The organism is Neobacillus mesonae, assembly GCF_001636315.1.
GTDB classification, from domain to species: Bacteria; Bacillota; Bacilli; order Bacillales; family Cytobacillaceae; genus Neobacillus; species Neobacillus mesonae.
Genome location: NZ_KV440949.1, coordinates 1,721,203 through 1,778,873 on the forward strand (window position 1 = coordinate 1,721,203; position 57,671 = coordinate 1,778,873).

Here is a 57,671-nt window from a genome sequence, read left to right on the forward strand (position 1 = left end):
CTTTTATTGTCTGGCTCATATGTCCAGCTTATATCCTTAGAAAGGAGGTGATCCAGCCGCACCTTCCGATACGGCTACCTTGTTACGACTTCACCCCAATCATCTGTCCCACCTTAGGCGGCTGGCTCCTTACGGTTACCCCACCGACTTCGGGTGTTACAAACTCTCGTGGTGTGACGGGCGGTGTGTACAAGGCCCGGGAACGTATTCACCGCGGCATGCTGATCCGCGATTACTAGCGATTCCGGCTTCATGCAGGCGAGTTGCAGCCTGCAATCCGAACTGAGAATGGTTTTATGGGATTGGCGAGACCTTGCGGTTTTGCAGCCCTTTGTACCATCCATTGTAGCACGTGTGTAGCCCAGGTCATAAGGGGCATGATGATTTGACGTCATCCCCACCTTCCTCCGGTTTGTCACCGGCAGTCACCTTAGAGTGCCCAACTGAATGCTGGCAACTAAGATCAAGGGTTGCGCTCGTTGCGGGACTTAACCCAACATCTCACGACACGAGCTGACGACAACCATGCACCACCTGTCACTCTGTCCCCCGAAGGGGAAAGTCCTATCTCTAGGAGTGTCAGAGGATGTCAAGACCTGGTAAGGTTCTTCGCGTTGCTTCGAATTAAACCACATGCTCCACCGCTTGTGCGGGCCCCCGTCAATTCCTTTGAGTTTCAGCCTTGCGGCCGTACTCCCCAGGCGGAGTGCTTAATGCGTTAGCTGCAGCACTAAAGGGCGGAAACCCTCTAACACTTAGCACTCATCGTTTACGGCGTGGACTACCAGGGTATCTAATCCTGTTTGCTCCCCACGCTTTCGCGCCTCAGCGTCAGTTACAGACCAGAAAGCCGCCTTCGCCACTGGTGTTCCTCCACATCTCTACGCATTTCACCGCTACACGTGGAATTCCGCTTTCCTCTTCTGCACTCAAGTCCCCCAGTTTCCAATGACCCTCCACGGTTGAGCCGTGGGCTTTCACATCAGACTTAAAGGACCGCCTGCGCGCGCTTTACGCCCAATAATTCCGGACAACGCTTGCCACCTACGTATTACCGCGGCTGCTGGCACGTAGTTAGCCGTGGCTTTCTGGTTAGGTACCGTCAAGGTACCGGCAGTTACTCCGATACTTATTCTTCCCTAACAACAGAGCTTTACGACCCGAAGGCCTTCATCGCTCACGCGGCGTTGCTCCATCAGACTTTCGTCCATTGTGGAAGATTCCCTACTGCTGCCTCCCGTAGGAGTCTGGGCCGTGTCTCAGTCCCAGTGTGGCCGATCACCCTCTCAGGTCGGCTACGCATCGTTGCCTTGGTGAGCCGTTACCTCACCAACTAGCTAATGCGCCGCGGGCCCATCTGTAAGTGCCAGCCGAAACCGACTTTCAGCTTACCAACATGTGTTGATAAGAATTATCCGGTATTAGCTCCGGTTTCCCGAAGTTATCCCAGTCTTACAGGCAGGTTGCCCACGTGTTACTCACCCGTCCGCCGCTAACTTTTGGGAGCAAGCTCCCGCAAGTTCGCTCGACTTGCATGTATTAGGCACGCCGCCAGCGTTCGTCCTGAGCCAGGATCAAACTCTCCAAGAAAGTTGATTAGCTCATAAATTTACGTTGGCTCGAATTCTTCTATGAAGATAGAAGAAACTCGATTATTATTGTTTGTTGACGTTTTTGTTTGTTTAGTTTTCAAAGAACAATTCTTCTCTTTTTTCAAGAGACGTTTTCTATCTTACCACGCTTCTTAAATCAAGTCAACCATTTTTTTAATAAGTTCAATCCTTTAAAACAGCTGATATGTTTCGAAGCGAACTTTTATATCATACCACCATAAAAACTATTTATCAATAGTAAATTTTATTAAATGGGGATGAAATAAAAATCATATTTGCCGTTTGTGATCTGCTCTTTTTCAAAGCATTTTGTTCAGCGACAGTTATAAATATTACTCTCTTATTCACTGTAAGTCAACACTTTTTCTAAAAAAATTCCTAACCTTATATGACTCCCGTCAAATTTCATCGTCCAATTCTAAACATTACTCACCATATAATAATATTAATGAGACACGAGAATCGCCCCCCGTGCCTCATTGGAATGGGTTGTAGAAGCGGTTGCCGTCGTGGAAGGTGGTGTATAGGGAGATGGTTAAGATTGTTATGAATAGGGCGATGGTGATGATATCATTTTTTTGGATTGGACGGGATCGGTACCAGGTGCGTTTTTTGTTTTTTCCGAAGCCGCGAAGTTCCATGGCGTTACTGATGGTTTCAATTTTGTCGAGACTTGATAGAATCAGCGGGATGATGATGGATGCCGCGTTTTTGATACGTTTTGGCAGTTTTTCTTTACGCGACATATCAATTCCGCGCGCCTGCTGGGCTAGTGAAATGTTGCGAAAATCTCGTTGAATGTCCGGAATATAGCGCAGCGCCAAGGCAACAGCATAGGAAATTCGGTAACTGACACCGATACGGTTCAGTGAGGCCGCAAATTCACTTGGATTCGTAGTTACGATAAACAGCAGGGCTGCCGGAATAACGGTAAAATATTTAAGCGTTACATTGAATTGATAAAACAATTGCTCAAGCGTAACTGAATATTTTCCTCCGATATCAACAAGCATATGGCTTGTCCCATAAATTTTCACCCCTTCCTGCGGTGAAAACAAATAGATTGCGAGATTATTAATCAATAGAAAAAACAAAATAAACAGAAGGACAAAGGCCACTTCTCTTATTTTTACCTTAGAAGCAATAAATATTAAAACACTAAATAGAAACAAAAAAAGTAAAACGCGGGTATCATAAGTCAACATCGCAATCGATGACCAGATGAGAAAGCAAATCAGCTTGGTGACACCTGTCAGCCGGTGCACCGGTGATTCCCGTTCTATATATGAAAGCATTTCTACTGCCATTTTTGCCGCACCTCACGATCATAGGCAATAAACCGTTCGACAAACTGTTTATGCTCGTCTATCCCCGCTCGATGAGCCAATTCAAAAAGGGATGTTTCCTTTAAATTCGCCTCAGTAATAATATGAGTATCCGCCAGCACATTTACAGCGGTATCATCAGCAATTTTTCGCCCGCCGGCAATTACAATCGCGCGCGGTGTATATTCAAGCATCAGATGCATATCATGAGTAATCATGATGATGGTCACTCCCTTTCGATTCAGCTCCATCAGGAACTCCATAATTTCCGTATAATGCCGAAGGTCCTGCCCGGCAGTCGGTTCATCGAGAATAATTACCTCCGGCTCTAATACTAGGATGGAAGCGATCGTTACCCGCTTCTTCTGGCCAAAACTCAGCGCGGAAATCGGCCAGTTGCGGTATGGATACAGCCCGCAGATTTTCAACGTCTTCAGCACCCGTTCCTTTATTTCCGCTTCCGGGACACCGCGGGATATGAGCCCCAGCGCGACTTCGTCAAAAATCATCGTTTTGGAAATCATGTGATTCGGATTTTGCATCACCATGCCAATCCTCTCAGCACGCTCTTTGATACTATCGCCGCTAATATCCCGCCCGCGGTAATAAATTTTTCCAGCATCCGGCTTTTCAAAACCACAAATAAGTTTAGACAGTGTCGACTTTCCAGCACCGTTTTTTCCAACAATACTGACCATCTCACCTTTTTCAATAGAAAAAGAAATACCGTCAATCGTTGGCTGATTCGGTTTATAGCCAAAACGGATATCCTTCAGCTCCAAAATCACTTCTGATTTCAGTTTAGTGTCTGGGTTTTCCACTTTTTCATACCATTTTAAGAGCTGATTTTTACAAGTATCCATCTGAAATGTATCGAGGCGGGCCGGCCGCATCTCAGCAGTCACGCGGCACCCGGCATATTTCGCCGCTTTCACATATAATGGCTCGCGGATGGAGCATTGCTCAAGAACTGGTGAAGCCAGCAGCTCGTCCGGGGTCATATCGCTAAAGATCCTGCCATCGTCAACAACAACAATTCGATCAACAGGACGATGCAATACATCCTCCAGCCGGTGCTCAATGATGATGATGGTTTTGTTTGTGTCCTGATGAATTTTATCTATCAGTTCAATTGCGTACTTTCCTGTGGCCGGGTCTAAGTTCGCCAACGGTTCGTCAAATAGGAGAATATCAACGTCGTCGACCATCACTCCTGCAAGTGAAACGCGCTGCTTTTGCCCGCCGGAAAGATGATGCGTGGCCGCGTCTAAGTGGTGTTCCATACCTACCAATTTTGAAACCTCTTCTACTTTTACAAACATCTGCCGCTGGGGTGTGCAATCATTCTCAAGTGCAAATGCGATGTCCTCGGCAACTGTAAGACCGATAAACTGCCCATCAGGGTCTTGAAGAACCGTACCGACTTTCTTGGATTGGGAAAAAATGTCCTTCGGTTGCTCACCGGCGATTTTCAGGCTTCCAGTTACGTTCCCTTTATAAGAAAATGGGACAAGGCCATTGAGACAATGGCCGAGAGTGCTTTTTCCCGACCCGGAAGGACCGACGATGAGCACCTTTTCCCCTTCATAGACCGTTAAATTAATATCCTGGAGAGTTGGCGCCGTCTGGCTGCGGTATTGAAAGCTGTAATTTTCGAATTGAACGAGTGGTTTTTTCATAAAAATTCTCCAATGCTGACCCTTTTTTTAAAAAAATTTATCTAAACATCCTTCGTCAGGCTGCCGCTCTGGCTGCGAGTTTTTGCATAGATGGAAAGCAGCAGCGATCCCAGAACGGCGACCGTTACCATGTTTAGTCCCCCGGCAACAGCACCTTGCAAATACACTTTATTCACCGGTTCTGCATAGATAAGAACGTCCAGTGTCGGTGCGATGGCAAACCAGCCGATTGCCTGGGCGATGATTTGGACGACGTTAAACAAAATGATTTTTTTCGTATTAAAAATTCCTGCCTCAATATTGATTTTCTTGGATGCCAGGCCGATGATGAAACCAACTAGGCCGGAGACCACCACCCAGCTCCACCACGGAGTGCCGTAAAAAATAAAATCCTTTAAAGTGTGGCCTATTAAGCCAATCAGCCCTCCGGCAACCGGTCCGAAGATGATTGCCATTAGCGCTAAGAATCCGTATGATGTGTCGAAGTTGGTATTTGGAACTCCTGTGGGGATCGAGGCAAATCGTCCTAAAATCACGAATACCGCAGCACCGATCCCTATCGCTACAATTGTTTTTATCGATAACGTTTTCCCACCCATGTTCTCAACCTCCTATAATTTTGGCTATTTTTCGAATTGAGATTTTCCATGATGCGCCGGTTTCGACATGATAGGCTTTGGCGAAGGAGCCTTGGTTGATGGCAACACCAATTTTATCTAGCGAATTTACATACAGCAGCGGCTCGCCTAAATGAATATCGGCAAATGTCCGGCCGTAGGTCATGATATTTTTATAAACCTGACGGGTGTCGTTTTCGATCGTTACCTCAAACGAGTCGCCATACTTAGCTCCTAAATCCTGAAAAAGGATACGGTCAATATTGGTCCACAAATTGCCGAAGCGGACATCGAGAATATCGATATTCCCGGTAAGAACCTGGTCCGTTATGCTCGCTTCCGGTTTAGGAAGTTCGATGACGGAATTGGACGGCAGCTCAGGACCGACCTCTTCGAATGTAATGACACCTGAAGCAAGCCTTGCACCTGTAAAGGCATAAACGTCGCGGCCATGGAACGTATAGGACTCACCCGAACGCGGCAGGCGGTTGACTGTTTCATCGATGATTCTCACTGCAGTGATCCCAATGCTGCTTTTAATATGGGTCAATGTGCCGTTATCCGGGGTTACAACATAATGATTCTGGGCCGTTTTTGCGACAATGCTGCGGCGCTCAGAACCCACGCCGGGGTCGACAACCGAAACAAACACCGTTCCCTCAGGCCAGTAAGCAACCGTTTGATATAAGCGGTAGGAGCCTTCCCAAATATTGTACTGCGGGATATCATGGGTTAAATCAAAAATCCTGATCGCCGGGTTTACTGAAATCGCCACACCGTACATTGCACTGACGGCACCGTCACTTAAACCAAAATCAGTCTGTAACACAAGATTATTACTCATTTTATTTTCCTCCTTGTTCTTATATGCTTTTTCGGTATCATACTTAGTCACTTGTTAGTACCGTTTGTAGAAAATAAAAAACCACGCCCCTATCTATTTTTATAAAAAATAAATAAGGACGTGGTTTGAATCTCCACGTGGTACCACCTTAATTCACTGTATGCTCGCGCAATACAGCCTCTGCTAGTACTAGAGCTCTTGCGTATCCCGGCTCTTTATACTGTGGTATGGATAACGAGTACCAAATCTCGTCGGAACCTACTCCGGTCTATTCGCTAATCGGCTTCCGCCTTTGGATAGATCGTTTCAGCACGCAGCTCTGAGGCCATTTTTCCGATTCGTATCTTTGCTTCTTCTCAGCACCCGAAGCTCTCTGTGAAAAATAACTAAACCGTACTTTCCCTCTTCAACGCTTTATAAACTAGTATTTATTTGAAAATTTACTCAATTATATTCCGTGAAATGGAAATAGTCAAGCAAAATTGGTGTACATTGTTTGGTGTCAGGCACCATGTGAAAAATTCACATGGCGCCTGACACCACCGTTTTATTTCGAGCCTAATGCTGCTTTTAATTCCTCATAAAGGTCTTGTGCTCCTTGTGGGCTTAGGATGATATCGCCGGAGTAGCGTTTGTTGTCGTTTGAGACTTCTCCAGTTAGCATGCAGACATTGGATGGCTGATATTTGTGTAAGATAATTCGCTCATCGTCTACAAAAATTTCCAAAGGGTCTTTAATTTGAATATCAAGGCTTGTTCTTAATTCCCTTGGAATTACGATTCTTCCTAATTCATCTACCTTGCGGACAATGCCAGTACTTTTCATATGGATTTTCCCCTACTTTTCTAGTATTTTTTTATATTATAGCACAAAAAATGTAATAGTTTGGGGATTTTGGTAAATAGGCAGTATAGGACTATTCCTACTTCTTATCTCATTAAACTAGTTTAGCCTTCAATGGGCAAAAGTATAAAAAAGCGCCATGCATCATCGACACCTTTAACCGTGCTGCGCTTTGTTTTGTATAGTTTTGTAAGATTCCGAATTTCAATCATATTGATTACCTCTTTTTTCTAAGGTAGTAGCAAGCGGTTCACTGCAGGTATTCCGCTTCGGCAACCGCTTTTCTTTAGCGACGCTTCGCCTCTTATCCACGCAAAAAATGCCCCTTTCATCTGAAAGAGGCATCGAAAAATCTAAACGGATATTTCGCCTTATCTTTCAGAATGAAAGTCATTCTGCAGGATTTGGCACCTTCCCATTATAGGGGGTTGCCGGACGTCATCGGGCCATGTCCCTCGGTCACTCTTGATAAGCTTTTTCAAAGTCTATTATTAAGATAGTACAAATATACTAACGTGTTTTTATTTTGTCAATCATCAGAAAATAGTATTTTACTATAATGAAGCGTTTCCATTTCATTAGTACCAAGCATAGAGTAAAAATTAAAAAATTTTCCAGCATGCACAGGGTGGTCACGGTAATCAGCTTGACTCCTTCTCTTTCATAGCTTCAAAGGAAAACGGGACCCCGGCCATTTTTGCTGTCAGCTCGTCGTAACAGACTAAATCTTGTTTGGTCAGCTCTTTAATAGAGCGTTTCCCAATCGCTCTCGTCGCGACTTTCATTTCTTCCATACTCGCCGTTAAAAACTTCTCAGCCGCCTGGACGCCTTCTTCTACCGTGAATTCATCCTTAAACTTGCCGTTATACCACACCGCTTGTGTCGGCGGCTCGAACGGAAGGGCCTTTAAGACCTGGGTATGAGCAACCGCAAATAATAAAGCAGAACCTACACTAATTGCATCCGCTCCAAGTGCCAGCACTTTTAAGAAATGGCCGGGGACTAACAGGCCGCCCGATACAATTAAACTTATTTGGCCCTTCAGCTTTCTTTTTTCCAAATGATTAGCGGCCCGGACAACGGCATGTAAGGTTGGAATGCCAAAGTCATCTAATAAAATCGGAGGAGCCTCTTTCATCGCGGCTTGACCGCCGTCGATTGTAATAAAATCAACACCGATTTCAATTAAATGATCAAGATCTTCTTCAATTTTGCCGCCTGCCCCAATTTTTGCCCCAACCGGCACACCGCCAGACAATTTACGAAGGACATCCACCATTTTCTTCAAATCCTGCAATGTCTGTTTTTCAAAAAACTGTTCCATTATAAAGGCATCTTCATTTTCCTCAAGTCCCATGATTTGACGCGCACGGCCTGGTAATTCCTTGGGGGGGATTTTTTTCCCCATTCCAAGCATGGCTCCCTGCCCTAGTTTGATTTCAATCGCGTCGGCACGCTTGATGACTTCCTCTTCCTTTGCCCAAGAGGTTTTGGAAAACTGTAAAATATACTTTCCCGCCGCTTCTAATTCCTCAGGCAGGATTCCTCCCTCCCCAGAGTTGATCGCCGTTCCTGTATTTTTGGCCGCTTGGGCTAAGGACAGCCTTACTTGTTCACTGACCCCAACACCGTATCCCATCCCGCTGATGATAAGCGGAATATCGATTTCCATTGGTATTTTCGCATTTGGTCCAATTGTTACTTTGACATCTACCTCATCCTCCCCATCAACAGGAAATGGCGATGTCTGTGCGGGGATTAAGGTGATCGATTCTAAATGGGGCCACTTGACGGAGGAACCTCCAAGCGGTCGATAAATGACTTCGCTGCTAGAAGCACGCAAGCTGTTTTCCAACGTGTTTTGGATGCCCATATGCCGCAGTCCCGGCATCAATTCCATAATATTTTCCTGGTAGCTGTCCGTCAGAATAATTGTTCCTGCCTTTTTGACCACCAGCTTCATAATCCACCGCCAACCAATCAGCATAAACAAAGCGCTGAAAAATAATAAAATCACCATTGTTAATGTGCTATATAAGAACAAATTTTGCATATTCATCGCTCCATTATTCGGCCGATTTCTCAAGCTTTTGTTCTGTCCAGGGCTCGAAGGAAAAGGGAATCCCGACCATTCTGGCTGTCAATTCGTCATAGGAAACGATATCCTTTTTCGATAGTTCTTTTAACGAGCGCTTTCCCATCGCCCTTAAAGCCATTTTCATCTCCTCAACGCTTGAAGTAAAAAACTTCTCAGCTGATTTGACTCCATCTTCAATCTTGAATTGGTCCTTATACTTTCCTTGATTCCACACTACTTGAGTCGGCGGTTCAAAAGGCATCGCCTTTAAGGTTTGGCTATGGGCAACGGTAAATAATATTGCCGAGCCGACATAGACGGCATCAGCCCCCAATGCCAGCATTTTCAAAAAATGACCCGGGACTAGCAGCCCTCCGGAGACGATTAAACTGATTTGGTCGCGCATGTTTCTTTTTTCCAAATGATTGACAGCCCGGACAATCGCATGTAATGTGGGTATTCCCATATCATCTGCAAGAATCGGAGGAGCGCCGAGGGTCGCCGCCTGGGCACCATCAATTGCAATATAATCGACACCCATTTCGATCACATGGTCAATGTCTTCTTCAATCTTGCCGCCAGCTCCCATTTTCACCCCAATCGGCACGCCGCCTGTCAGCTCACGCAGTTGCTCGGTGAGTTCTTTTAAATCCTTTAATGTTTGATTTTCAAAAAAGTTGTCATGAATAACGGCATCTTCGTTTTCTTTCAAGCCCATTAACTCGCGGGCCCGTCCTGTCAGATTTTTAGGCGAAATTTTGCCGCCTGTCCCAAACAGCGCCCCCTGCCCCAGCTTGATTTCGATCATATCGGCTTGCTTAATGAGGTTCTTATCCTTCGACCATTCTGTTTTAGAAAACTGGAGAATATATTTACCCGCTTTCTCCAGCTCCTCCGGTAAAACAGCACCTTCCCCGGAATTGATGGCCGTCCCGACATTACTGGCAGCTTGCGCCAAAGAGAGTCTGACTTCCTCGCTAAGGGCAATGCCATAGGCCATACCGCTGATCATCAGCGGAATCTGGAGCTGCAGAGGTTTTTTCGCCTTTGGACCGATGGTGGCCTGGACATCCACATCCTCATCGCCATCGACGGGAAACGGGGTGGTCTGAGCAGGAATGAAGGTGATGGAATCGATGTGCGGCCATTTTTTTGAAGAGCCAAGCGGACGGTGAAGGACATCGCCTGTCTCCGCGCGCAAGCTATTTTCCAGCACATTTTGAATACCCATATGCCGCATTCCGGGCATAAGCTCCATAATGTTTTCTTGATAGCTGTCCGTTAGGATGATTGTCCCTGCTTTTTTTACTACCTTTTTTAAAATCCAGCGCCAGCCAAGGAGCATAAAGAAAAAGAGGATAAATATAATAGCAACCATTCCAAAAGTTAAATAATAGATGATGTTTGGCATATTCATGTTCTCCGGTAATCTGCTTCAAAAAGCGTTTTATAGCTATATGTTTTCCAAAATAATGAATTTTATATGCTGATGTTTGGAGGACAGAATTACATGTTATGCAAAACACAAAAAGACCGTCGCACTCTTGACAGTCTTCTTATATATTTAGGTAAAATATTCAGCTAATAAGATCATTGGTTTTTTACGATAAAGCTATCAACAATCAGTGCAGCAAAAATACAAATAGGAGAACCGTCCACATGCATCATTTGGCAAAGGATTGGATGTGTTGTTTTCCCCAGTCGTACATCATGAGGATGATGGGCATGAGGCTGCGGCCCAGTTCAGTTAGTGAGTATTCTACTTTTGGCGGGACCTCGGGGTATACCTCTCGATGGACGATGCCGTCTTCTTCTAGTTCGCGGATCTGGGTGGTGAGTACTTTGTGTGTGATTTTTGGAAATAGCCGTTTGATTTCGCTGAAACGTAAGGTGCCTTCCTTTGCTAAATAGTAAATAATCGTGATTTTCCATTTGCCGTTGATGAGCGATAAGGTAAATTCTTTTTCACAATTAAATTCGCCGTTTTCGATTTTCTTTCTAACTTCTGCCCGCAAATCGTCCATTCGATTCGCCACCTTCCTTATGTATCTTAAAAGTATCCTATAAGTAACCTTCTCACAAAAAAGTGCGTTCTTCCAGAAAAGAGCATTATTTTTTACAATTAATTAAGATAGGAAATATTCAGATTCAATTATTTCACCTGAGAGCTCTATCGATCGGAAATCCCAAACTTTTTTAAAAGCAAAAGAATGGAGGAACGCAAAAATGGCAGGAAACAGGGCGGTAGTGTATAAAGGTCCAGGACGTGTAGCAGTTGAAGATATTAGTTATCCGGATTTGATTCTTCGAGATGGCCCGGGGGTAAATCCGTTAAATATCGGGCGAAAATGTGACCACGGTGTCATTTTGAAAGTCGTCACCACCAATATTTGCGGCAGCGATCAGCACATGGTTCGCGGGCGGACGACAGCTCCGTCGGGCCTCGTACTTGGTCATGAAATTACCGGTGAAGTTATTGAAGTTGGACGTGATGTCGAATTTATTAAAAAAGGCGATCTTGTTTCGGTTCCATTTAACATAGCTTGCGGCCGCTGTCGCAGCTGTAAAGAACAAAACACGCATATTTGTGAGAACGTAAATCCGGACCGTCCCGGCTCAGCTTACGGTTATGTGGACATGGGCGGATGGGTCGGCGGCCAGTCCGAATACGTCATGGTTCCTTACGCAGATTTCCAACTTCTGAAATTCCCTGATAAAGATCAAGCACTGGAAAAAATCCTTGATTTAACGATGCTTTCAGATATTTTCCCAACCGGTTATCACGGGGCGGTCAGCGCAGGGGTGAAGCCTGGATCGACAGTTTATGTTGCCGGGGCTGGTCCGGTCGGCTTGGCTGCGGCTCATTCGGCACAGCTTCTTGGGGCATCAGTTGTCATCGTGGGGGACTTGAACAGCGAGCGGCTTGCGCAGGCGAGAAGCTTCGGCTGTGAAACGGTTAACCTTCGCGAATATCCAAATCTTGGCGAGCAAATCGAGCAAATCTTGGGTATTCCTGAAGTCGACTGCGCGATTGACTGTGTCGGCTTTGAAGCACACGGACATGGTGCCGGTGCAGGCGAAGCTCCAGCTGCCGTTTTGAACTCGATTATGGAAGTAACCCGTGCTGGAGGCCGTTTGGGAATCCCAGGGCTTTATGTAACAGGCGATCCTGGTGGCGTTGATGAGGATGCAAAAATTGGAACCTTAAAGGTTCGCCTAGGACTCGGCTGGGCGAAAGCACATACATTTGTGACAGGGCAAACGCCGGCAATGAAATATCACCGTGACTTAATGATGGCAATATTGAGCGGCAAAGCGCAGATTGCCAAAGCGGTTAATGCCACGTTGATTTCCTTGGATCAAGCACCGGCGGCTTACGCAGAGTTTGATCAGGGCGCGTCGAAAAAATTTGTTATTGATCCGCATGGGATATTTAGAAAATAAAGTTTTTCCATATTTCAATTTTGATGAAAATGAGGGAGGTTTTTTAATATGAGTAAAGTGACATTAGAGCTAGTAAAAGAATTGATTGCAGGTGCGGAAGCGGAAGCTAAAAAGATTGGTGTAGCGATGGTGATTTCCGTCGTAGATGAAGGAGGTAATTTGATCGCGGTTCACCGGATGGATGATGCTTGGCTCGCGAGTATTGAAATTGCCCAAAATAAGGCTTGGACTTCGGTGGCGTTAAAAATGCCTACCGCAAACTTAGCCGCGGCAACAGTTCCCGCAGCTGAACTTTACGGGTTAAATACAACAAACAGCGGGCGGCTTGTTGTATTCGGCGGCGGCATTCCGCTTGTGAGCGACGGTAAAGTGGTTGGTGCTGTTGGGGTCAGCGGAAGCACAGTGCAACATGATGTTCAAGTGGCCGAAGCGGCAGTGAAGGTGTTTGAACAGAAGCTGTTGACTGTATGATGTAGAAAAGGTCAGCCCCTTGCTGGATCATTACTTATCCAGTTGGGGTTGGCCCTCTAATTTGTCCCCTAAATTCGTTCGCCACGACAGCCAAGCATTTACGCCGTACCATATGGCCGCCAGCTCGAACAGCATATGAATAGAAAACCAGTCTAATAACCATCCTGTAGCAAGGATAGTGCCGACAATAATCATTTGTAAGATAAAATGGTGAAGATTATCCGATTTCCATTCTAGTTTCTCTTGTTTAATCCATTCTTTTTCCGAAATTTTATAAATCGCCTGGAAGATGCCCATGACCCCTTGGATTAATCCAACATGAAATAGTGTAGAGGCAAGCGGGATCACCGCCATACAACACCCGAGGCCGGCAAAAGCGGTACTGGCTAGGATGCGGACTGATGGCTTCACCGGCAGAAGGTTGAGACACAAGAAACTAATGCCGGATGAAAATGCGAAAGTGGCATACAGGAGGGCAAATACCCCATAGGACTGTCCGATATTTTTTAAAAATAAGAGATAGTAAGGGAAAATAGCGGTCTGGATTACCGCGACACCACCTTGAATCATCAGTTTATTCTTCATTTCGATACCTCTCATAAAATAGGTTCATAAACAGGCCGTTGGGGTCATATTTGTCCTTCGCCGCCACAAACGTTGAAAACTTCGGATAGGACCGCACCAGCTGCCCCTTTGTCGCATACGGATAGTAAGGGAGATAAAAGCTACCGTTATGTTTTATCGTCACATCAATTATATTTTGTATCGACCTTTGGGCTTTTTCCACATCTTCTTTCTTCTTCCCGTGATTAAAAAGGGCAACTAGCGCAATCATGTCATCCTTTGCATAGGATAATGTCGGCCCGTCATCTTTTGATACATACCGAATGGTAAGGTTTAATAGATTGATATTATCTTTTTCTAAGAAGCGCTTTAGGTCTTCGATATAAGCAGGAAATTCATCAATCGGGACGAAAAATTCCTGTAAAGCATCTGTATTGTTTGGATTTTTATATAATAAAAAGTCACTTTCCGACCGCATACTGTTATTTCGGCTGATCTTGGAATGATTTAACGATAGAAAATATTTCTTTTGCAAATCCCAAAGGACATCTTTCCCTATTTGTGTTTTGCGTGAAAAATTTAGCAGTTCCTCGGTCAGCCACGTTTGTTCATCGCTTTTTAACACTCGTAAACTTTCATTCTGTTCCAATGTTTCGAATGAATGATGGTATTCAACGACAAATAAGGAATTCAGCAATGTTTGGGGAGCGGTAGAAATCCTGCCATAGGCCAGCTTGATGTAAGGATTGGCTCTAAGCTTTTTCACATATTCCGGAAAGTCTTTGACAGCAACTGTATTCGATTGTATTTCATAAATCTCGTCATCCGTTACCTGTAATTCCACATCGAGAATCACTCCAAATAACCCATACCCGCCGATGACATGATTGAATAACTCGGAATTTGTTTCCCTGTCCACTTTTACAACCCTTCCATCCGCCAGCAGAAGCCGGAACCAATTAATCGTGCTTCCAAGTGATTCATGGTGAATATCCCGGCCATGGATATTAGCGCTGATGGAACCGCCAACCGTGAAAATGTTTTGGGATTGCATGACTTTTACTGCTAATCTGTGCGGTGCCAAAGCCTTTTGGATCTGGTCCCAGGTGGCGCCGCTTTGGACGTGGATGGTTTTTCGTTTCGGGTCTATCGCCAATATCTGGTTGTATTGGGTCATATCCAATACAACACCGTTTGAGTAATAGGTGTGTCCGCCCTGGGAGTGCCGGTTTCCTGAAATACTGACAGGCAAATGGTCTTTATTAGCTTTTTTAATAATATCCACGATCTGCTCTTCTTCCCTGCCTGTTTCCAGCCGCTTAATCTTTGTCGGTAAAAGCCTGGCAACATCCTGGATGACCCCATTTTCATACAAATCATCCTGGTAATGGGCAAGAGTATACCTTTGGATGCCATACGAGCTTAAAAATACAACTGACAATAACAAAACCATGATACATAGAACTCTTTTTATTGTTTTGAGATTTAAATGATTCATATTGATCCTCAACCGAAGAATTATTTAGTGTAATTTTACACTAAATGTTGCCAGGTGACAATATTTTTTGACTATTCTTCTATTTCTAAATGAGTAAATGGGCACCTTATCGGAGTTATCCTATAATTAATTCCCTACAAAAAAGTCAGGCACCCGCTGCTTTGTACCTTAAACAGCGGGTGCCTGACACCAATGAAACAGGAGAACTGTCCCATGCTTCCTTATCTATGAAACTTTACATCTACTTTTGCGTGGTTCTCGAATTGAAAATCTACGTCTGCCTTCGTGATATCTGTTACTTCTACACCAAGGACATCAGAGACCTTAGATACATACTCCTTCCAGGTGGTGTCTTTTGTTGGTGTAAGCTCATTTTTAATTCGCTGGAACTCATCTCGTGCATGTGAACCTTTCAGGATGGTCATGCCATCTTTGGTCTTTTTAATAAAAGTATCCTGCATAGAATTTTTCCCCGACATATGAACATCGTATTGCGTACCATTGTTCGCTTTTACATGAACTTTCAGTTTATGAATTTGATAGGGATCCGCCACATTTGATTTTTCACCTTTTTTATAAGAGAAAGATAATTTGGCTTGATTCGTAAATTCTACCTTCGCATTCGCTTTTTCCACTTCTGATGGCTTCACGCCTAAGGCATCAGATAGACGGTTGATGACTTCTTCTTTACTTAGATCCATCGAGAGGTTTAAGTCTTTGATAAAATCAATCACCCGCTGGTTTGCTTCCTTACCTGTTACCTCTATTACTTTATGATCCTTATGCTTCTTGATGTCGACCGTGACGATTCCGTCTTTCTCATCATACACAACCGTATACTTTTCGTGATGAAGGTTAACCGTTGCTTTTAGATGGTCAATTACCTTCCATACATTTGCTGCATCTACATTTTGGACAACGGGTGCCGGCTCCTTAATTTGCTCCGCAAACACCTGACCTGATACACCAAACGCTAAAGAAGAGGCTAGAAAAACTGCTGCTGCTTTTTTCATTTCATACATCCTTTCCATTCATTTCATTTTTTATTTTAAAGACTGTGCTAAATGTCATTCTGCTTTTGGCTCTATTGATTGGAGCGTAATGAATAGTCTGATATAACACAGCCACTTTAAAATCAACATTCTTTTAATAAAGAAGATGAGAACCGTCCCCATTCTTCCTAATAGGAAGCGGCAGCGGACAGGCTGGCTGTTTTTTTGATCGGTTTTCGGCCAATGGCGATATATTCAACTGGGTATTGTTTTATTTCTTCTTCTGTGTAACAGTTACGGCCATCGAAGAGTATTGGTTTTTCCATGAATAGGCTGGATAGGATCAGCGCTTTGTTCACAATTTCTTCCCACTCTGTTACGATAAAAACGGCATCAGCCTTTTTAATGGCATCTTCGATTTGTTCCACAAATTGAACCTCTGGGGGAAGGACTTTCTTGGCGTTTTCAATAGCAATTGGATCGTAGGCAATGATTTCCGCCCCTTCCTCCAATAGCCTTTTAGAGATACTTATGGAGGCAGCCTCTCTCATATCATCTGTATTGGGCTTAAACGCAAGACCCAGAAGCGCCACCCGCTTTCCTTTAAGTGAGCCAAATCGCTCTTTCGCTTTTTTCACCAGAGCTGTCTTTTGACGGTCATTGATTTCAATCACAGACTTCAGTAAGCGAAAATCATGATCGACCGCTTCCGAAATTTTCACCAAGGCCCTCGTATCCTTTGGAAAGCAGGAACCCCCAAAGCCAATTCCGGCATCCAGGAACTTAGATCCAATCCGGGCATCCTTCCCAATCCCTTTTGCCACCTCTACAATATCTGAACCGACCTTTTCAGAAAGAGCGGCAATCTCATTGATAAACGAAATTTTGGTTGCCAAAAACGCATTAGCGGCATACTTAATCATCTCCGCACTGCTGATGCTGGTTTTTAAAATAGGAAGACCAAATGGCTGGTTAATTTCTTCTATTAAATCAGCGGCTGCTGTTGAGTCGGCGCCGATGACAATCCGGTCCCCATGGAACGAATCATGAACAGCAGACCCCTCCCGAAGAAATTCTGGATTAGAGACAATGTCTACATGATAGTTTCCTTGCAGATAGGCATTAACTACTTCCTCTATTTTGTAGTTGGTGCCCAGTGGAACTGTACTTTTGGTAACGACAACGACATCACGCGCGATGTTTTGTCCGATGTCCTGTGCGGCTTTGAAAACATATGAAAGATCAGCAGAACCATCCCCTTGCTGCGGAGTACCGACTGCAATGTATACCACATCAGCCTCCCTTAAAGCCATCATCGTATCTGACGTGAAATGGAGATTCCCTCTTTCCATGTTGCTTGCCATTAACTCATCCAGTCCTGGTTCATAAATGGGTGAAACACCTAAAGTAAGCAGTTCAATTTTTTTCTTATCCAGATCCAGGCATGTGACGTTATGGCCGATTTCGGCCAAACAAACACCTGTTACTAATCCTACATAGCCTGTTCCAATGATCGATATGTTCTTCATACAACTCCTCCTCAAAGCACCTCTGATTTATGTAATTGCAGTGTAAATTGGTCAGCAAAAAAGATTGATATTCATTTTCAAAAGATTTAGGGAGAAACGATGAGCTCTTCAGCATAAATGGTTTCACGCAAGTAGCTCCTAACACGATCCCTGAATTCCCTTCTTTCTAATATGAAATCAAGGGTCGCTTGAACGAAACCAACTTTATCGCCAACATCATAGCGTTTACCTTCAAAGTTGTAAGCCATAACACATTGGCTCTCATTTAGCTGTTTAATGCCATCTGTTAATTGAATTTCATTTCCTGAACCCGGAGGTAATTTAGCCAAAATTTCGAATATCTCCGGTGTAAGTACGTAGCGTCCCATAATCGCATAGCGGGACGGAGCCTCTTCTATAGCCGGTTTCTCCACAACTGTATTAAGTAGGAAGACATCCTTTTCTAAGCTCTTATTTGTAATAGGGTCAATGATCCCGTATTTAGAAACTTCATTCGCATCCACTTCCTGCACCCCAAGGACTGGAGATTGATATTCGTCAAATACATTAATTAATTGTTTTAGACAAGGTGTATCTGATTTGACAATATCATCGCCAAGCAGGACGGCAAATGGCTCGTTGCCGATAAAACTTGCTGCACAGTGAATAGCATGTCCCAAGCCAAGCGGCTCCTTTTGTCGAACATAATGGATGTTAGCCAGATTTGAAATGGCCTGAATTTCTACCAGCTTTTCATACTTTTCCTTTTTTAATAGAGTTTCTTCTAATTCATAGGATTTATCGAAATGGTCCTCGATCGCCCGTTTGCCTCTTCCGCTAATAATAAGTATGTCTTCAATACCAGACTGGATCGCCTCCTCGACGACATATTGAATTGTCGGCTTATCAACAATCGGCAGCATCTCCTTTGGCAATGCTTTTGTCGCCGGCAGAAAACGAGTACCTAAACCAGCAGCAGGAATAATCGCTTTACGAACTTTCACAGAAATACCCTCCATTTATATAAAATTATTAGATTTTATAATACCCAACATTACCCGCGAGTTCCCCAAGAGGTGGAACGCAGTGTAAGCAGTGCCCAGAAACGAAGCGGGCAAAGTAAAATTAGGAATAAAATTCCATATATAGGTGCCATTAAAAAAGTAAGTGGATTTTTATAGGCATAAAAGACATTTCGTGCATAAGCTGATATTGTCACATAAGCAAAGTAATAGATCGCCATCACCCAGCCCATCGTGGTGGATGTTAGATAAACCGCCATTACAATAGAGACACCAAAGGCAAGCCAAAGGAACATTTCTAGCATGACCCAAACAAAGACATTCGGTTTATGCAACCCAATTTTCAAAGCAATTAAGCTTTCGCGAAAAAAGGATTTATTCCAGCGGGATTGCTGCTTTAGCAGGGTTCGTAAAGTCGTTGGTGCATCTGTAATACAGCGGGCTGTTGATTGATATATTGTCTTGCCCTCTTTAATCGCATAGTTGGTTAGACAACGGTCATCACCTAATTGCACAGGCTGGCCAAGAAACGTTTGTGACCCGTAATGCTCAAGATTCTTCATGACTACTTCACTGCGGTAAGCACTTAAAGGGCCACTGCAGACTAATACATTTTTTGTCACAGAATGGGCAGCACGCTCTACGCGAAAGGCGTTATCATAACGCATATCAATTAAACGTGTCAGAATATTATCTGTTCGGTTGCGGATATTAACGTGGCCAGTAGTCGCCATCACTTCAGGGTCATTCATTGGTTTTAATAGTTCACGAATGGCATTAGGGAATATCGTACAGTCCGAATCCACAGTTACGTAGATATCGCCTGTTGCCCGTTCGAATGCCCAGATTTGCGCATGGCGCTTCCCTTGGTTTTCCGGAAGCCGGTGAACGATTATGTTGGGAAGCGTACTTCCAGGGAACAAGGAGGCTGTTTCTCCACTGACCGCCATCAAACTCTTCTTGAGTTCTAACACTGCCTCATATGCAGATCGGTCCTTACTGCCATCATCAATGACAAATATTTCATGAATAGGATAATCCTGCTTTAAGATACTTTCTACCGTTCCCAACACAGCATCAGGTGCTTCGTTATAGGATGGAATCACAACAGATACCTTTAAATCAGGAGGCTCCATTGTCACTTCTGTATACTTAAATGAAAGCAGCATTTTTCCTAATAGATACGTAATCATCACCGATCCATAAAGGCCAATGGTTAAATTAAATCGGTCTGAAGCCGTCCAATTGACGAAAAACAGGGCTGCTACCGTTAAAACAAATAATGTGATGACGAATGTCTTTTCCCTTATCGATAATTTTTTCTCTGTAAGAATGCCCTGATTGAGCTGCCCCGCATTAGGATTAGGTACTTGTAATTCAGGTTCAAGGTTTGCCATCCAACCACTCCTCTCAAATGTAAGTTTTGCATTTTCAAATCCAACCATTGTCAAAATTAGATTATTAATATTCCGTTTTTCCTGCAATCTATCGTTTTTCCTGTGACAAAATTCATTGTCATTTCATTCCTTAGCTTCAAAGTCCAGCTCTCACAACAATGGAATCGTTTCCAAAAACCAGTAAATAATCTGTAAGCTTTGTAATGTTTATTTTATATTTCTGCGTTTCTCTCAAAAAAAGGACAAACACTACGTATTCCAGCTACCTTTTTAACTTTGTAAAAATCTTAACAAAAGGTTAACAATTAAATTTTGAAAAAATGGAAAATGTTGCGTCGCTAGCTAAAATTAGGGAAATTTTAGAACTAAAACTATAAAAATAAGCAATGCTATCTAAAAAAACCGTCTATTTCGACGATTTTTGACAAAATTCGATAAAAATATAGGAAATTCTTCACGTCCTGTAAAAATATTTTCTGGTAAATATAGGTAAAAACTGACTATCCTCATGCTAATAAGTCCTTATCATCCTTTTGAAAAAGGCGATGTCACTTTTTTCCTTAATTGAAGTAGACAGGTCCATAGGGTTAAATTAGACTTAAAATCATTTCGACTGACCCTAGCGGCCAGTTGTAAGGAAAGGAGCTGTACCATGATTAAACTTGAAAATGTAACAAAAATCTTCCCGGTCGGCGGAGAGCCGTACTATACGCTCGATCACGTAAGCTTTCAAATTGAAAAGCAAGAATTTGTCGGCATTATTGGCAAGTCAGGTAGTGGAAAAACCACTCTATTACATATCATGAGCGGAATCGATACCCCCTCCTTTGGAACAGTAAACATCAATGGCACTGATATTTCACGTCTTTCTCCTCGTGAATTAACCAAATGGAGGCTGCATAACATTGGAATTGTATTTCAAGCCTTTCATCTAATTCCGACCCTTACGCTGCTTGAAAATGTCATTCTTCCAATGGAATTTGCCTCCCCTTTTCAAAAGCGTCAAAAAAAGGAGCGGGCTAAGGAATTACTGGCTTCTGTCGGATTAGCAGATAAGTGGCATCTTTTTCCCGACCATGCCTCTGGTGGTGAAAAACAACGGACAGCGATTGCTCGAGCATTAGCCAATGATCCGCCGCTCATTTTGGCAGACGAACCAACCGGAAATTTAGACAGTGAAAACGCCAGCCATATCTTTTCCTTATTTCAACAGCTTGCAGCGAATGGCAAAACTATTGTCATGGTGACGCATGATGGAGACCTGGCTAAGCAGATGCCACATACATTGGAACTAAAGGATGGACAAGTCATCAGCAGCTTAGCCGACAACCGCGATAAGGGACTGAGGGTACAATGATTCCTATTTATATTAAAAAGGCTTGGAAAGATTTGGCGCGGCAAAAGGGGCGAACGATTTTTATTGTTCTTTCACTTACCATTTGCCTGGCTGTCATTGGTGCTTTGTTTCAGACAAATGAAGTATTTAATCAAGGGATCCGGCAAAATGCGGAAAGGAGTAATACCGCGGACCTGGCGATTTATACGTCTCCGTTTAGGGGTGACATCTCTTTTTTAACAAACATCAGCGGAATCAAACAGGTGGAGGCCAAGAAGCAAGTAAGAGTACGGATCAAGCTGCATCATCAGTTTAAAAACTTTGAACTGCTCGCTTTACCCGCTCAGCCTGTTTTCCATATCAACCAAATACAAGCTAAACCGCTCCCGTTAAAGGGCTCATCCGACGTACTGCTACTTGAAAAATCAACGTTGAAGCACTTTAAACTGGCAATAGGTGATCATGTAATGATGTCGATTCCCGGAAAACAACCGAAACAGCTAACCATTAAGGGCACTGTGGAAGATGTTTCACGAATTCCAACTCGATTTAGCGGTCTAGGCTACGGTTATGTGCCAAAAGAGGTATTAGCGGATGCAGAACTGACAACGGCTGATAATCTCATTCACGTTAGTTTTGAATCTCCTCTTTCAGAAATACAGAAAAACAACTTGATTCAACAAATCAAGACAAAGCTGCAATTGAAACATATTACTGTTTTCCGAGCTGAATTATCACAGGAAACCTTGTCTCTACGAAAAACTGTAGTTAATACGATCCTGCTCTTATTACTACTGTTAGGCATATTTGCCTTTTTTCTTGGGTTTTTATTAAACATTCACCTGTTTCAACGAATGGTTGCCGATCAGGTGTATGATCTAAGCATTCAAAAGGTCCTTGGGGCAGCATCGCGCTATCTTTGGAGGCAATTATCAGCCGCTCTCATATTGCTAGGTTCAATCGTGTGTATCTTAGCCGTTTCCTTGGGGGGAGTTATCTCCTATCTGTTTACCGGCTATTTATTCCACGAACTGAATTTAGGAGAAACGGAATTTACCTTTTCTTTAAAGGTACTGGCAGGAATTTTTGCCTTATCTTTTCTTATCCCAATCCTAGCTGCTTCTTTCCCGATTCGGAAGGTACTAAAGGCCCCGATTATTCAGGGACTACAGACAATCAGCCGCCCCTATGGAAAGAGAAAACAAAAACTTTCAAGACGCAAATTTCATTATCGTGTTCTCTCTTTTCGTTATGCACTAACAAAGAAGATACAGCTGATTACGAACATTTTGATGCTGTCCTTTGGCGGAGCGATTATCATTGCCTGTATGGCACTTAATCACTCTTTACAGCTGACACTCAAAGAAATGAATCACTTTTGGGATTATAGCTCGGAATGGAGTATTCGAACACAGCTGCCAACAGAACGGTTGCTTCAATCGGTCAACCATATAAATGGTGTAAAAGGGGCTGAGGCTTGGACCTCTAGAAACGCAGTCATTTCACATGACTCTGCCAAACGAAATGTTTTATTACATGCTGTACCCGGACAAACACTCTTTATCGTGCCGAACATGGAAGAAGGACAATGGCTTGATCCACAAGTTCCTAACGGCATTGTCATCAGTTCTGATATTAAGCAAATCTTGAAGGATATTAAATTAGGAGATTCTTTAGGCATTCAAATCGGCCAGCAAGAAAAGAAATGGAAGGTGACAGGGATCCTGAAACAACAGCTGACAGGTCCAGTCATTTATATGAATCAACCCGCCTACACGAAATGGATCCATACTTCCTCTCATAACCGCCTGCTGATTCAAAAGGATAAAGGTCGGTCACTAAGCAAGGTGCAACAGGGAGTGGAAAAATGGCTTACCGCTCATAATGTAGAAATTGAAGCATCTGATCAGGTGCAGGACATGAAGTCACGCCCAAAGGAAATTATTCGCCTGATTGTCTATACACTTTTGTTGGTCGGTATTCTATTCGCTGGGGTTGGCATCCTAAACCTCATGACGACGATGAGCATTAACGTACAGGAACGAAAAAAGGAAATTGGCATCATTCGCTCATTGGGCGGCGGCAAGATAAGGATTTATCAGCTATTTATTGGCGAAGGAATATGGATTGCAACAGTGAGCTGGGCTTGTTCCGTTGCCATGTCCTACCCGCTGCAAGCATTGTTGAGCAACAAAATTGGCGAGGTACTGTTAAAATCTCCGCTTAATTCGGAACTTACTTTGCAAGGGAGTATCCTTTGGTTCTGTGTGAGTCTATTCATCGGTATCGCGGGAAGTTATCTGCCTGCTAGAAAAGCAGCAAACAAGCCTCTTTCGAAATTACTATAAAGTCTCTCCGCTATGAGGAGGACCAAATGGGTGGGGGATTAGAATTGAAAAGAATCTTGATATTACCACTTTTCACCATGGAGTCCGGTCATCATCGCAGCTCACAGGCGTTAATGGAGTCATTCAAAAGACTGGACCCTTCGATTCACTGCGAAAAGGTGGACTTTCTCAGTTACGTAAATACAACACTTGAAAAACTTGTTTCCCAGCTTTACTTAAAATGGATTACCAAAGTGCCAGGGTTTTATAGTTCATTTTACAAACAATTTTTTTATCAGCAATCAAGGCTGCTTGAGTTTGTTTATGAAACTCTTTTTTTAGAAATAATGCAAAGGTTAATTGAAGAAAAACAGCCGGATGTGTTGATCTGTACCCATAGCTTCCCATCGTTTCTGATTAGTAAACTGAAAGAATATAACAGATGTCACATCCCAGTTGTCAATATTTATACGGATTTTTGCTTGAATCATTTATGGGGGAAAGAGCAGGTGGATTTACACTTTGTTCCCTCTAAGTCGGCGAAGGAACATTTAATGACAAGCTCTGTTCCTGAAGAAAACATTGTCATCACAGGGATTGTGACCAACGACCAATTTTTAAAAAGAAAAAGGAAAAAAGCCAGGGAAGAGAAAATTCATGTTCTAGTAGCAGGTGGCAGTTTGGGGCTCGGGGAGTTGTCCTCTTTGCTAGATTCGAGGAATAATAATGCCGTAGAATATCGTGTGCTGTGCGGTTCCAATCGATCTTTATACCAAAAGGTGACAGCGTTAAATTCGGATAGTATTCAACCATATTCCTATATTTCGAGTCCTGCCCAAATGAATCAGCTTTATGATTGGGCTGATGCCTTGATAACCAAACCAGGCGGCGTAACAGTAAGCGAAGCGCTGAAAAAACAGCTTCCCGTGTTTATCCATTCCGTGCTTCCTGGGCAGGAAGAATTGAATATGAGCTTTCTTAAATCAAGGGGACTTGTATTGAAGCTGAACAAAAACAAGCAGATCGAAAAGCAAATCGTATCGGTTCTGAATCATCCGGATGCTTTAAGTAACATCAACGAAGCGATGCAGCTTTTCTTACAAGAGGCGGAGCTTCTAAGCTGCAGCGAGGCTACGCGGTTGATTGTCGAGCGAATGTTCAATCATGCCGCCTATAAGCGAAGCGTATACCTTGAGCAGATTGTTTCCCGGTTACAACAAAGTCTTTAAGACTTATTTTTGCTAAACAGGTTGTAATAGATAAAGCCGCAGCCCGCCGCTAATACACCAATATGAATCCATGTAAAGGTTTCGCGAAAAACTTCCATAAATTGAATCATAGACGTATCCTGCTTTCTTTGAAATTCCTATGATTTAGAATATACCCTTTTCGATATATTTTATACAGCTTATTTTAGTAAAAAAAAAGCCAAGTTCTAGCTTGGCTTTTTTCATAATTCACCCTACACAGCTATCTTATTGGTATGTATTTCTTTTTGTGTCATTGACTGCCTTTTCCTCATTTTCGGCACTGGAATCACAAATTGACTAAAAGGCATGAATTGGATAATTCTAATAAATACCACCGCGATCAGGATGACAGAGATAAACATCAGCGGTACATAAAAGACACTCCAGTAGTTTTGAGGTAAATGTCTAGCAAATAAATATAAGATCATGGGATGAATAAGATAGATGCCCATGGAGTATTTCCCAATAATCGTCAGAGATTTGTTCAGTACATTCCATCTTGAAAAAAACGGATACATTCCAATCACAGCAATACACAGCAAAGGAATATTGGCTAAATTGGTTAACCTTCGATTGGATACATACCCATTTACCTTATACTCTACGATTGCTCCAAGCGAAATAAGCATGGCGATGGTGAACATCTTCCACGGACGTTTGACGGCAAAACTAACGATTTCATCCCAAAAGTAGGCAAGAAAGCCGCCAAAAGCAAAGTAAAAAATCCAAACCGGCATAAACGATTTGCTTGAGAGAAAATCTCCAACCGGTCCATTAATATCAGATTGAAATCCGTAAAGCTGGTAGCTGATCCAAAGCGATAGAAAAGTAAAGATCATCATAAGTGTTTGCGTACGAAACAGCTTTTGCAGAAAAGGAAATAGAAAATAGAATTGAATCACAATCACCACAAAATATAAGTGATAAAAGGAATTTCCCTGTAAAATCTTAACGACTTCCGCTTGCACATCTCCAAATGCTTGATGATCATAGTAATAAAGGAGATAGCGGTAAGCAAGACTCCAAATGAGAAAAGGAATAACGATCTTCGTTAAACGCGATTTTAAAAAATAGCCTAAGTGAAACCCTTTATTTCTTACCTGAAAGAACAGCAGAAAACCGCTGATTACGGCAAAAATAGGGGTACCAAAACGCCCATATTGATTAAGAAAATAGGTAAACTCATTCCATGTTTGACTATTCATTCCATAGTTTGTCGCGGAGACATGGACGCAGACAACGGCCAGGCAGGCAAACGCACGCAAAAAGTGAATCTCGTAAATATATTTCCTCTCCCTTGGTCCTTCAATAGACATTTATACATCCTCCTTATCAACCAAATGTAAGCTTCATTTTAATGGAATGCTAATGGAGGATGTTGGGTTTTTTGGAAAATTGGTAAATGGTCATAGTTTGGAAAAAGGGTCAAATGATTCATTGATTTCTTTGGTAAAGCTCTCTAGCTACTTGTTTTACCCATGAGTTTATTTTCCTACCAGTTCAAAATTGAAGGAAAGGACACAGAATTTCCCTTTGCTTCAATTAACTTTCTTTAATGTTTGATACCGTAGTCCTAAAAAATGCGAAAGAGTGATTGCACCGACGTCCTATTTCAGTCAGCCTTTCAGTCCCTTTCTACTATTTTTAGGAAAAACAATAGTTGATAGACGATAAAAACGTGATTTATGGAGATAATATATAAGAGAGTGAGCAAAAAACAGGGGTCAGTGACATATGTTATTCATGGGCCGGATATTGGACATTTATAATTCTTTTGTAAAAGAGGAGTTTGGGAGATTGCTAAGAAGAAAAAAATGGTTACTATTTATTCTAATTGGAGTCTTGTCTACATTACTTATGATTTGGTACAACCAAACAAAGGCGGTGAACGTAAAAGATTACGGTGCTGAGGGAGATGGTATTACGGATGATACAACGGCCATTGAGATGGCCATGCAGGACAGCCGTAACCATAAAATTTATTTTCCACCCGGTACATATAAAATTACGAGGGAAATAGCTATTCACGACGGGGTAGAAATAACAGGGGAACAGGCCGCCCTAAAAGCTGGTGCTGATTTATTTACGATGCTTCGTATTAAGGGACAGCATGTCCATATTGAAGGGATGACATTCAATGGAAGCAATACATCCCTAAGAGGGCTGACGATTGCCAATGGATCACGTTACGTTGTTATCTCCAATTGCCGTATCCACCATATAACACAGCCTGAAAACCCTTCCCTATCCCGTCTAACTGTCAGCGGGATTCGCATTGAGGGCGGAACAAGAAATATTAGCATTGATCATTGTAAAATTCAAAATGTCTTTGCCCGAAACCCCATTAAGGGCTGGGATCACTATGTAGCACGGGGAATTTTAATCAGCCCGGAACAGACACAGCAGCCTGCCGCTAAAAATATAACCATCAGTCATTCTTCCTTTACCAGCATTGGACCAAAGGATGATGGCGATGGCATTGTGATTCAGGGGTTTGATGAGGACGTTAATCTAAAAATTTTAAACAATATCTTTTCTTATAATCATAAAAGGGCAATAAAAATCCAATCCCCCGGCACGCTTATCAAAGGAAATAAAATTTACAACAATTTTTATAAAAATAATTTCTATACGACATACCCGGAAAATGATGCCTATGACATGTGGGCCGCCATTTCCGTATATGCAAGTAATACGACCATCGAAAAAAACACCATTACCGGCGTGGGCCGCTACGCAAGAGTGATTGATATATCTAATGCAAGCGATATTAAAATTATCAATAATGTGCTGAAGAACGGCTACAGAGGAACCAACCATGATTCATCAATGATCAGTATCACCTCCACCAAGTCAGGGGAGATTTTAAAAAACTTTACCATTCTCGATAATACCTTTATTAACGGACGGTTCGGTGTTCTCGCTTCAAGCAAAATCACCAATCTAAAAGTTTGGAATAATAAATTGAATTAAAAAGGGGTCAGTTCCTTGCTACTGTGCAGCAAGGGCTGGCCCCTTTTATTGAAAGTAATATAGGAATGATCTCACATACTTCCTAACCTTATCAGTTTTCCTCTATATCTCTCCTATTCTTTTTGAATAGTTTGGATAAGATTTCGTATACGATTGGTACGACGATTAGTGTTAATAGCGTTGAACTTGTTAAACCGCCGATAACGGTGATCGCCAGACCCTTTGATATCAACCCTCCGCCGCCTGCGCCGAGTGCGAGCGGCACGAGGGCGCCGATTGTAGCAATCGCTGTCATTAGGATAGGGCGAAGACGGGTTGCGCCGGCCTCAAGAATCGCTTCACGCATTGTCAGCCCAGCGCGTTCCATATGGATAATCCTGTCGACTAATACAATCGCGTTGGTGACAACAATCCCGATTAACATCAATAGTCCCATCATGACAGAGACGGAAATGGTTTCGCCTGAAATCAGCAGACCGACAAAGGAGCCAATAACCGTAAACGGCAGCGAGAACAGGACGGCAAATGGCGCGAGACCTTCACCGAATGTGACTACCAAAATGAAGTAGACAATGGCAATTGCTGCCAGCATTGCGGCACCGAGCTGGGTGAACGTTTCATTCATATCCGCCTGCACACCGGCGACTCCGACCGTTACCCCCTTAGGCAAGTCTAGTTTATCAATTTCCTTCTTCACATTGGATGTTACATTGGAAACATCTTTATCGGTAATTTTCCCTGAAACACTTGCAAAGTACTCCCCTTTACTGCGTGAAAGGGTGTTTAAGGTTGTTCCCTTTTTAACTGTAACAAGGTCAGAAAGCGGCATCGGTTTACCCAATGCTGTTGGAATCTGTGTTTTTAACATTTCATCAATTGATTTTGGCTTTTGCTTCGATTTTTCCTGCTGCACAATGACATCTAAAGCATTGCCGTCTTTTTCAATCGTTGTTAACACATCTTGTTTTTGCATTGGATTTAACATCATCACAAGCTGACCCGCGGTTAAACCGTACTTGATCAATTCATCCTGCTGGACACGAAGAGTGTATTCAACGTAGGCATCCTCAGCACTGGAGGTCACGTCCTTGACGCCCTTCTGTTTCTTCATCACATCTTCTGCCATTTTGACAGATTTATTGAGCTTATTTATGTCTTCACTGTAGAAAGTGTAGCTGACTTCATTTTCCGCACCAGACATCGATGAGAAGTTCTGGCTTCTCCACTTGCCCGACTGACCGATATTTTTCACATAGTCCTCAATTTCATCTCGGACCTTCGGGAAGTTCTCCATATCCGGGTCAAAGATGAGGTACATCAAGGCACCGCCACCGCCGCCGCCCATCATCACAGCGGTTTGATCGCCGGCTTCCGTAATGGATATTTGTACAATATCAATATCTTTACGCTTCAGCATTTGATCTTCGACGACTTTTACGTTTTCCATTGTTTCTTCCTTAAGCTCGCCGGCTTTCGGTGTATACGTTAAGTACATCACTTTATCTTCTTCACTGCCAAGGAAACTGAAGCCGATTAATGGTGTTAATGCCAAACTGCCGGCCAATAAAATAATCGCAAGCAGTGATGTAATGACTTTATGGTTCAAGCATTTTTCCAGGAACCATTTATACCATTGGGCAAGCTCGCCCGCCTCTTTATGACGTTTCGCCGTCTTCTCTCCGTAAAGCTTTTTCTTAAATAAGAAGTGTGACAATGCCGGTACGATGGTGATCGCTACAAGCAGCGAAGCGCCAAGTGCGAAGGCCATTGTCAAAGCAAACGGCGCGAACAGCTCGCCGACCATTCCGCCAACAAAAATCAGCGGGGCAAAAACGGCAACCGTTACTAATGTAGATGATGCAATCGGCTTGAACATTTCGAGCGTTGCTTCACGGATAAGGGCACGTCCAGATAATTTTTCTTCTTTTAAATGGAGGCGCCGGTAAATATTTTCGACGACGACTATCGAGTCATCGATGACCCGGCCGATGGCAACGGTGATCGCCCCAAGCGTCATAATGTTCAGGGTGATATCCATCCAGTGCAAAATCATTAGCGCCATAAAAATCGATACCGGGATCGAGATAATCGAAATAATCATTGATTTAAAGTCCCGCAGGAATAACAGAATGATTAATACAGCAATCAAACCGCCGAATACCGCTTTTTCGATCATCGTTGCGACTGATTCTTCGATTGGCTTCCCTTGGTCAAGGGTAACATTAATGACCAAGCCGTCAATTTTCGCTTTTTCATCCTTCGCTAACTCCTTAACCTTGTTAACGACATCAACCGTGTTTGCCTGCTGAGCTTTCACAATTTGAATTGCAATCGCATCTTTGCCGTTTGTCCGGGAGATCGATTTTACTTTACCGACTAATTTCACGTCGGCAATATCGCTAAGTTTGACAAATGGCGAAGGGTTTTTAGCTGACGGCGTGACAGGAATCAGCATGTCCTTTAATTCCTTCATGGTCATGAATTTGCCGTCAATTGCAACCGCCTGCTCCCCTTCCTTGAACTCATAAAGTCCTAAAGAAACCGACATGTTGCTTGCCTTGATCATGTCCTTGACTTTATCTTCCGTTAAGCCAAGCTCTTCCATTTCTGCTTTTTTATACGTCAGGTCCACTTCTTCGATATGCTGGCCTGTTATCGTGGCTGAGGCTACTCCTTCAATTTTCTCAATCTTTGGAAGCAGGCTTTCCTCGACTGTGGAGGTTAATTCTACTATGTCTTCTTTTGTGCTGCTGACGCTTAAGGCGACAACCGGCATCATATTCATGCTGATGGACGAAGTGGTCGGTTTTTCCGCCCCTTCAGGTAATTTTACATTATCTAACGCTGATTTTAATTCACGTTTCGCTTCATCCATGTCGATCCCGTATTCGTATTCCACCTGGATGCTCGACATGTTTGAATACGAGTTGGAATACACGGCCTTTACATGATCAAGACCTTCCACTGCTTTTTCAATCGGCATGGAGACGTCTTCCATTACTTTTTCGGGAGTAGCGCCAGGATAGACGTCAGTTACCATTAAGTATGGAATCGAGATATTCGGAATCGTCTCCATATTCATCCGCATTCCTGAATAAATCCCGGTTACCGTGATGATAATGGTTAACAGCCATACTGCTAATTTATTCTTTATAACAAAATTGACAAACCCTTTCACGATGACACCTGCCTTTAATTGACGAATTCAACTCAATTACCTATAATAATGACCGAGTAGTCATTTGTCAAACAAAAGACCATGGGAGCGGATCATATGTCAAAAAAACAACTAATCATGGAGACGGCCCTGGAGCTATTTGCAAAGCAGGGATTCGAGGCTACATCTGTACAACAAATCACCGACCAGTGCGGAATTTCCAAAGGCGCATTTTACTTATCGTTTAAATCAAAGGATGAATTGATTTTCGCCTTGATTGATTATTTCATGATGCAGATTACTTCAGATATTGACCACATAGTCAGCCAAGCTGCGGACCAGGACCTTTTATACCAATTTTACTATACGATTTATCAATCTTTTCATAAGCATTCCGATTTTGCAAAAGTCCTATTCAAGGAACAATCACAAACGTTCAATAAAGAACTGATTGTAAAAATGCAGTACTACGATCAATTAATCTCGGACGCAATTCTATCCATGCTGGAACGCTTATATGGCGAGCGTATCGCCAGGATAAAATACGATTTGATGTATTGCATTAAAGGGTTTATGAATACGTATTCCCAGTTATTTGTGTTTTATAATGTTCCATTGGATTTGAAGCTCTTGGCAGAGTCGCTTGTGGAAAAAACAAATCTGTTGGCGAAACACACGACTGTTCCATTTGTTTCAGACGAACTCGTGGAGATGTTTAAATTTAAGCAGCCCGCTGATAAAGCTGCGGCGAAGGAACAGCTGGCGGCTTTGCTAGATGAAAAAGTGGAAGAAATGGAAGATTCCATTGAAAAGGAATCTCTGCTGCTGCTTAAAGAGGAACTGCAGCAACCAAAGTTTCCGCCGGCGATTGTAAAAGGACTGATTGAAAACATCAGACAAAACCCTCATTGCAAATGGATTGCCTACCTGCTCCGCCGGTATTTTGCGTGAAGCATGGAGACGGTTTTCTTGCTTCAATGCGAAGCGAGAGAACCGTCCCTGGCTTCATTCTTTTTGAATCTTGTTATAAGGAGAGTTCTTGATTGTTCCGATTCGGCGGATTTTCACTTTAATGTTTAAGTCCACTTGCAGGTTTCTATAGTACTGTGGTTTCCAATTGTTTTTGATCTTTTTCCAATAATCTGGGTTTGAGCGGTGGAGGGCTTCGCCGAAACCGAAGATATCTGCGTTAAAATCTTTTTGCGATAATTTTAACGCAGCACGAATATTCCTTTTGATATCATTTTCAGTTTTGATTTCAAGGTCACGAATAGTTTGTGGATTCGTCAAATCGAGCGTCCTGCACTGTACATTGCCGACATTCGCTTCTGCCTCGTATCGGACAATTCCTTTTGGTTTCTCTTTTAAAAGTACCGTTTTTATATCTGATTTAGTCCTGACTAATTCAATCGCAGCTATTCCCTTTTCTGGACAAGGAACCTCTATCACAGTACTTTTAACATTTCCTAAAGCTTCATTTAGCCCTTTGCTTTCAGCCTCATATAACCAGCCGACCAGCCGGTCACCTTTGAAAATGCCAATGTCTTGGTACTTTAATCTTGTCCGGGGAACCGTTCGCTGGACATTTTCCAGCGCTTCTCCCTCCGCTTCATCGCCGGTGATAATAATTCCTGTTAATTTAGCATCCATTCCATCGCTTATTAACTCAGAAATTAATTGATCTAGTGTAATCGTAATCGTCGGGGCCCATGCTTTTTGGGATGCCTCCAAGGAATCATATAGCTGATTGACGGGGATTTTCTCTAATTCTGTTAACACTTTTAAAATATCTCCGCCCCTTCTGCCTTTAGCTACAGTAATATAAAAGTCTGTCCGTAATTCCTGATCTCTTGTTAAAGAGTCTATAGACTCACCAATTCCTTCCCTGGCCAATTCCTCCCCATATACTAAAAATCGAAGATGGGAAAAATAGAGTTTTCTTGGGGATACGGTTGTAATCCTCCTAATTGCCTCAAAAAAAGTATCGCCTTTTTCTTGATACACGACTACCGGAACTTTCCCATCTCCCCCTTCCTTCGCTGCAATTTGTCCCGGATTTACGACTTGAACGGTAATCAGATATTCATCATCTATCTTATCAATTGCCAATCCTACCACGATGGCGAGTTCGTTTAATTCCTTGCGGTTCCAACACCCAGTAAGGAGGAGTAATAGGCTTATCGAACAGAAGATAAGGAGGATTCGCTTCATTTGCTTCACCTTTTTCGAACTTTAGTCACCGTTTATACTCTCCAAAAGCTGGATACTTTACGCCATTAACGTTCGAAATTATTTTTTTAATAAAAATTCATTGGACCGCACAGGACGTTTATTTCCTTATCGGTATGGTGAATAATATAGGTGATAATTTAAAATGTGATTTTAGGAGTTTATAGATGCTTGGAGTTGCCGGGGTCATAGCAGCAGCAGTAATCATTTTAATATTGGAAGTTCCCTATTTGATAAAGAAAAAGCTGAGAAGAGAAACATGGTTTTTTTCGTTTATACTATTATTCGCGGTAGGTATGGGCATTGCTGTAAGCTTGCAAGTTAATATACCGAACCCGCGCACTGGACTTACAATAATTTACAAACCATTTTATGAACTGCTGAATAAATGGCTGGAATAAATCCTTTAACATTCTTTCTATTCCATTTTCATAATTAGTAATCAACCATTGATGGGAAGTTGAAATTTGGTGAATACTGTTAAAATTTCTGCTCGGCAATTTGCCATATTAGTGACATTATTTTCTACTGGGACAGCAATCTTGATTATTCCCGGGGCGATGGCTCAAGCAGCTGAACAGGATGCTTGGCTTGGCGCTTTCATTGGAACATGTACAAGTTTATTGCTAGTAGCATTATACAACTTGATTGGCAGAAAATACCCTACTTTGACCATCATAGAGATGAATGAAACCATTTTGGGTAAATGGATCGGTAAGCTGGTTTCTTTCTCATTGATATTCTTCTCCTTTTACGCATCAGCTATATCGCTTTCCGATGTTGGAAACTTCGTGTCAACTCAGCTGATGCCAGAAACACCAAATGCGGCAATTCAAATTATTTTTGTTCTCATTGTCATTATGGGAATACGCCTTGGACTCGAAACCCTTGCCCGTTCAGCTGAAATCCTATTTGGCCTTTTTGTTGTTCTTTTTATTTTTGGAGCAGTCGTCGTATTACCCCAAGCTGAAATTAAGAATATTCAGCCCATGTTTGATTCAAGTATCAAACATATAATAAAATCAATTTTTATTTATATTAGTATATTTTCCTTACCTTTAGTTGTCTTATTAATGATTTTTCCTAGTTGTGTACAACCATCCAAAAAAGCAGGTAAAAGTTTTTATATGGGGATTCTGCTGGCCGGTCTTTGCCTAAATATCATGATTGTTGTTACTACTATGGTTTTAGGTCCGTATTTGAGTGCTCATCAGATGTATGCCAGTTATGCTGTAGCTAGAATGATGAAGATAGGAGACTTCTTACAACGGGTGGAAGCCATCATTGCCGGCATGTGGATGATCTCCCTTTATTTTAAATTATCCCTTTATTTTTATGCTGTAGTTATTGGACTTGCTCAAACATTAAAACTACATGATCATCGCCCCCTAACATTACCAATTGGAATGGTTCTGCTAATTTTTTCTTTAATCATTAATCCGAATGTAGTTATAGCTGATACTTTTAATGCGGAAGTTTGGCCAGTATATGCGTTAACATACGGATTCTTACTTCCCTTATTCCTTCTCGCTGTTCATTTAGTAAGAAGCATTATTCAGCGGAATAATAACCAAAAAAAGTGAAGCTGCTAATGGGCAGCTTCACTTTTTTCCATTTTCCGGCTTTGGTGATGGGGTCTGTTCGCGTATTAAATTATTTTTACCAATCAGCCGCGGACGGGAAAACATGGCCCATCGCGGAATCCGGAAAACCGCATCCTTCTGGTCGTCTTTAATAAAAGGACCAAATGGCGCCATATACGGGACCCCAAATGAGCGTAAGCTGCATAAATGAAGAATCATCGCAATTAAACCGACAATAATGCCATATAAACCGAAAGAGGCAGCAAGGGCCATGAACGGAAAGCGCAGCATTCGTATGGAAATCGCCAATTCATAATTACTGACAATAAAACTGGAAATGGCGGTAATCGCCACGACGATGACCATTGCAGCGGAGGCAAAGCCAGCATCGACGGCGGCTGTTCCAACGACCAAAGTACCGACAATAGAAACAGCCTGACCAATCGCACGCGGCATTCGCAGTCCAGCCTCCCTTAATATTTCAAAGGTGACCTCCATTGTTATTGCTTCGACAAAGGCCGGAAATGGCACACCCTCCCTTTGAGAAGCAAGAGTAATAAGTAATAGCGTCGGCAGCATTTCCTGGTGGAAGGTGGTGATAGCGATATATAATGACGGAGCCAATAGGGCGATAAAAAAACCAACATATCTCAGGAATCGAAGCAGTGTGGTAATGTCCGCTCTGTTGTAATAATCCTCAGGTGACTGCAAAAACTGTGGAAACACAACTGGTACGGTCATTACAAATGGGGTGCCGTCAACAAAAATAGCGACACGGCCTTCTAACAAATCGGCCGCGATGGCATCCGGCCGTTCTGTATGATACATCGTAGGAAAAGGCGTCCAGGTTTTATCCTGAATCAACTCCTCAATATAGCCTGATTCTAAAATACTGTCGATGTCAATAGCATCTAGGCGGCGGCGGACCTCTTCTACGATTTTATCATTGGCAATGCCTTTAATATACATGATAGAAACATTCGTATTCGTGACTTTGCCAATTTTCTTCGATTCAATCCAAAGGTTAGGATCTTTAATTTTCTTACGTAATAATGACGTATTAACACGCAGATTTTCCGTAAATCCCTCACGAGGACCTCTAATTGTCGTTTCAGTCGTCGGTTCTTCAACAGACCGTTCTTTAGCCCCTTTCATCTCAATGGCAAAGCCCTCTGTATAGCCTTCAAATAAGAGAATCACTTTTGCCGATAGCAGGGATTCAATTAAGCCCGCAAAGTCCGCGATATCATGAATATCGCCTACCGTTAACACCATTTCTTTTAAGTATTGTAATAGTGTTAAACCAGTTAGCCCTTGTGCTGCTTCAATATCCGTCGTACGTAAATTAAGCATTAACGATTCCATAATAAAGTTATGGTTTGCCCCGCAATCAATCAAGCCATCAATATAAAGGAGACAGCCCTTGACCCTCCCCTCTTTTCCCAGCCTGATCTCTCGTACGATGATGTCATCGCTATTTCCCAGCGTTTCTTTTACCTTAGAAATGTTTCCGTGGATACTGGCGAGAATTTTTGTATTAGAACTCATTTTTGGTGGACTTTTCAGTGAATTCTGGTGCTGAGCTTTTTTCTGCAAATCCTCCCATTTTGCTTTTAGCGCCTGCTTACTTTTACTTTTAAAAAGGTTCAATCCGGGATCCCTCTTATTCCTCCATATTTGGGGTTATTATTTCCACTTTAAGGACCTATATCCCTATATTGTGGAACAAATTGGGTTTATTGTGATTTAGGCAGGGGCTTGGATTTCGTATAGCGTTGGATTAGGTTTAAGGAAATAGGTAAATGTTAAAAATAGGGAGTATGGAAAGCAGTGTATGAGCGGAAGGGTATTATCATATATGAACAAAATAAAGATTGATCAAAAGCAAATGTTTTCTCTCATGTTTTTATTTGTATTAAGTGCCATTGTGACTTCTTTGACACCGAATGCCGGGCAGGATTCATGGATTTCCATTTTCATTGGAATGCTGGGCAGCCTTTGTCTTTATCTTTTTATATTTTGTCAGATATTCAATCACTACCCTGAGCTTCCTTTAACAGGAATCTTAGTAAAAGTTTTTAGTAAATATATTGGCATTCCTTTATCACTAGTTTATCTTTGCTATTTTGTTTATATAACTGCTATTGCCACACGTCATTTAGCCGATACCATTACCACCCATATTTTATCGGAAACACCTATTGCCGTTGTTTGTTTCCTCATGATTCTGCTGATTGTGTACGGCTGCTATTTAGGGTTTGAAGTGCTTGGCAGAACAGCGGAAATATTGTTAATTTGGATGGTTATATTCGGCTTAACCGGAAATTTAAGTGTTATTGCTTCCGGTATCATTAAATGGAAGAATCTTCAGCCTGTTCTCGAGAATGGCTGGCTGCCCGTCCTGAAAGATGCCTTCCTAGTGTCCTTCTCCTTTCCTATGGGAGAGATTTTTCTATTTTTGATGTTCCTCCCTTACCTTAATAGGCCGGAATCAGCTAGAAAAGCTGGCTCGGCCGCTTTAGTCCTGAGCGGTTTAAGTCTTAGCTGGACGTTCATGCTAATCATTACCGTTATCGGCCCTTCAGGAGCAGAAGCTGCCGATATTCCGCTTCTCAATATGGTTGAAAAAATCAATGTCGGAAATTTTATTCAGCGCATGGACTCCATTGTGGTCGGGACATTTGTGTTAGGGTTTTTTATAAAAATCAGCTTGTATTTTTATGCTATCGTATTGGGAGTAACTGATGTGTTTAAAATAAAAAATTATCGGCGGATGATTATTCCCGCAGCCTCCTTTGTCTTTATTACTACTTTCTTTATAGGAGAATACAAAGAAGAATATGGAAGGTTTAGACAAGAAATATTCCCATATATAGTAGAACTACCGCTTATTATTGGGATCCCGCTGCTATTACTTTTTTTAATTTGGGTACGTAAGAGGTTTAGAAAAAAATGAAGGAGGATTTTTTCATGATTTTCCCGCAGCAGCTTTCTTCGATAACAAATAAATGGATCATGAAGCAATCATGGAAAAATCTTTTATTTGCCCATTGGCCGGTACCGGTGGAGTCGGTTCGCCCGTTTGTCCCTGAACAATTGGAGATTGATACGTTTGAACGGTACGCCTGGCTCGGGATTGTAGTGTTTGTGATGGATGGGATTTACCTTCGCGGGCTGCCGCGGCTGCCGTTGTTCGCCAAGTTTCCGGAGATCAATGTCCGGACGTATGTCAGGTATGGCGGTCAGTCGGGCGTTTACTTTCTTTCTCTTGATGCTCCGCACTGGGTTACTTATACTGTGGCAAAGAAATGGTACAGACTTCCTTATTATTATTCACAGATTATGTCTTTTCAAGATCATCTTGGAGGGTACTATTACAATAGTCTGCGAAATGATCGGAATAGTGCTTTTTCCGTCCAGTTCAACGGGAATTTCATGGCTTCTCCGGGGGTTTACTTTGCCGGCAAGGAAACCTTTGAATACTGGTTGACCGAGCGCTACCGCCTTTTCAGTGTTGACGCCCGTCAGCAAATCTATAGTGCCGAGATTGACCATCACCCTTGGCCCTTGCAAAAAGCCGAAGCAGAAATTCAGCAAAACACCATGACTCATCCCTTTAACATCCAACTCCCGCAAACACAGCCCATCCTCCTCTATTCAGAAGGAGTTAATTCGATAATCTCCAACATAAAAAGGATGGGTGAGTAAGACATCATGAGACATGGGGACGGTTCTTGTGCATCATCTTTTGAGGACGTCTAGAAATGTGCTGGGGGCGATTCTAGTGAATCGCCCCCCAATGAGACAGTAGAACCGTCTCCATGCATCATACTAATCTAAACGTTCGATACGCAGGTTGTCGAGGATGAATGTTCCAGCCCCAGTGTCTCCGTTGAGAGTTGTTCCGTCACTAAAGATCCCAATGTAGGTTTGGCCGTTTTCTGAACCGGTAATCGTAAATTCCGCCGTCTTGGTTTCGGTGGAAGCCGAAAGTTTGTCATTTAAACGTAAGCCTTGGGCAGCCCCTATGTCACGGACATCAATTTCCTGGTCACCAGAGATAAAGCGATAGGAATTGGCCGTTGTTTGATAATCAAACGACACCTTATACGATACTCCTGGTTCAAAGTGGAAGTGCTGCGGAATAGTACGGTACACTAACCCTTTGTTTCCGGTATTTACTTTCACAGACCAGTTTCCAGCAATTACATCATCGACTAACTTTTTACCAGCCCATCCTTTTTGTGTGTACGGAGCATGCAATTCAGACAAGTGAATTCTGTTGTCTTCTACCCCTTCCGTATTTCCAATCACAAATGGGTAAATTCCTTGAACGACAGATTCAAAATCCTGTTCAAAGATCTTTGATGAAGCTTGATTGTGCAAGGATTTTTGGACAATCCGAATATCATCAAATTTCGTATTTCCTTCCCCGGCATCACGGCTAAGAAATAGCTCGGCCTTCTTAGAGGCAGCCGTAAAACTTACTTGCATTCTTTGCATTTTGCTATTGTAACCATCATTGGAAGCGTGTGAATCTGCTTTAACATAGTTCTTTTGCAGGCTCCGCAGCACGTAGCTGCTAACTTCCTTCCCATCTTCGACAGCTACTTTTATTTCTGCCTTTTCATCACTATTATTTTGCACATAAACCTCCGCCACATAATCCTTCCCTGGCACAAGGTCAGTGATGACGCGTGAAACGGATGTGTTTTCTGATGGACTGTCAATATTTAAGTAATAATCTCCGCTGCTTAAGTTACGCGCATCGCCTGTTTGATTCGTTCTGACAACCGTGACGCTGTTTTTATCACCGGCAACCTTAGTATGTGGATCTTTGACCGTTCCCGAATTAAAGCCAGTGTCATAAACATGTGCAGCCTTGCTCCAATCGTCAATCTGTAACCCCTTCTCCTTCTTGTCCGGGATGACAATATAAGGAGTTGCGGCCTCGGCGTTTAATGTAATCTGATTATTAACGACCTTGACTTTCTTCACATCTTGGCGGCCTTGATCCGTTAATTTATACACATAAACCTTTTGATTCGGACCAACAAATCCTTCCGGAAGTGTCCAAGTTGTAGTACCGCCTTTTAAATTCCAGTGATACATTTTTTCTGCTTTAGGAGTTGGGTTTTTAAAGTCCTGCTCCACCCAAGGAAGCAGATAAGCATGTTCATCAAGAACAACATTTCCATTCAGTGTGATCACACGTTCTCTGGAATTGTCCTTCCTTTTAACTGCCACTACATCACCATTGCTTGGATCGGCCAATTTAATCTCTTTTTCCAAGTTGGTTTTCGTTTTGTCACCCTCGATAGTCTTCCAATTTGTTACATAATATTTTTGTAAAAATTTTGTCGGTACATTTGTATCAAACGTCTTCCTAATAAAATGGTCAAAATTCTTATCAGACTGCCAGCCTTCGAAGCCGGCTAATTCAAATCCGCCAAGCAATGGATGGTCCGCCGTTCCACCCGCCTCAGGCCAATTCAATACCCAAGAATCCTTTTGGTGGTTGCTGATAAAGCGCAGGACCTCGGAATTGATACCCTTGTTGGCAGGTCCGCCGTAATTCTTATCCGTAGCCCAGTGCTGCCATGTGGAATAATTAGCCACTGACGTACCGAACTCTGTTGTGAGACGCCAGCCGCGGTCATGAAACTGCTCAGAAATGCGGTCGGATTCCCATTGGTCCTGATACCATACGTCTAGATAAATAAAGTCAAGCCCAGGTGCAGCCGCCTTTAATTCATCCAGCCTTTTGGCACGTGTTCCAGAGTACAAATCCTTTAGTTTATTAATCGTATATGACTGATCAAGCCAGCCCCACCCTCTTGAATTTGGGCCGTCAATAAAATCATCATTAAATGCCTTCGCTTCTGGGTACGTTTCTTGGGCATTAATATGGACGCCGAATTCCGTGTTATACTTATGGCCTTCCTCAATCAATGTTTTTAAATCGGCTTCGCCGCCCATCCGCTCCCCGACATTACCGTAATCCGGATGTGCACTATCATGCCCTTCATTTCCATAGCCTTTTAACAGTACGGCTTGACCTACACCATCTGTTGCCAGGGAAACCTTCTTCACATTGTCCAAAGTTTTTAGGAACGGCTGCTGTACCTGAGAGCCGAAATTCATAACAATCCGTGTTCCTACAAGATTATTTACGTTATCCGAGCCTGGAATGTCTTGCATAATGTCACGGTAAGCAATCGCACCGTCCTGCCAATCCACCTGATCATCTCTATTCAAGTCCTCGGCGATGGTAATTTTAATCGTCGGTTTCGATTGTGGGTTCGGCATAAATTCTCTGTGGTAATAAAGCAGACTGGAACCAATGCCAAGAGCTTTCGAACCGTCTTCATTCTGATAACGGGAAGCCACCAAGTTTCCATAACCATTGACCTCGGAGCTAGACCAGACACCGGCACTTAGCTGGTCTGTTGACAGGAATGCTGTATAGTACCGTGAAGATGTTCCAATGCCTCCCATAGAGGAATCGACCCGTACATCGGTATCTCCCGGTTTTGTCACATCACTGCTGAGGTTCGTTAATTTGGCCTTCGCGTTGGTTTGGGCTGAATTGACTGAGATGAGGTTAAGGTCAGCAAATTCAATTGTTTCAATTTTTGCCTTATCGGCATTTTTAATTTCATCAAATGTATAAACTACTTTATTTTTCTCAACCCTTAAGGTCAGTTTAAAAACTGCATTTATTCCTTCATCTTGATCAACAACTTTTAAGGTGTACAAGGCTTCGCTTTTGCTTAGCTTTTTAAAACTAACTTCCGGATAATAAAGATTGCCGTTTACTTTTAGTCCGTAAACTGGTGTTTTTTGACCATCCATAATCTTGTTGCCTACACGGTATTCAATAACGCGCGGGAATACTTGGTCAATAGCAACATCCATATAATCCGAGCTGATTGTGTCTTCAACTGGTGGTGTATTGGGTGCCTTAGATGGTTCCGTTTCTTTTATCTTGATGTTGGAGATCGTAATGTTTGCTGCGCCACGGCTTTTTTCGAATCCTAGTAATCCGGCTTTGTCGACACCACCTGACAATGTCCAGGAATTTACCTTTTTATCATTGATATACAAGGTGGCAACATCATCGGTGAATTTGAGGCGTAAATGATAGGTTTTATATGCTTCTAATGGTACGTCTGATGTCATTGACGTCCACGTATTCGTCGGACCAAAGATTTCGCCAAAATATTGATTGTTCGTATCACCTGTTCCCACATATGTGTAAGCTGATGGATCTTGAACGCGGTAAATAAGCCCGAAGCGGTTCATGGCGCTGGTCTCCGGGGCGATATCCGCTTCAAAAATCCCGTTCTTTATCGGTTTCATTTGATTGTAGATAATACGGTTCTTTTGCGTCGAAGTAACCTTGAAGGTAGCGGAACCATCTTCATTATAAGTAACAGTTCCATCGCCGGAAATGACTTTAAAATCTCCTTCCTCCAGCTGGTGATCGGTGATGTCGACTGGTTCACCCTCATTCTTTGTCACTTCCGCTGTGGCATGTAATGGCGGGGTGAACCCTGTTAAAAACATAGGCAAAAACAACACAAAAGCCATCAGAGTACTCGTAACCCTTTTGAAAAACTTATTTCTCAATTCTTCTCCCCCTTTTAATATTTTAAAGGCGTCAAATACCGCCCTCTCGTAATCTAGCTTACTTTCATGAGAACGCTTCCTCAATAAAGATATTGTCCAAATTTTTAGATATATTGTTTTTTAGTGAGTTGCATAAAAAAACGAACAGTAACTTCAACTGTTCGCATTTTAAGAATTAACCAATTATGTCTTTATTGTTATTTTCCACTTCCGGCCGTCATCCCTTCAATAATTTTATCTGACAACCATAAATAGAAAATAAGGATTGGAAAAATAATAATTACGACTCCTGCGAATAAACTTACCCAATCAGAATTATATTGCATCGATTGATAAAATTGGTATAACCCGACGGACAGTGTGTATTTTTCATTTACATTCATATATGCTTTTGCAAGTAAAAACTCATTCCATAATCCAACGGCATTTAAAATCATTACCGTAACCAATCCAGGACGAGCCATAGGAAGCATCACCCTCCAAAAAATGGCGTTTTCACTTGCCCCATCTATGATTGCTGCTTCCTCCACATCCGAAGGTAAACTTTGAAAAAAGCCAGTCAGTATGAAGATTGTAAACGGCAGAGACAACGCAATATAAACAATGATCAAGCCGATAAATGAATTTATTAATCCAATTTTTATTAGCAGTAAATAAATAGGGATTAATACCGCTTGATATGGAATACCAATTCCGATTACAAAAGCATTCGTTAAAAACTCCTTTCCAATAAAGTTATACCTAGATAAAACGTAAGCAGCAGGAGCACTTACCAAGACAATCCCTAGTACACTTAATGTAACGACTAATAAACTATTAAAAAAATAGGAAGCAAGATCAGACTGCACCCAAGCAGTAAAATAATTACCCCATTGAAGTGAGTCTGGGAGGCTCCAAAATCCTTCAAATAACTCACGATTTGTTTTGAGGGAGGCTAAAACAATCCAACCTATTATAAATAAAATAAATAACGTCCATACATATAAAAATGTTTTTCCAAGTGCTGACCACACACTACGTACGTTTAATTTCACTTGACCTAGCCCCTTTCCGTCTTAGCCCCAATAGTTCTAAAGCTCATACACTTCACGTTTGAATAACTTTCTTCCCGTCACAACAAATAATAAGACAACAAAGATCATTGTTACGGCAATTGCACTTGAGTATCCTAATTGATAAATAGGTGTCCGCTGACCGAACCCAAGAATAAATTGATACATTGCAGTATTCCACATCCTTGTCGGCGGCTCTGCTCCACCAAATGCAAACAAGAAATCGAATAAACGAATGGCATTGATTCCCCACAGGATGATCGCAATTGACATAACATCCCATATTAATGGAAGGGTGATTTTTGTAAAAATTTTGAATGTAGATGCGCCCTCTACTCGAGCAGCCTCAAAAATCGTGTTCGGAATTTTATCCACTCCGGCTAAAAGAATAATGGCATAAAATCCAGTACTGTACCAAATTATGGCTATTAATGCCGACATCATTATGCTGTTTGGACCTGTCCAGTTAACCGGGTTCAGTCCTATCGAAGTTAAAATCGAATTAAAAAAGCCAATATCAAAACGGTACAAATAATTCCAAACCACTGCCAAGGCAATAGGTGCAATGATTTGCGGGAAAAAGATAATTGCCCGAATTGCCTTTTTCGCAACTACCCCTTGGCTCATTAGTGCTGTAAACAAAAAACCAATGAGAAAAACAAAAATTCCGCCAACAAATAAAATAAGTATCATATTAAAAAAAGACTGCCAATAGATAGGATCAACCATTAATTTTTCGTAGTTTTTCAATCCTACAAATTTCATATCGTCCGTAAAACCGCTCCACTCATTGAAGCTGATCCAAATACCATAGATTGCGGGACCTATAAAAAAAATGAGATAAAGGCTAACTGCCGGAATCAAATAGGGTATAGTAAGCTTTTTCCTTCCAGCCTTCACATTTCCTCCTCCTTTTCCAATGCCTGGTTTTTCAAAGAAAGCAGGAGAACACCCGCTCCTCCTGCTTTTACACATTTTTATTTCTTGCTCCAGAATTCTTTTGATTGTTTTGCCAGTTGTTGAATAAACTCTTCTGCTTTTATTTCACCAAATATTAACTTATCATCAAGCGGTAAGAATACGGTTTTCCACCAATCCGGATATTCTGCCTGTAAACCATCGTACTCCTTATGGAAGGTTGAAGCATTTACAACAATATCCCTAAAATCAGCCAAAGCCTCTGGTGCATCTAAATCTTTTCTTGTGCTAATATTTTTTGTATCTTTTACAATACCTTCCTGATATTTCTTCTGCATGGCAAAGGCTAAGAAATCCTGTACTGCTTTTTTATTAGCGCCTTTTGGAGCAGCCCATCCAATCAGATAGAGTTCAGCCTGGTCAGCCCCGCCTTTTCCACCGGCAACTTCCGGGAAGGGAAAAGCTTTATAGACAAAATCCTTTGAAGAATATTCCGCGGTTTCACTTGACAACCAGCTTCCAACTAAAATCATCGCGGATTTCCCGCTGGCCCATGCTGTTTGGGCGGCAGGGTACTGACTTCCTTTATATCCATCTGCAAAGAATTGGTTATCGACCAACTCCTGAACCTTTTTGGCTGCTTCCAGGTATCCTGGCTGGGACCAAGTTTCACCTGTCTTATCTCCAGCTGCTTCTACTAGAGCACCCGAGCCCATCAGTCGCTCTACCAACCAATAATAGTAATAGGCGTTATAAAAATCTATATTCCCATCTTGGGCAAGTGGAGCCAACCCTTTACTCTTAAACGTCTTATTTACCTCTACAAATTCATCCCAAGTGGCAGGTGGTGTTACTCCATATTCCTTGAAGAGGCTTTCATTATAGTGAAAACCAGAGCTTATGATTTCATATGGAATAAAATAAGTGTTTTCACCTTGTTGATAGAATGGTAGTACTTTATCTAAAAAAACATCTTGAAACACTGTACCTTCATTTGGAATTTTCATTGAGAGTAGGTCATTTAATGGTTCTGCTAACTTGTTTTTAATTAATGCACCTTCAACCTCTGCCCCCGATTGTTCTGTGAGATCAGGCGCATCCCCGCTTAAAGCTGCGTTTCTTACTTTAGACATAACTTCACGGCCCATCCATTGTACCTCTACTTTTACATCTGGATTAGCTTCTTCAAAGGAATCAATAATTTTTTGAATGACAACCTGCTGCGGTTCCCCTTTGTTCCACATAGACCAATACTTAATCGTGGTTTTACCAGAAGAAGCCTTATCGCTACTGCATGCAGCAAGTAATAATACAGCAACTAACAGAATTGAAATAGCACTGATTACCTTTTTCCTCACATAATTTCCCCCTCGTGTTTTTCTGAAAAATTAATTAATATAAATTATTCTAACAATTCAAATATACACCAAATGGGTTGATGGGTCAACAGCATGAGTGTAGGTAATGATAAAAGAGATCAAACTTTTTGTGATCCCTTTTATCTCTTGTACCCTAGTGGATAAACGGTTAGTTGCGTCCCTTTTGCTCCAGTTTAGAAAGTATTACCTCATAGTCTTGAGTAAAATCAGAAACAGCTTCATCGATTACCGTCTGCGATGAATTTGGATTTTCGTATACATTTACAATTTTGTCTTTCAACCCATTAAATCCTGAGCTTTCTAAGCTTTGTTTTGTATAGTGATTTACATCCAACAGATAAATTTCTTCATAAGCAGCCGCTAATTTTGAAAAATCAGAAGTTCCTTCCATATTCTTAAACAGTTTTATTTCAGCAGCGGATGCAAAGGTATTAGCCGGGCTGCCATATGTTTCAGTGATATACAAACGATAAAACTTAGCTTTAATCGGTTTGTCAAACTTAATCAATGTGCTTCCGCCATTGTCCATTTCACCAGAATTGACTGTTTTCCAAGTGCCTTCCTCATTCATATCAGACACCTGTAATTCGTACTTTTTCACATTACCGTTGCCGTTTCTGCTTACATACTCATATGCATCGACAGGGGCAGCCTCCGGCATTTCAATGGTCAACCAATGTGGCGGCTTAGTCATGCCTCCATTGTATTGTGTATGCCACCAAGTAGATGTTTTTCCATCTAGTACATTTGCAGCAGGCCCCTCGTACGCACCCGCCTGTTTCTCCTCTGAATCTGCAAATGCTTTATATCCCGTTCTGTCCAATTCCTTATATCCAGGCTTTAAATTCAGATCTTCATAGGATTTTTTTGCCTCATCATACGCGACTGCTTCATTTTTAATTTCTATATCTGCAATCTGTATAGTTGTTTTCTTACTGCCGAGCGTAATTTTTCCATTTGGCAATTTGAATGGATCTTTTACGTATTTTGATGAGATGAGTTCTCCATCCAAGTAGAGCTTAATCATCCCATTTGCTTCTCTTACGGCTTTTACATCATGAAGGTTTCCATCGTCAACTTTCCCCTTGACCGTTTGGGTGGTTGTGGTCGGTTTGTATTCCTTCGTTCCAAAAGTTCCACTTGCCTTTTCAGCAACAGTCGTTACCATCGCCTTAGAATTGACAACGTCCTCTCCCACAGTGAAGTTGAGATATCCTTTTTTGTCAATCGCGATAGAGTACGCACCTTCCTGGTTTAAAATTAACTGGTCATTGCCTGAAGAACGGAACTTAAATGAGATGGAAAAGTCGTCTTTCCCTACTAATGAAATCTGTTTCTTGAATGAATATTCTTTACCATCAATCCCGTACAAATTTATATTTGGTTTTTCAAAATGAACAGTCTGTAACTTTTGCCCATCGACAATATCCGTTTTCTCAAACAGCTTTGCTGCATAGCCATCTGGATACCCATGGAATTTCTGCTTGATGTCAGCGGAAGTGCCCCAAATATTTTCGATGTTGATGTCTATTTGATTTTCTTTTTCAATCTTTTTGGAAGTGGTCAGCTCTACTGTTCGGTAATCCTCTAAAACAACGGCCTTCGTAGGCTTCCCATTTACTGTGATAGCCGGATTTTGAATTCTCTGATCAAATTTTACCTTCACGGTATTTTCATTTGTATTCTTCACAGAGATTGCCTTGGCAGGTGGCTCTGTCTTGCTGGTAAACTGGTAAATTCTTGACTCATGAGGCGCTAATGTCACCGTTAGTGTATCCCCATAGCTCATATTCTCCACTTTCGTTTCATCAACCCTCGGTAAAATCTGAGTCATCTTTGCGTTTTTCAAATCAGTTGGAACACCTACTATGTTATCTAAGGTCAGCGAATAGCTCTGTTCTTTATTGCCCGCATTTCTAAATGAAACAATTCCTTCGCCGCCGTTCCAGGCTGAATAACCATAGACACCGCCCTGATCCGGACGCTTCCCGAATAGTTTTGCTTTTTCAAGAGTCTTCGAATTGCTTTCAGCCCACTCTAAAACATCAGCTGTTATTCTCCACTTGGCATCATTCATAATGCTCGGTGAAAAATATAATTCCCAGAATGCCGTTCCTCTTGTTGCGTTGATCATCAAGTAATTTCTAAAATCATCGTCGGTAAATTTAATACCTGCGGAAACTCCGTAAATTGGATCATGATTATACACATTTTTCAACGGGAACTGCAGATCATTTTTCTTAAAAATATTAAAGTAAACATTGTCTCTGTATGACATCATTTGTTCTGCCTGTGTTCCGCCGTAAGTGCTCAAAAATCCATTGTCGCCCGAGTCTTGAATCCAGATTGTATTCGCCCACTGCAGCAGCCACGGACTTGGGTTGACATAACAGGTCAGGTTTAAAAATAAACTTCTGCCTTTTTCTTCCCTTTCCTGTCTCATGGCTTTAAAGGTATCAATCCATGTCTCCCAGAGGTCAGATGTATAATACATATTGTGGTCGCCGCCAACCATGTGCTGATTGTCTGGATCGGTTGAAGGTCTTAGAGCAAATCCATCCAGCTTCCAATATTCAATATCAAATCTGTTTTGATAATCCAAGAAAAGCTTTGTCAGATTGTTTACATATGTCTTGGAGCCCACATCCACGCTTTTCCAATAATCGTTGGTCACATGACCTGTGCCATTTTTTTCAAGAAATTCGGCAAACCCGCCAAAGTAATTGTAGCCGCCTTGAGGGCCAAGCCACAGTCCAAACGTTGAAGCAAATTTCTTTGCCATATCACTGGCTGGGTATAATTCATTAGGGAATTTGTTGTTGAATTCCCAGAATCCCGTTTTGTTATCATATGGCGATTTCGTTTCCTGTCCAGCGGAATTAACAGTTTCATAGGCATTCCAGCCATCATCCACAACATAGGAATCCAAAGGCTCTACGCCATTTTTGCTCAGTTCTTTTTCCGTTCCATAGAACGAGTTGGCAATACTCTCATCTGTAATGTCCAGCATGTTGTCATACCATGAATTGTATTGCTTTCGGAATTCCGTCTTTGTAGAGATATCATTAATATAGGCGAAAAAGTCCGTTTGAACGACATCCTTATCCGTTCCGTCCGCAGCTCCCATGACGCTATTCCAAGTCGTAAAGCTTCCATCCGCATTGAGCTGTTTGTCTTCCGCCAGCTTTTTGAAATTTTTCCCTGAGTAATACCGCACCTGCATCTTATTATTCACTACATCTGTGTCAGAGGCAGGAAATTCTGATCCAAAGAACATTCCATTTGCATAAATCGGCTGACCCAATACTAGCTCATACTTTCCAATCCACATGGATGAAATATCTTTTAGCGGCGGGTGATGAAAAAGTCCCTCCACATTATTAGGCAATACGAATTGATCCACATCGATAAAGTCGATGGCAATATCTTTATTTGACGATTTGATTTCCAAGTTACTTCTTAAATACGGGGCGCTATCTTCTACAAATACATTGTATTTAATGTTCCATACCGAGTTATATTTTTCATAATCCTCAAACACAAATTGAACTCGCTTCCCCGTTTTGTATTCTTCTTCCTTTACTTGTTTAATTGTTAATTCACTTGCTTTCATCGTGTTCTTATCGGGTTCACTGTTATCCTGTGGAGTGCGTTTAAATGTATCCTCAAACAAGTAAATCTCAGCTCCGGTAAACGAAATATCATCAGAAAGTGCACCGCTAAGCTGAACAATCTTAACGTATCTTGCTGTTTTCGCCTCAGTTAAATTGCCATAGACCATATCTCCCACATTGTAGAGATTACCTGCTTTATGCAAGTTATAGTCTTTAGATGAAAATTCACCGGTGCCGGCATCTGTCCAATTTTCACCGTCACTGGAAACCTTAATTTCATATTTTCCTAGTGTTCCATTGATTCCGTATGCCTGGTCTTGGTACCCCGGCCGTTTTTGATAACCGAACGATCCAATAGTTCTTTCTTCCTTTAAGTCAATAACTACTTCATATGGCCAGGCCTTTTTTCCATCATAAAAGTCTATATACGTGCTGTCATCGCCATCAAGCATTGTTGCACCATCTTTAGATTTGCCTGAAGAGTCTGATACCGTTGCCGTCCAATTCTTTCTATCAATCTGAGATTGAGGTTTTTGTGTGTCAGGATCTTCAGGTGTTTGCTTCTCGGGGACCAAATGAATTGTAAAATCCTCAGAACCTTCTTTAGGAACTAAGTCCTTTCCAATTCTTTTGTTAGTGACTGCTTTTGTCTTCAACTTAGAATCGGACACATCGATAACCCTTGTGATAGAATTATTTCCAATTTCTACTGTGTCCTTTGCTATGTTTATAAAGCTTGGCTCAGCAGCTGAAACTTTTGTTGAACTTGAGTGACTGCCAATTGGAAGTGTAACACTTAGCGCAACGGCAGTAGATAAGAACATCGAAAGCATCTTTTTCATATATACTAATTTCCCCTCCAATCATAATAATGAATGGGAGGTTAGGGTTAACAGGTTAACCCTAACCTCCTAAAAGTAATAAGAGGCTTTTATTTTCATTTAGCTACATAAGTAGGATTCTTCACGAAAACTTCCACTTCTGCAACAGACAACATAAGCGGTCCGCTATGCGATTCCTCAAAGTTAATCGAAAACCTCGAAAATCTAGTTCCGGCTGGTATTGCAGCCCCAGCAAGATCAAAAGTGACCGATTTATCATTAGAGTTTACAGTTTTTACGCCTAAATCATATTCCTTCCCTGCTTCCGTATATACTTTGGCACTTAGTTTTTTAATTTTGCCGTTCGTATATTGAGGTCGGTTATATACAATAAATTTGGAAAGCTCTTGTGGTTTACTAAAATTAAAATCTACAAGCAGCGGCAGTGAAATTCCGTCTGCTTCGGTGATCAACCATTTCAATTCCGCAAGGGAGCTTTCACTGATCTCACCGTCAATCAGCTTAGCAAAAGCTGCAGCACCGCCTTGCATCTTCTCACCCGGACCAGTAACCGACATATCTTTATTGGACAATTGTAGTTCTTTCGGCTCCTGTGGCTGTTCAACCTCTCCCGGTTCTTCACCAGGCTTTAACACGTGGCCAATTTTATCAATGATATTAAAGGCTGTATTAACGAGCAATGATCTGGTGATCGGCATATCAAAAGTTAAGTCTTTTTTAGCCTTTAACTTAACCGTGGCCAATGTCTTGGTTCCTTCCAATGTTGATTGCGTCCCCTTGTTGGAAAACGCCGCCATAATTCGTTGTTCAGATTTTCCAATCCCCGCCATTGCAGAGTAATTTAACATTTTGGCAGTTTCATTGGTTGAAGAAACCATATTTTCGCCCTGTTTTACTACTTCATATTTGTTCGGGTCCAGCTTAAGTTCCAAATTGAAGGCATTAATATCCTTAAGGCCGGCCCCAATGATCTCTACCGTAAATTCCTCACCCGCTTTTAACTGCTCCTTGTCAGGCCTGATATCTAATTGTCCGGCAACCGGTTTGCCCGTTGGCCGAAGCGGCTGTTGTCCCAATTGGGAAGCTACGTACATTAAATCATAGGTGTCAATGACCCCATTGAAATTAATATCAACCTTTGAAACCTGTCCCCAAGCTGTATCTGTTTGGTCAACGCCCATATAGCTTGCAAAGAAAAGCAGGTCCTCTTCGTCAATTTTTCCATTTGGGATATTCTCGCCTACAACCGTTCCTTCTGTTTTATCCTTTTTGTATGGCCTAAATTCCTGTGCACTGCCAAAACCGCCCACAGCGTTTGTAATGGTCAGCTTAATATACCTTGCAACTACATTTTCCGGAAATGGAATGACTTTCGTGTCCTTATTTCTCTCAAATGTTCCATCGGTAATGATACTTTTATAGGTTTTTCCATCTAGGCTTACGTCTAAATTGTATTTTAATATCGTACCATTCCCGGCGTCTGGCCTTGGAACATACTCCAGCTTATCTAATTCATAAGCCAGCTTCATATCAATCTCAAAGGTATGCGGCAGTTTATTGCCAGCATCTCCCCATGCGGTATGCCACAATGTTTCATCTTTTCCATCCACAGCTAAAGCGGCTTCCTGCCCTGGCTGTTGACTATTCGCTTTTGCCGTCATATTCTTCGGAACATTTCGGTAGCGGTCAAGCTTCGTTCTTATTTTGACCTCATCACTCCATACGGAAGACCCTTTTGTATTCGTTGCTCTGATTCGATAAGAGTACTCTGTATCAGACATTAACCCTGAGTGTAAGAAGAATGGTGCTTCCTCGCTGTCACTTGCTTTAAACACATTTGTATGAACAACACCATTAATCATTAAATCATAGGTTGTATTCTCACCCTCAACCTTTTCCCAATTTAATCTGATATCCTGGTCGGTAATATTAGCCTCATCAGCATGAAGCCCCGTTGGAATAGTTGGTACTGCCTTATCCACTACTTCTGTCTTTTGAGTATTATCAAAGCCATTTACCGAAAAACTAACCGTATTTTTCGTGATATCTGTTTTTCCGACTTTAATATATAACTTTGGTGAGGTCATAATCTCAGTCTTTTCAAACGGCGACCCTTTTGTCGAATATTTGTTCAAGTTGGGATGTTCATTATAGAAGTAGACATTTTCTGAGTTTTGAAATTCCTCTTCAGTCGTAACTTTTCTTAATTTAACATTTTTATTGTTAATTTTAGCCTTTACATTCTTGGGAACGGCACGTGTGTTGACAATTACTTCTGTGCCCCGGTCTTTAACCATCCCTTTATAGCCCTTTCCTTTTGCGGGATTAACGGTTATATCCACTTTGTTTCCGATAATCTCAGAAGTGACCTTTGTTCTAGTATTTTTTCCATCCTTATAGTCAACCGTTTTACCATCATCTTCATAAAGGGTAAATTCAGATTTTCCTGATGGATAAACATCAAATATTCTATTCTCCGAACCATCCAATTCATTGATAGAATTGTTTTCCGGTGCCATTGGAATGATGGCTCCTGCCTTTACAAATACAGGAGTCTTCCATAGTGGAGCGTTAAAGTTATGAAGAACCGAACCTCCCTGATATTGATCGCCTGTAAAATAATCAATCCAAACTTGATTTTTACCTGGAAGATAAATTTCATTTCGTACTTCAGCTGCATTAGAATTTCCATCATATATTGGTGCCACTAACAAATTTGGCCCCCACATATATTGATACTGTGTTTCAGTCCCGTACGTATATGGATCATTTGGATATTCTAACATCATCCCTCGAACCATTGGCATCGATGTTGATGTCGATTCCTCAGCAATCGTGTAGTTATAAGGCATCATTTGCGCCTTTAACTTCAAATACATTCTATTAATCGATGTATATGGTTCCCCGTAATTCCACGGATTTTTAGATTTGCTGTAATCAGTACCTCCCGATGCCCAGCCGTCCATATCGATTTGGATCGGAGTGAATGTCTTCCATTGAAAATCCCGTGTCTGAACTTTTGGGTCTCCGCCAAAAATACCATCCATATCTGAGCCGACGTTTGGATTTCCGGATAGGCCGGCGCCAATGTAAGTAGGAATATGCATCCTGATATACTCCCAATTACCGCCATATTGGTCTCCTGACCATAATGTTGAATAACGCTGAGTACCGGCCCATCCATCTACAGTAATAACGAATGGACGTGCACCACCAGAATATTTTTCTATACCTTCTGCTGCTTGACGAGTTGCATTTAATGCCATAGAATATCCTTGCCCGACCCATGCAACATCCGTCTTTATTGCCCTGACACCAGCTTTCACTTCTCCTTCTAGGTCCCTGCGCAATGGACTGTCTTCAGGTAAGTTAGGGTCCGGATAGAGATTGCTTTGCGTCCATAATCCTACCTCGACTTTTTGATCATTTGTTTTATCAACAAATTGCTTCAAATTATCCAATCCGCCATACCCGCATCCATAGCCGTCATTTGGTAAAAACCATCCTAACGGCATATCTTTCTCAACATGTTGATTTACGTTATTTAGCCCATTCGTCAGAAGTGTCCTTTGGTCCTTATGGCCATTATGGGTTCCATTAAAACAGTCAGCATGCCCTAAATAGAAACCGTATTCTGGCATAAGCGCTGGTTTCCCAGTTAATTCTGTATATTCGTCAATGATTTTTGGAATGGAATTATCTACAAAATAATAAGCGTCAAATCTGTCTTCATTGTGCGTAAAAGTAGCGGTTTTCGCAAAATCGTAAACGCCTTGCTTAAAGGTATTTCGCATAACTCCGTAGCCTTCAGTGCTTAAATAAAATGGAACTGGACTTGATGCGGCACCTGCATCCCAACCTCCACCGATGGCAATTTTGATGGAATTATTCTTATGGGCATAAAATCCATTCTGTTGACCTCCGCCATAAAAATATTCATTTTCTTTTGAATCAAGGGTTTGAACGGTACCCCCGCTGGAATGTTTTAACGGTTCACTCTCAGACCAAAGAATTTTTGACCTTTTTTTATCGTACAAGCTCATCTTCGAAGAAGCTTTATCGATTCTTAATTCCAAAGCATCGGTCGAAATTTTATAAACACTGTTATCACTTTCATCGACCTGAATATCAATGTCCCCGTATTGCTTTTTGTAATCACCGACGTTTTTATCGATGATTTTCGTTTCATGCTCAGGTTTGTTGGGAGTTGGATATTCTTCAAAAACTCCCTTTGGATCTAAATGGAGACGGAAAACATTGTTTTTTAGAAAGTTAATTTTTATTTTTTCACCTGTTTCTATGGTAAGGTATACGTTATTGCCATCTTGTGTAATCTTAGTTACTTTTCCAATAGTGTTATAGGTTTGATTAGTAGAAACATTATTTATGGAGTAATTAGGTTCTGCTGCTAGTGCAGATGCGGATGGAAACATTGAAAGCAACATACCTGCTGATAGGCATAAGCCCACCAGTTTTTTCAACCTAGCTTTACGTCTTTGCATATTCAACCTCCCAATGTAATTATGAAGTGTCCCGAAAATGATCCCTTTTGACTACTCAGACTTCAAATATCTAATACAAGATCAACCCCTTTTTTCACTCTTAAATCGAGATTAATGAAATTTCTGAACATTTTAAATATATAACAAATCGGGTTGATGGGTCAACCCAATAACATAAATATCCTTCAAAAGTAATACCAAAAATGGATTAGTATTTTAAAAAAAATAAAACTTTAACGAAGCGAATAATCCTGCTTCATTAAAGTTTTACTTTTCCAATTAAACGTATTTCCGATTATAATCATATAGCAGACCCAATAATCCAGCGAGTCCAAATAACATAAGTCCTAGTTCGGGTTTGCCGACTGTTTTTTGGCCGGTGATGATTAGTGCTAGGCTTACGATCAATACGATTAGTTTTATGACGACTAAGATTTTACCCTTCATGTAAAATAGCCTCCCACCGTATTTCGCTAGGTGCTAGTGTTACTTCTTTCCCGTTTCCTTCGCCGTCATACACAATTGTCTTTTGTTCTTGCATCGAATTATTGATAATCGCCATCTTTTGAATGGCTGGATAGGCATGAACCTCACAGTACACATTGCTGGCATGCCATTTAAGGAATTCTTGTTCTTTATGGGCAGCATAGTACATTGCCCGCATCAACAGCCTAGTATTCTGCTCGCTATACGGCAGCCCTGCGATATAGACGGTTCGGCCATTGCCGAAAGGATGGCTCGATAAATGGACTTCCCCATCGGAATACTCAATTATTTCTGTCTCCTCTGTCAGGGCATAAATATTCTTCATGCCTTCACCGAAATCATATTCGCTAATGTCAGCTGAAATAAAGTGCTCCTTGACCGGAGTGACAAAATATTTATCAGTCGATAAACTGAAACCTAATTCTTTATCTACACCTAAAGCAGTTGCTAATTGGAAATAATGGCCTTCATGCTGATAAGCTGTCGGCTCCCCAATACCAATAAAGCCTCCGCCATTATAGATCCAGGACCTTATGGCAGTAACCAATTTCTCATTTTTCCATTGAACGCCGCCGGAAAAAGCCGTACCTGCATCCCCGGCATTAATGATGACGTCCACATCCTCCGGAACTCCGTCTCGGACCACATCATCAAAACTAATAAAAGTCACATCTACACTAGCTCCGCTCAATGCTTCCAAAACACCTAAATAGGAATAAATTTGCTTATACCATAAGGCGTGGGCCACCATATGGGTCTGCCACGTTCTCAGTCCGCCCCAGGCGTTTAAAATCGCAACCTTCAATCCGCTGTATGGTTTCACCTCTTTAATCGTTTCATAAATTTCCCGGAATTCATCCGTCACTTTCTCAATATAGGAGACAAAATCCGGGAATTTATACGCTAAGCTTAAATAACCGCCATAGCCGATGCGGTCGACTGGATTTCGTAAAATCGCTCTCCGGGCTGTCAGCCAGTTTTCATTGGCTTCAATAACTGGGTTATTGCCTTCATAAAAGGTATCCGGGAAGAAATACGGTAAAAATCTGCCTTCCGTATAACAGACATGCGGTATATCGGCAATCATCCTGATGGTTGCCCCGCCGCCGACACTCCCGACGACTGCATCTAGGCCGATTTTTTCAAAATGCTTTCCATAAGGTTCGGTTCCAATCCAGTTATCCCCAAGGAACATCATCGCTTCTTTGCCGCTTTCATGCACAATGTCCACCAGCTTCTTCGCTTCTTCCGCTACAAACTTTTGAACAAAATCCATATAGTCTAAAAAGGCAGGTGATGGGACTCGAAAGGAAGTATTGTAATAGCCTTGGTCTACAATATCTTCGGGACGAAGGCGATAGCCTTTTTCTTTTTCAAAGGCGTCTAATGCGGCGACTGAAACGCTGGCACCATAGCCAAACCAATCGACAAATTTTTCCCTTCCGAGATTATTAAACACCAGCGTAAAATGATAGAAGAACGTCGTAAATCTAACGACATCTGTATCCGGATTATCCTTCAGCCATTGGGTTAAATAATTTTTCATATATTCATTGGAATGCGGCTGCCTGACATCAAATGGAATATCATGCGGCTTATCGCCCCAATTATTCGTAATATGGTTATACATTTGCGTAGGATCCCAGACTGCAAATACAAGAAATGATACTGTATATTCGTGCCAAGGAACCGCCTTTGTTATAATAACCCGGTCAGCCTCTTCATTTACTTTCCAATCAGACGGATCAACCACCTTACCGGTTGTCCGATCGATGACTTCCCAATATTTCTTCGGATCGTGAAGATAATCCGGACGTAATTGTTCCTCGAAATAGCCCGTCATAAACTCAATTTCCAGCGTATCCGTCAGTGCTGTATTGAATTGGCTCATCAAGTAAAGCTGCTGGCATTCTTCCATATGCTTTTCAGCAAACTCATTATGCCCGCGCGCTACAAAATAAGTCGTATAAATCTTCGCATCCAGCTGTTTAATCTCATCATCCAGCTTCGTTCCGTCACTATCGCGAATGGCATCCGCACCCCAGAGTTCCATCAATTCCTTTGTTTCGTTCAAAAAGTTTTGTTCGCTTGGCAGAGTCACGCGCCCTCTAGTCTTTTTCATGATCATCCTCCTCAACCTAATCCTTCAAACCGCCAAGGGTCATCCCTTGCGTCAATTTCTTTTGCACAATGATGTATAAAATCAAAGTCGGCAGCATCACGAGAACCATCCCGGCATACATTTGCCCATAGTTTGCTGCTGATTTTTGCGCTGCCATTAAGTTCATCAGCCCAACAGGCAGGGTCTTATTAGGACCGGGAATTAATGTCAGGGCGATAATATATTCATTCCAAAATGCCAGGAAGTTAAATAAAATGATGGCGATAATACTCGGCCGTGCCATCGGAATCATAATTCTTATCATTGTTTTGAAATAACCTGCCCCATCTACCATTGCGGCTTCCTCATATGTGGAAGGAAGCGATTGGAAATA

The 57,671-nt window shown here is 42.0% G+C and carries 38 protein-coding genes, 1 rRNA gene, 1 riboswitch and 1 other annotated feature (1 of these 41 running past the window's edge); of the genes, 11 read left to right on the forward strand and 28 right to left on the reverse strand.

Annotation, left to right across the window (positions count from 1 at the left end):
- Positions 1–40: 40 nt before the first annotated feature.
- The 9 genes from A6749_RS08470 to A6749_RS08510 form a co-directional block, all read right to left on the reverse strand.
- Positions 41–1,590: ribosomal RNA gene (locus A6749_RS08470) — 16S ribosomal RNA — on the reverse strand.
- Between the two features lie 499 nt (positions 1,591–2,089).
- Complete coding sequence (locus A6749_RS08475; protein WP_066387950.1) at positions 2,090–2,920, reverse strand: energy-coupling factor transporter transmembrane component T family protein; 831 nt, start codon at positions 2,918–2,920, stop codon at positions 2,090–2,092.
- Positions 2,911–4,617: an ABC transporter ATP-binding protein gene (locus A6749_RS08480; protein WP_066387952.1), complete on the reverse strand. Its 1,707-nt coding sequence runs from the start codon at positions 4,615–4,617 to the stop codon at positions 2,911–2,913. Before A6749_RS08480 ends, A6749_RS08475 begins: the two co-directional genes overlap by 10 nt.
- Before the next feature lie 41 nt (positions 4,618–4,658).
- The gene (locus tag A6749_RS08485) at positions 4,659–5,216 is read right to left on the reverse strand and encodes an ECF-type riboflavin transporter substrate-binding protein (RefSeq protein ID WP_066387960.1); all 558 of its coding nucleotides are present in this window, start codon (positions 5,214–5,216) and stop codon (positions 4,659–4,661) included.
- 4 nt (positions 5,217–5,220) lie between these two features.
- Positions 5,221–6,078 (reverse strand): SAM hydrolase/SAM-dependent halogenase family protein, encoded by an 858-nt coding sequence (locus tag A6749_RS08490; RefSeq protein WP_066387965.1) that lies wholly within the window; start codon positions 6,076–6,078, stop codon positions 5,221–5,223.
- A 111-nt stretch (positions 6,079–6,189) separates the two neighbouring features.
- Positions 6,190–6,497, reverse strand: a binding site (T-box leader).
- 128 nt (positions 6,498–6,625) lie between these two features.
- Positions 6,626–6,904 (reverse strand): AbrB/MazE/SpoVT family DNA-binding domain-containing protein, encoded by a 279-nt coding sequence (locus tag A6749_RS08495; protein ID WP_066387968.1) that lies wholly within the window; start codon positions 6,902–6,904, stop codon positions 6,626–6,628.
- 386 nt (positions 6,905–7,290) lie between these two features.
- Positions 7,291–7,397: riboswitch (SAM riboswitch) on the reverse strand.
- A gap of 166 nt (positions 7,398–7,563) precedes the next feature.
- Positions 7,564–8,976, reverse strand: coding sequence for an FMN-binding glutamate synthase family protein (locus A6749_RS08500; protein ID WP_066387978.1), 1,413 nt, complete (start codon positions 8,974–8,976; stop codon positions 7,564–7,566).
- Positions 8,977–8,989: 13 nt separating this feature from the next.
- Positions 8,990–10,411, reverse strand: a complete 1,422-nt coding sequence (locus A6749_RS08505) for an FMN-binding glutamate synthase family protein (RefSeq protein ID WP_066387984.1) — start codon at positions 10,409–10,411, stop codon at positions 8,990–8,992.
- A 253-nt stretch (positions 10,412–10,664) separates the two neighbouring features.
- Positions 10,665–11,024 (reverse strand): winged helix-turn-helix transcriptional regulator, encoded by a 360-nt coding sequence (locus A6749_RS08510; protein WP_066387986.1) that lies wholly within the window; start codon positions 11,022–11,024, stop codon positions 10,665–10,667.
- Between the two features lie 202 nt (positions 11,025–11,226).
- On the opposite strand from A6749_RS08510, the gene fdhA reads away from it, so the two are divergent.
- The gene (gene fdhA, locus A6749_RS08515) at positions 11,227–12,444 is read left to right on the forward strand and encodes a formaldehyde dehydrogenase, glutathione-independent (RefSeq protein WP_066387988.1); all 1,218 of its coding nucleotides are present in this window, start codon (positions 11,227–11,229) and stop codon (positions 12,442–12,444) included.
- Between the two features lie 48 nt (positions 12,445–12,492).
- A complete protein-coding gene (locus tag A6749_RS08520) occupies positions 12,493–12,915 on the forward strand; it encodes a GlcG/HbpS family heme-binding protein (protein WP_066387997.1) in 423 nt (140 codons plus the stop codon).
- 30 nt (positions 12,916–12,945) lie between these two features.
- Here A6749_RS08520 and A6749_RS08525 read toward each other — a convergent pair whose 3' ends face one another.
- The 6 genes from A6749_RS08525 to A6749_RS08550 all read right to left on the reverse strand — a co-directional run bounded on the left by A6749_RS08525 (position 12,946) and on the right by A6749_RS08550 (position 19,896).
- A complete protein-coding gene (locus A6749_RS08525) occupies positions 12,946–13,500 on the reverse strand; it encodes a hypothetical protein (protein WP_066388007.1) in 555 nt (184 codons plus the stop codon).
- On the reverse strand, positions 13,490–14,932 hold the full coding sequence (locus tag A6749_RS08530) for an FAD-binding oxidoreductase (RefSeq protein ID WP_084797718.1): 1,443 nt from the start codon (positions 14,930–14,932) through the stop codon (positions 13,490–13,492). The genes A6749_RS08525 and A6749_RS08530 overlap by 11 nt, the downstream gene beginning before the upstream one ends.
- A gap of 266 nt (positions 14,933–15,198) precedes the next feature.
- Positions 15,199–15,990: a YusW family protein gene (locus tag A6749_RS08535; RefSeq protein WP_066388012.1), complete on the reverse strand. Its 792-nt coding sequence runs from the start codon at positions 15,988–15,990 to the stop codon at positions 15,199–15,201.
- A gap of 167 nt (positions 15,991–16,157) precedes the next feature.
- Positions 16,158–17,498 (reverse strand): UDP-glucose dehydrogenase family protein, encoded by a 1,341-nt coding sequence (locus A6749_RS08540; protein ID WP_066388027.1) that lies wholly within the window; start codon positions 17,496–17,498, stop codon positions 16,158–16,160.
- Positions 17,499–17,584: 86 nt separating this feature from the next.
- Positions 17,585–18,481 (reverse strand): UTP--glucose-1-phosphate uridylyltransferase GalU, encoded by an 897-nt coding sequence (gene galU, locus A6749_RS08545; RefSeq protein WP_066388034.1) that lies wholly within the window; start codon positions 18,479–18,481, stop codon positions 17,585–17,587.
- Between the two features lie 50 nt (positions 18,482–18,531).
- Complete coding sequence (locus tag A6749_RS08550) at positions 18,532–19,896, reverse strand: glycosyltransferase family 2 protein (RefSeq protein ID WP_084798048.1); 1,365 nt, start codon at positions 19,894–19,896, stop codon at positions 18,532–18,534.
- Between the two features lie 652 nt (positions 19,897–20,548).
- On the opposite strand from A6749_RS08550, the gene A6749_RS08555 reads away from it, so the two are divergent.
- The 3 genes from A6749_RS08555 to A6749_RS08565 are packed head-to-tail and all read left to right on the forward strand — an operon-like array spanning position 20,549 to position 24,788.
- On the forward strand, positions 20,549–21,253 hold the full coding sequence (locus A6749_RS08555) for an ABC transporter ATP-binding protein (RefSeq protein WP_066388041.1): 705 nt from the start codon (positions 20,549–20,551) through the stop codon (positions 21,251–21,253).
- Positions 21,250–23,580 (forward strand): ABC transporter permease, encoded by a 2,331-nt coding sequence (locus A6749_RS08560; RefSeq protein ID WP_066388047.1) that lies wholly within the window; start codon positions 21,250–21,252, stop codon positions 23,578–23,580. The genes A6749_RS08555 and A6749_RS08560 overlap by 4 nt, the downstream gene beginning before the upstream one ends.
- A 44-nt stretch (positions 23,581–23,624) precedes the next feature.
- Positions 23,625–24,788, forward strand: coding sequence for an MGDG synthase family glycosyltransferase (locus A6749_RS08565; RefSeq protein ID WP_236719637.1), 1,164 nt, complete (start codon positions 23,625–23,627; stop codon positions 24,786–24,788).
- Between the two features lie 233 nt (positions 24,789–25,021).
- Here the strand turns inward: A6749_RS08565 and A6749_RS08570 are convergent, their stop codons facing one another.
- On the reverse strand, positions 25,022–26,125 hold the full coding sequence (locus A6749_RS08570) for an acyltransferase (RefSeq protein WP_066388062.1): 1,104 nt from the start codon (positions 26,123–26,125) through the stop codon (positions 25,022–25,024).
- 481 nt (positions 26,126–26,606) lie between these two features.
- On the opposite strand from A6749_RS08570, the gene A6749_RS08575 reads away from it, so the two are divergent.
- Positions 26,607–27,782, forward strand: coding sequence for a right-handed parallel beta-helix repeat-containing protein (locus A6749_RS08575; RefSeq protein ID WP_161487123.1), 1,176 nt, complete (start codon positions 26,607–26,609; stop codon positions 27,780–27,782).
- Positions 27,783–27,873: 91 nt separating this feature from the next.
- On the opposite strand, the gene A6749_RS08580 is transcribed toward A6749_RS08575, so the two are convergent.
- Positions 27,874–30,960 (reverse strand): efflux RND transporter permease subunit, encoded by a 3,087-nt coding sequence (locus tag A6749_RS08580; protein WP_066388069.1) that lies wholly within the window; start codon positions 30,958–30,960, stop codon positions 27,874–27,876.
- A 96-nt stretch (positions 30,961–31,056) separates the two neighbouring features.
- On the opposite strand from A6749_RS08580, the gene A6749_RS08585 reads away from it, so the two are divergent.
- On the forward strand, positions 31,057–31,890 hold the full coding sequence (locus A6749_RS08585) for a TetR/AcrR family transcriptional regulator (RefSeq protein ID WP_066388071.1): 834 nt from the start codon (positions 31,057–31,059) through the stop codon (positions 31,888–31,890).
- A 54-nt stretch (positions 31,891–31,944) separates the two neighbouring features.
- Here A6749_RS08585 and A6749_RS08590 read toward each other — a convergent pair whose 3' ends face one another.
- Positions 31,945–33,150 carry a Ger(x)C family spore germination protein gene (locus tag A6749_RS08590; RefSeq protein ID WP_066388079.1) on the reverse strand — a complete coding sequence of 402 codons (1,206 nt, stop codon included), beginning with the start codon at positions 33,148–33,150 and terminating at the stop codon, positions 31,945–31,947.
- A 185-nt stretch (positions 33,151–33,335) separates the two neighbouring features.
- Between A6749_RS08590 and A6749_RS08595 the strand changes: the two genes are divergently transcribed.
- Together A6749_RS08595 and A6749_RS08600 are read left to right on the forward strand one after the other, a co-directional pair.
- Entirely contained in the window at positions 33,336–33,569 is a 234-nt protein-coding gene (locus tag A6749_RS08595; RefSeq protein ID WP_066388081.1) for a hypothetical protein, read from the forward strand.
- 69 nt (positions 33,570–33,638) lie between these two features.
- Complete coding sequence (locus A6749_RS08600) at positions 33,639–34,751, forward strand: GerAB/ArcD/ProY family transporter (RefSeq protein WP_161487124.1); 1,113 nt, start codon at positions 33,639–33,641, stop codon at positions 34,749–34,751.
- An 18-nt stretch (positions 34,752–34,769) separates the two neighbouring features.
- Here A6749_RS08600 and A6749_RS08605 read toward each other — a convergent pair whose 3' ends face one another.
- Entirely contained in the window at positions 34,770–36,299 is a 1,530-nt protein-coding gene (locus A6749_RS08605) for a spore germination protein (protein ID WP_066400885.1), read from the reverse strand.
- A 310-nt stretch (positions 36,300–36,609) separates the two neighbouring features.
- Between A6749_RS08605 and A6749_RS08610 the strand changes: the two genes are divergently transcribed.
- Positions 36,610–37,707, forward strand: coding sequence for a GerAB/ArcD/ProY family transporter (locus A6749_RS08610; RefSeq protein WP_161487125.1), 1,098 nt, complete (start codon positions 36,610–36,612; stop codon positions 37,705–37,707).
- A 14-nt stretch (positions 37,708–37,721) separates the two neighbouring features.
- The gene (locus tag A6749_RS08615) at positions 37,722–38,459 is read left to right on the forward strand and encodes a YqjF family protein (RefSeq protein WP_084797720.1); all 738 of its coding nucleotides are present in this window, start codon (positions 37,722–37,724) and stop codon (positions 38,457–38,459) included.
- Between the two features lie 123 nt (positions 38,460–38,582).
- Here A6749_RS08615 and A6749_RS08620 read toward each other — a convergent pair whose 3' ends face one another.
- The 9 genes from A6749_RS08620 to A6749_RS08655 form a co-directional block, all read right to left on the reverse strand.
- Positions 38,583–42,383 (reverse strand): endo-alpha-N-acetylgalactosaminidase family protein, encoded by a 3,801-nt coding sequence (locus tag A6749_RS08620; protein WP_236719638.1) that lies wholly within the window; start codon positions 42,381–42,383, stop codon positions 38,583–38,585.
- 197 nt (positions 42,384–42,580) lie between these two features.
- Positions 42,581–43,417 (reverse strand): carbohydrate ABC transporter permease, encoded by an 837-nt coding sequence (locus tag A6749_RS08625; RefSeq protein WP_066388098.1) that lies wholly within the window; start codon positions 43,415–43,417, stop codon positions 42,581–42,583.
- Between the two features lie 36 nt (positions 43,418–43,453).
- Complete coding sequence (locus A6749_RS08630) at positions 43,454–44,335, reverse strand: carbohydrate ABC transporter permease (protein WP_161487126.1); 882 nt, start codon at positions 44,333–44,335, stop codon at positions 43,454–43,456.
- A gap of 77 nt (positions 44,336–44,412) precedes the next feature.
- On the reverse strand, positions 44,413–45,711 hold the full coding sequence (locus A6749_RS08635; RefSeq protein WP_066388102.1) for an ABC transporter substrate-binding protein: 1,299 nt from the start codon (positions 45,709–45,711) through the stop codon (positions 44,413–44,415).
- 169 nt (positions 45,712–45,880) lie between these two features.
- Positions 45,881–50,188, reverse strand: a complete 4,308-nt coding sequence (locus tag A6749_RS08640; RefSeq protein ID WP_066388103.1) for a discoidin domain-containing protein — start codon at positions 50,186–50,188, stop codon at positions 45,881–45,883.
- Between the two features lie 95 nt (positions 50,189–50,283).
- A complete protein-coding gene (locus tag A6749_RS08645) occupies positions 50,284–54,690 on the reverse strand; it encodes a discoidin domain-containing protein (RefSeq protein ID WP_066388104.1) in 4,407 nt (1,468 codons plus the stop codon).
- A gap of 279 nt (positions 54,691–54,969) precedes the next feature.
- Positions 54,970–55,137 (reverse strand): DUF6903 family protein, encoded by a 168-nt coding sequence (locus tag A6749_RS28595; RefSeq protein WP_169809857.1) that lies wholly within the window; start codon positions 55,135–55,137, stop codon positions 54,970–54,972.
- Complete coding sequence (gene gnpA, locus A6749_RS08650; RefSeq protein WP_066388111.1) at positions 55,127–57,298, reverse strand: 1,3-beta-galactosyl-N-acetylhexosamine phosphorylase; 2,172 nt, start codon at positions 57,296–57,298, stop codon at positions 55,127–55,129. The genes A6749_RS28595 and gnpA overlap by 11 nt, the downstream gene beginning before the upstream one ends.
- Positions 57,299–57,314: 16 nt before the next feature.
- Positions 57,315–57,671, reverse strand: the final stretch of a protein-coding gene (locus A6749_RS08655; protein ID WP_066388118.1) for a carbohydrate ABC transporter permease. Its footprint extends 525 nt past the window's final position; only the last 357 of its 882 coding nucleotides appear in the window; its start codon lies off the right edge, out of view; the stop codon is at positions 57,315–57,317.

Coding starts and splice junctions, on each gene's coding strand:
- A6749_RS08475 (WP_066387950.1), bottom strand. CDS start 2,920: ATGGCAGTAGAAATGCTTTCATATATAGAACGGGAATCACCGGTGCAC.
- A6749_RS08480 (WP_066387952.1), bottom strand. CDS start 4,617: ATGAAAAAACCACTCGTTCAATTCGAAAATTACAGCTTTCAATACCGC.
- A6749_RS08485 (WP_066387960.1), bottom strand. CDS start 5,216: ATGGGTGGGAAAACGTTATCGATAAAAACAATTGTAGCGATAGGGATC.
- A6749_RS08490 (WP_066387965.1), bottom strand. CDS start 6,078: ATGAGTAATAATCTTGTGTTACAGACTGATTTTGGTTTAAGTGACGGT.
- A6749_RS08495 (WP_066387968.1), bottom strand. CDS start 6,904: ATGAAAAGTACTGGCATTGTCCGCAAGGTAGATGAATTAGGAAGAATC.
- A6749_RS08500 (WP_066387978.1), bottom strand. CDS start 8,976: ATGCAAAATTTGTTCTTATATAGCACATTAACAATGGTGATTTTATTA.
- A6749_RS08505 (WP_066387984.1), bottom strand. CDS start 10,411: ATGCCAAACATCATCTATTATTTAACTTTTGGAATGGTTGCTATTATA.
- A6749_RS08510 (WP_066387986.1), bottom strand. CDS start 11,024: ATGGACGATTTGCGGGCAGAAGTTAGAAAGAAAATCGAAAACGGCGAA.
- fdhA (WP_066387988.1), top strand. CDS start 11,227: ATGGCAGGAAACAGGGCGGTAGTGTATAAAGGTCCAGGACGTGTAGCA.
- A6749_RS08520 (WP_066387997.1), top strand. CDS start 12,493: ATGAGTAAAGTGACATTAGAGCTAGTAAAAGAATTGATTGCAGGTGCG.
- A6749_RS08525 (WP_066388007.1), bottom strand. CDS start 13,500: ATGAAGAATAAACTGATGATTCAAGGTGGTGTCGCGGTAATCCAGACC.
- A6749_RS08530 (WP_084797718.1), bottom strand. CDS start 14,932: ATGGTTTTGTTATTGTCAGTTGTATTTTTAAGCTCGTATGGCATCCAA.
- A6749_RS08535 (WP_066388012.1), bottom strand. CDS start 15,990: ATGAAAAAAGCAGCAGCAGTTTTTCTAGCCTCTTCTTTAGCGTTTGGT.
- A6749_RS08540 (WP_066388027.1), bottom strand. CDS start 17,498: ATGAAGAACATATCGATCATTGGAACAGGCTATGTAGGATTAGTAACA.
- A6749_RS08550 (WP_084798048.1), bottom strand. CDS start 19,896: ATGGCAAACCTTGAACCTGAATTACAAGTACCTAATCCTAATGCGGGG.
- A6749_RS08555 (WP_066388041.1), top strand. CDS start 20,549: ATGATTAAACTTGAAAATGTAACAAAAATCTTCCCGGTCGGCGGAGAG.
- A6749_RS08560 (WP_066388047.1), top strand. CDS start 21,250: ATGATTCCTATTTATATTAAAAAGGCTTGGAAAGATTTGGCGCGGCAA.
- A6749_RS08570 (WP_066388062.1), bottom strand. CDS start 26,125: ATGTCTATTGAAGGACCAAGGGAGAGGAAATATATTTACGAGATTCAC.
- A6749_RS08585 (WP_066388071.1), top strand. CDS start 31,057: ATGTCAAAAAAACAACTAATCATGGAGACGGCCCTGGAGCTATTTGCA.
- A6749_RS08590 (WP_066388079.1), bottom strand. CDS start 33,150: ATGAAGCGAATCCTCCTTATCTTCTGTTCGATAAGCCTATTACTCCTC.
- A6749_RS08595 (WP_066388081.1), top strand. CDS start 33,336: ATGCTTGGAGTTGCCGGGGTCATAGCAGCAGCAGTAATCATTTTAATA.
- A6749_RS08605 (WP_066400885.1), bottom strand. CDS start 36,299: ATGAGTTCTAATACAAAAATTCTCGCCAGTATCCACGGAAACATTTCT.
- A6749_RS08610 (WP_161487125.1), top strand. CDS start 36,610: ATGAACAAAATAAAGATTGATCAAAAGCAAATGTTTTCTCTCATGTTT.
- A6749_RS08615 (WP_084797720.1), top strand. CDS start 37,722: ATGATTTTCCCGCAGCAGCTTTCTTCGATAACAAATAAATGGATCATG.
- A6749_RS08640 (WP_066388103.1), bottom strand. CDS start 50,188: ATGAAAAAGATGCTTTCGATGTTCTTATCTACTGCCGTTGCGCTAAGT.
- A6749_RS08645 (WP_066388104.1), bottom strand. CDS start 54,690: ATGCAAAGACGTAAAGCTAGGTTGAAAAAACTGGTGGGCTTATGCCTA.
- A6749_RS28595 (WP_169809857.1), bottom strand. CDS start 55,137: ATGAAGGGTAAAATCTTAGTCGTCATAAAACTAATCGTATTGATCGTA.
- gnpA (WP_066388111.1), bottom strand. CDS start 57,298: ATGAAAAAGACTAGAGGGCGCGTGACTCTGCCAAGCGAACAAAACTTT.